Raw genomic sequence first — 57671 nt, forward strand, 5'->3', positions numbered from 1 at the left:
TTCTCAAATCGGCCGGTGCCAGATTGACGGTAATTCGCTCCATCGGAAACGTAAAACCGCAATTTTTGACCGCGGCTCTGACGCGTTCTACGGATTCCCGGACAGCCGGATCCGGTAATCCGACGACGTTGACTTGGGGAAGCCCGCTCGAAATATCGACCTCGACGGCGATCATTCTCCCTTCGACCCCGTACACGCTTCCGCTGCAAATTTGAGTATACAAAACAAAAAACACCTCCGCCTTGTTGGCTGAAGGTGCTTCCTCACAGATCCATTTCTATAACCTATTAATTCCCATCAAATCATAGTGCAGGATGAAACGGCTGTCAACCGAAGCGCAGGCTAGACGGACAGAAAATACTCGATTTGTGTCCTATGATGTCGATCATGTCCGATAAAATCTTCGAGATAGTTCTGAATCGCGAACGGATTGCCGTCCCCATCCATATAAAGACCATCCCGTTGTTCAGCAGACATAGAAGTTATCAAATCGATCAATCGGTGCCGATGCGCAACGCAGTCAGCGATGAGCTGGTCTCTATGAATGGTGACCGCATTGGCAGCGGCTTCTTGATTAAACAGATCGTAATCTGAATGTCGCAGCGTTAACGGCGTGCCGGATGCTAGCGGCTGAACGGCCTCTGCTATAAAGTGCCGATCCCAAAGCATGATATGGCCGATTACAGCGCAGGTGGACCATTTTCCAGGCTGCAAAGGACTGTGCCATTGCTCATCCGACATGGAACGAAGGGATTGTACAAAGGGAATCAAGGCTTGAAACGATTGCATCAGCTGCGGAAAGTTATCCATTACCGGGAGTTGCCTCCTTTGAGACTTCATGTTATATTCATTGTATAGCGAACAAGTGTTCGTTGTCAATATTTTGTAGAAGTTTGGAAATACTAGTCTCTGTATCAATACATCTCCAACTTGAATGAAATAAGAATGCTTTCATATCGATATGAGATGAAACTGATATCAAAAAAGGTGGCTTTCAATCCTAAAAAATTAGGAAAGCCATGACGAATCATGTTACAATACTTATTGGTTTTGTGTACATACGTAGGATTTAACTGCGGATAGGAGGGTTTTCGTAAATGAATATCCATGAGTATCAGGGTAAACAAGTGCTGAAGCAATATGGGGTAGCCGTACCGGAAGGCAAAGTGGCATTCTCCGTTGACGAAGCTGTAGAAGCGGCAAAATCGCTGGGAACGCCAGTCGTTGTCGTCAAAGCGCAAATTCATGCGGGCGGCCGCGGTAAAGCTGGCGGCGTCAAAGTCGCTAAAAACTTGGATGAGGTACGCGAATACGCCAGCCAAATCCTTGGCAAAGTGCTCGTCACTCACCAAACGGGCCCGGAAGGCAAAGAAGTTAAACGTCTGCTCGTCGAGCAAGGCTGCGACATTAAGAAAGAATATTACATCGGTCTTGTCGTTGACCGCGTTACGGGACGCATCGTTATGATGGCTTCCGAAGAAGGCGGAACGGAGATCGAAGAGGTCGCGGAACATTCCCCGGAGAAGATCTTCAAGGAAGTCATCGATCCGGCCGTGGGTCTGCAAGCATTCCAAGCGAAGAAGCTAGCTTATGCAATCAACATTCCGAACGAGCTCGTAAACAAAGCGGCTAAATTCATGCTTTCGTTGTACTCGGCGTTTGTTGATAAAGACTGTTCCATTGCTGAAATCAATCCGCTTGTCGTTACCGGCGACGGAAACGTTATGGCGCTTGACGCCAAGCTGAACTTTGATTCCAATGCGCTGTATCGCCACAAGGATATCCTGGAGCTGCGCGACTTGGAAGAAGAAGACGAGAAGGAAATTCAAGCGTCCAAGTTTGATCTGAGCTACATCGCGCTGGATGGCAATATCGGCTGCATGGTTAACGGCGCGGGTCTTGCTATGGCGACTATGGATATTATCAAATATTACGGCGGCGACCCTGCCAACTTCCTGGACGTAGGGGGCGGCGCTACGAAAGAGAAAGTAACGGAAGCGTTCAAAATCATTCTCTCCGATGAGAAGGTTAAGGGCATTTTCGTCAACATCTTCGGCGGAATCATGAAATGCGATATTATCGCAGACGGCGTTATTTCGGCGGCGAGAGAGCTCGGTCTGGATCGTCCGCTCGTCGTTCGCTTGGAAGGCACCAACGTAGAACTTGGCAAGAAAATGTTGAACGAATCCGGACTAAACATCGTTGCTGCTGACTCCATGGCCGACGGTGCACAGAAAATCGTCGCGCTTGTGAAGTAAGACAAATGTTGTCGCATTTCGGCGGCATACGAATTTATTTAGGGGATGTGAGTTTCGATGAGCATTTTGGTAGGCAAAAACACTAAAGTCATTACCCAGGGCATCACAGGCGCCACAGGGTTGTTTCATGCGAAGGGCGCCCTGGAATACGGTACCCAAATGGTTGGCGGCGTTACGCCGGGCAAAGGCGGAACCAATGTTGATATTACGCTGGAGAACGGATCTGTCGTATCGCTGCCGGTCTTTAATACGGTAGTCGACGCGGTTGCCAAAACCGGCGCTACTGCATCCGTAATCTACGTACCTCCTGCATTCGCGGCAGACTCCATCATGGAGGCCGTCGACGCAGAGCTTGACTTGGTTATCTGTATTACGGAAGGTATTCCGGTCATCGACATGATTAAAGTAAAACGGTACATGGAAGGCCGCAAAACGCGCCTGATCGGTCCGAACTGTCCAGGCGTTATCACGCCGGGCGAATGCAAAATCGGAATCATGCCGGGATACATTCATACGAAGGGTCACGTAGGCGTCGTTTCCCGCAGCGGAACGCTGACTTACGAAGCCGTTCATCAGTTGACGACTCGCGGCATCGGACAATCCTCCGCGGTCGGTATCGGCGGCGACCCGGTTAAAGGGTCCGAGTTCATCGATATCCTGAGCATGTTCAATGATGATCCGGATACGTATGCCGTCATCATGATCGGCGAAATCGGCGGCTCCGCGGAAGAAGAAGCGGCCGAATGGGTAAAGGCGAATATGACGAAACCGGTCGTAGGCTTTATCGGCGGCGCAACTGCTCCTCCGGGCAAACGCATGGGACATGCCGGCGCGATCATCTCCGGCGGTAAAGGTACGGCAGCCGAGAAAATCGCAACGCTTGAGAAATGCGGTATCCGCGTATCTCCTACGCCATCGGAAATGGGTTCCACGCTTGTCGGCGTTCTCGAAGAACGCGGCATGCTGGAGAAATGCAAAACGCACTAACTGTAACGTAACCGCATAAGTTAGATTCAAAGGTAAGCAACCTTTCCAACTCCCTTTCGGGGGTTAGGAAGGTTGCTTTTTTTATCTCAAATTCGAAATGACTTGCTTTCTTTGTGCTGCTCAAGCACAATAGGATGCGGGTCCTTGACAAAAGGGGACTGAATGATGAACGAGACGAAGAAGAAAAATGATGCGCTTATTACGCTGCACGAAACACCGGGCATCGGCTGGCAGTCGATACGAAAGGCAGTCGAATGCGGTCAATGGACCGCCTATGAACGGTACGCCGTTGAAGCTTGGGTGTCTGCGGTTGGCTTGAAACCCGAGCAGGCAAGAGCTCTAGCGAATGCGTTCGCCACGGTAGATCCTTTAGCAAGGCAGCAGGCTGCCTCGTTGAAAGGTGTGACGCTCATTACCTACTTCGATGAAGCCTATCCGGATTTGCTTAGGCAATCGCCGCAGCCGCCTTGGGTGGTCTATGCGATCGGCCGATTGGATCTCTTGCAGAAACATTCGATCGCAATCGTTGGAACGAGAAATCCGACCTCTTATGGAAGGAAGACGGCTTCAATGCTAGGTCGCGAGCTGTCGGAGAGCGGTATTACCGTCGTTAGCGGGCTTGCAAGGGGCGTAGACGCGATGGCGCATGAAGGAGCGTTGAACGGGCATGGAGGTACGATTGCCGTCCTGGGGACGCCGGTAGAACGCGTATATCCAGCAGAGAATCGTTTTCTTTACGATCGGATAGCCAAGCAGGGGCTGATTCTGTCCGAAGTTCCGCCCGGAACACCGTTCCATCCCGGCCTATTTCCCCTTAGAAACCGCATCATTGCCGGGCTTTCATTAGGTACGGTCGTCGTAGAGGCTGCTGAACGTAGCGGCTCATTGATCACGGCCGATCAGGCCTTGGAGATGTCTCGCGACGTATTCGCTGTACCAGGGCCCGTTTCTTCGCCGAAGAGTGCGGGAACGAATGGGCTAATTCGACAGGGGGCCAAGCTCGTAGGCACGTGCCGGGATATTCTTGAAGAGTACGAAGGCCGATATGATTTTCTTGACTCGACCGGTTCAGAGCAGCCAAATTCAGCGGTCGAAACCGACATTTCGCTTACCGAAGAGGAAGCATTCATTTACCGACTCTTGCAGGATGAAGCACGTACAACGGACGAATTACATGAGCTCACATCCTTTCCGTTTGGACTTTTGCATTCAGTTCTGATAAATTTAACTATAAAACGGAAGATTGAACAACATCCCGGTTCCATATATAGTGTATTGTAATCAAAAGCAGTGGAGAGGAGGGCGCAGCTATGGCGGATTCACTTGTCATTGTAGAATCGCCGGCAAAGGCGAAAACGATAGGAAAATACCTTGGCAGCAAGTTCATCGTAAAAGCATCGATGGGCCATATTCGAGATTTGCCCAAGAGCCAGATTGGCGTGGAAGTGGAAAATGATTTTCATCCCAAATATATAACGATTCGGGGAAAAGGCAGCGTCCTTAAGGAATTAAAGGACGCAAGCAAAAAAGTAAAAAAAGTTTATCTCGCAGCTGACCCCGACCGCGAAGGTGAAGCGATCGCCTGGCATCTGGCGCACTACCTTGAAATCGACGAGAGCGATACCTGCCGTGTCGTATTTAATGAAATTACGAAGCAGGCGGTCAAGGATGCGTTCAAGACGCCGCGGCCGATTAACATGGATTTGGTGAACGCCCAGCAGGCAAGACGGATTCTCGATCGTCTCGTCGGGTACAAGATCAGCCCATTATTATGGAAGAAAGTCAAAAAAGGCTTATCTGCCGGCCGCGTTCAATCGGTTGCGGTCAAGCTTATCATCGATCGGGAGAACGAGATCGACGCGTTCGTGCCCGAAGAATATTGGAGCATTACCGCACAGCTGAAAAAAGGCTCGTCAACGTTCGAAGCGAAGTTTTATTCGTTGAACGGCGAAAAAATCGACCTTGGAAACGAAGCGACCATGCAGACGGTGCTCGATGCCATGGGTACGTCGCCTTTTACGGTCAACGAGGTGAAGGAGAAAGAACGACTGCGCAATCCGGCGGCCCCGTTCACGACAAGCTCCTTGCAGCAGGAAGCGGCAAGAAAGCTAGGCTATCGCGCTTCTAAAACGATGTCGGTGGCACAGCAGCTTTATGAAGGCGTCGAGCTTGGCAAAGAAGGAACCGTCGGTCTCATTACCTACATGAGAACGGATTCGACGCGCATATCGCCAATCGCCCAGGAAGAAGCCAAGGGCTACATCGAAGAGAAGTACGGCCCGGCATTCTTCCCGGAACAACCTCGCGTATATGCGAAAAAGAACAGCAATGCTCAAGACGCCCACGAAGCCGTACGGCCGACTTCCGTGCTGCGGGACCCCGACTCCATGAAGGAATATCTGAGCAGGGATCAATTCAGACTTTATAAACTCGTATGGGAACGGTTCATTGCCAGCCAAATGTCATCGGCTGTCCTGGATACGATGACAGTCGACTTCGGAGTCGGCAGCGGAGCCGTATTCAGAGCCGTCGGTTCGAAGGTGAAGTTTCCGGGCTTTATGAAAATCTACGTCGAAGGCAATGATGACGGCACGACGGACGAAGAGAAATTCCTGCCGCCGCTGGCAGTCGAAGAGTCGATCCAAGCGGAATCCGTGGAGCCGAAGCAGCATTTCACGCAGCCTCCTCCTCGTTATTCGGAAGCCCGCCTTGTACGCATGATGGAGGAGATCGGAATCGGCCGCCCGAGTACGTACGCGCCGACGCTCGAGACTATTCAGAAGCGCGGTTATGTAGCGATGGAAGAGAAGAAGTTCATCCCTACGGAGCTCGGCGACCTCGTCATTCAAATGATGGAAGAGTTCTTCCCGGAAATATTGGATGCGGAATTTACCGCCCATATGGAAGAAGACCTTGACCACGTCGAGGATGGCAAGGAAGACTGGGTTCGCGTACTCGGCAACTTCTACGAATCGTTCGAGAAGCGGCTCGAAGTCGCGGAAGAGGAAATGAAAGAAGTCGAGCTGCAGGATGAGATTTCGGATGAAATCTGCGAGAAATGCGGGCGGCATTTGGTCTTCAAAATGGGTCGGTTCGGCAAGTTTCTCGCATGCTCCGGATTTCCCGACTGCCGGAATACAAAACCGATCGTCAAGGACATCGGCGTTACCTGCCCGAAATGCAACGAAGGCAAGATCATTGAGCGCCGAAGCAAGAAAGGCCGGTATTTCTATGGATGCGATCAATATCCAGGCTGCGATTATGTGTCCTGGGATAAGCCATCCGCCAAGCCTTGCCCGAACTGCGGCGGTTTGATGGTAGAGAAGCGCAATCGAAGCGGCGTGAAGCTCGCTTGTACGCAATGCGAACATAACGAAGAAGTGCTCGACGAGTCGGAATCCGCAGACTAGCAGGCGGGGCTCAGAAGTGAAAGGAAGGTAAGCGCAGTGTCAGATATACAACGTGTAACCGTCATCGGAGCCGGCCTTGCGGGAAGCGAAGCCGCATGGCAAATCGCTTCGCAAGGCGTCCCGGTAACTCTCTATGAAATGCGGCCGGCTACCAAAACGCCGGCTCACCATACAAATCAATTCGCGGAGCTCGTCTGCAGCAATAGCTTGCGCGCGAACGGACTCGCCAATGCGGTTGGCGTACTCAAGGAAGAAATGCGCCGTATGAACTCTCTGATCATGGACAGCGCGGATCGTAATGCCGTTCCGGCTGGAGGCGCGCTCGCCGTAGACCGTGACGGGTTTTCCGGCGACATTACCCGGACATTGAAAGAGCATCCGCTCATCGACGTTCGCATGGAAGAAATCACGGAGATTCCAACGGAGGGGATCGTTCTTATTGCTACCGGTCCACTGACCGCTCCGCGTCTGTCGGCTCAGATCCAATCGTTATTGGGCGAGGAATATTTCTACTTCTATGATGCGGCGGCGCCGATCGTAGAGAAAGATTCCATCGACATGTCGAAGGTATATTTGGCCTCCCGTTACGATAAGGGAGAAGCGGCGTATCTGAATTGTCCGATGACCGAAGAGGAATTCGACCGCTTCCACGAAGCGCTGATTACCGCGGAAACGGCCGAAGTAAAGGAATTCGAGAAAGAGCAGTATTTCGAAGGTTGCATGCCGATCGAAGTCATGGCAAGCCGAGGCAAGCAAACGGCGCTGTTCGGACCGATGAAGCCTGTCGGACTTATCAACCCGCACACGGGCAAGCTCCCGCATGCAGTGGTTCAATTGCGTCAAGACAATGCGGCGGGTACCTTATACAATTTGGTAGGCTTTCAGACGCATCTCAAATGGGGCGAGCAGAAACGGGTACTGGCATTGATTCCGGGGCTTGAGAATGCGGAGTTCGTCCGCTTTGGTGTCATGCACCGAAATACGTTCATCAATTCGCCGAAGCTGCTTAAGCCGACTTATCAGGCGAACAACCGGGAAAACCTGTTTTTCGCGGGCCAGATGACCGGCGTTGAAGGGTATGTCGAATCGGCCGCTTCGGGCCTTATTGCCGGCATTAATGCCGGGCGGCTTGCCAAAGGCTTGGAGCCGGTCGTCTTCCCGGCCGATACGACGCTTGGCAGTATGGCGCAATATATCACGACGGCGGATTTCAAGCATTTCCAGCCGATGAATGCTAATTTTGGTCTATTCCCGCCGCTCGAGAAGCGAATGCGCAGCAAGAAGGACAAGAATGAAGCGATTGCGAACCGGGCGCTCGAGCAGTTAGCTCGTTTCCAAGAGACGCATATAACCGGAAGCGGGACAGCACAAGAAGCACTTTAGGAGTAGCAGACAAGCAGCTCTTGGGTCAGCGACAGATCAGCGACAGCGGCAGCATCGAGGAAACAGCGGCCGCTGTTTCCTTTTATTTGAAATTTTTGCAAAACTCAAGCTATTCTTACGAATCGAAGTAAGGGATCTACATAAAGTACCTTCTACGCTCGAATCGATTATCGAAGGAGGCATTACGAATGAACATGGAATTTCATGCTACGACCATATGCGCGGTTCGGCATAACGGAAAAGGGGCCATCGCCGGCGACGGGCAAGTGACGTTCGGCAACAGTATGGTAATGAAGCATCACGCCAAGAAAGTACGCCGTCTATACCGAGGGCAGGTCATTGCCGGCTTTGCAGGATCCGTCGCCGATGCGATTGCTTTGTTCGAGAAGTTCGAAGGCAAGCTGGAAGAGCATCACGGCAATCTGCAGCGCGCTGCCGTCGAGTTGGCCAAGGATTGGCGCTCCGACCGTGTCCTGCGCAAGCTGGAGGCGATGATGATCGTTATGGACGCTACAGGCTTGCTGCTTATTTCAGGCGGCGGAGAGATCATCGAACCGGACGACGGCATTCTCGCAATCGGTTCCGGAGGCAGCTTCGCACTTGCGGCAGCCCGTGCTGTGCGACAGCATGCACCGCATATGGAAGCGAAAGAAATGGTCAGATCCGCGCTGGAGATCGCTGCGGATATCTGCGTGTTCACCAATCGCAATATTATCGTGGAAGAAATCGAATAGACTGCCCGCAATCCATGTAACGACTAATGGAACGTCTGATCTGCTGCTCGTAGAAGAATCGAATTGGAGGGGTAATGGATGCCAAACGAAGCATTGACACCAAGACAAATCGTGACGGAGCTCGATAAATATATCGTGGGACAAAAGCCGGCCAAACGCTCGGTTGCAGTCGCGCTTCGCAATCGTTATCGCAGGGGACGCCTTGATGAAGCGCTCCGGGACGAAATCGTACCGAAAAATATTTTGATGATCGGACCGACGGGCGTCGGTAAAACCGAAATCGCCAGAAGACTGGCTAAGCTGGTCAATGCGCCCTTCGTCAAGGTAGAGGCAACAAAGTTCACGGAAGTCGGTTATGTCGGACGCGACGTGGAATCCATGGTCCGGGACTTGGTGGAAACGGCAATTCGGATGGTGAAGCTGGAAAAGACGGAGAAGGTGAAGGATAAAGCGGAGGCATTGGCGAATGAACGAATCGTCACGCTGCTTGTTCCATCGTCCGTGAAGGCCAAGTCGTCGAAGAACCCGCTCGAGATGTTATTCGGTAATTCCAATGCCGAAAAAGAGCCTGAAGCGGAACCAGCGGAAAGTGCATCGGTCATCGAACGGCGCAAGCAGGCGAAGGAGCAGCTCGCCGCGGGCAAGCTGGAGAACGAGATCATCGAGATCGAGGTCGAGGATCATTCGCCGAACATGCTGGATATGCTTTCTGGACAAGGCAACGAGGGTATGGGCATGGGGGCGAATATGCAGGAGCTGTTCGGCCAGCTCATGCCGAAGAAATCCAAGAAACGCAAACTGCCGGTCAAAGAAGCCCGTAAAGCGCTTATTCAAGAAGAGGCGAATAAGCTGATTGATATGGACGATGTCATTGCAGAGTCCGTCAGCCGAGCGGAGCAGTCGGGTATCGTGTTTATCGACGAAATCGATAAAATAGCAAGCTCTTCGCGCGGATCCGGGCCTGATGTATCGCGTGAAGGCGTACAACGGGACATTTTGCCAATCGTGGAAGGTTCGACGGTAATGACGAAATACGGTCCGGTCAAAACGGACTATGTATTGTTTATTGCTGCAGGCGCGTTCCATATGGCGAAGCCATCGGATTTGATTCCGGAGCTGCAAGGACGGTTTCCGATCCGTGTCGAATTGACGAACTTAAGTCTTGATGATTTTGTAAAGATCCTCACGGAGCCGAAAAACGCGCTCACGAAACAATATACCGCATTATTGGAAACAGAGGGCATTACGATTACGTTCTCTGACGAAGCGGTGCTCGAACTTGCCTCGATCGCAGCGGAAGTGAACAAGAACACGGAAAACATCGGCGCAAGACGGCTTCATACCATTTTGGAGAAGCTTCTTGAGGATCTATCTTTCGAGGCGCCGGAGCTATCGCTTGAGCATTTGACCATCACGCCGGAATACGTGCGGGAGAAGCTCGGCAATATTGCGAAAAATCGCGATCTGAGTCAATATATACTTTAAGGAACGGACAGGGAAAGTAGGGGGCATACAGCAATGATTTTATTGGCAAAAACAAGAACGCTTAACCGGCTGCTGCAACGGGCGGCCGGCGGAGCGCTCAGTTTCCGGGAGATGGCGGAGGTACTTTGTACCACGATTCAGGCAGACGTATTCGTCGTAAGCCGTAGAGGAAAGGTGCTGGGATGTGCGGCGGCGGGTCCTTATCAACACGAGCAGCTCCGCGCGCTGCCGCCGGGCGATCTTCGTTTTTCTCCTGAGAGTAATGACCGTTTTATGAGCATGCAAGAGACGGCGACGAACGTGAAGCCCGATATCGGCATTGCGGAGTCGTTTCCGATGATGGCCGCGCCGGATATTATGACCGTCGTGCCGATCGTTGGCGGCAGGGACCGCCTGGGCACGCTGATACTTCTAAGAAGCTCGGAGTCTTTCGGCGATGACGAGCTGATATTGGCCGAGTACGGCAGCACGATTGTCGGCATGGAAATATTGCGTGAACGGGCCGAAGAGATTGAGCAGGAAGCCAGAAGCCGAACTGTCGTAGCAGTTGCCGTAGGCTCCTTGTCCTTCAGCGAGCTGGAAGCGGTTGAGCATATTTTCGATGAGCTTGACGGGAAAGAGGGCCTGTTGGTTGCTTCCAAAATCGCGGATCGGGTAGGCATTACACGTTCTGTCATCGTAAACGCGCTGCGCAAGCTCGAAAGTGCCGGCGTCATCGAAACGAGGTCCTTGGGCATGAAAGGGACCTATATCCGAATTTTGAATACCCAGCTCCTTCAGGAGCTCAAAAAGAATAAAAGCTAGCTTTTCCGTTCATTATTACAAAAACCATTCAAAAACCAGTACAAATAGCCTGTTTTTTGGTCCTATCTTCGACAAAGATAGGGCTTTTTTCTTATTGTAATAAATTAGGAAGTTGAGGAAGATTAGGTTGTTATAATCTTCGACAAGAGTTTCTCATAATTTTCATTTTTCTTTGTCGAAAAAAGAAGGATATGGTAAGTATTTTGTTGAATTACTCAAATATCAGACGATGAAAGCGGGGTTTTTCAGTGAATTTGTTGAATGGCCCGGAATTCGGTCGAATGCAGGGCGCCTTAAATGCTGCGGAAATGCGCCAACGCGTCATTTCCAACAATATTGCCAATGTAGATACGCCAAAATTTAAGCGTTCCGAGGTCGTATTCGAGCAGCTGCTAGAGCAAAGCATGGGATCCGGGAGGTTTCAAATAGCCGGCAAGCGGACGGATCCAAGACATATTCCCATCGGATCTTCAGGTACCGTGCCCCAGGCTCAGATCGTTACGAATGAAACTAGCGTCATGAACAACGACGTCAATAATGTAGATGTCGATCGCGAGATGTCTCTGCTCGCGAAAAATCAATTGAATTACAATTTCTACGTGCAGCAAATTAACCACGATGTGAAAATGATGCGCATCGGGATCGAAGGGAGAAGTTGATGATGAGACTGACGAGCGGGTTTGATGCCAGCGCCTCCGCGCTGACAGCCCAGCGTCTGCGGATGGATGTCATTTCTTCGAACATTGCGAATGCAGAAACGACAAGAGCCTCCTATGCAAATGGACGCTATGAGCCTTACAAACGCAAAATGGTCGTACTCGAGCCTGGCGCTCAATCGTTCGCCGATACGTTAAACGGTCAGATGAACGGGTCCGGCAATGCGCCCGGCGTGAAAGCGACGAAAATCATCGAGGACTCCACGCCTTCGAAGCTCGTGTACAACCCTACGCATCCGGATGCCGATGAGAACGGGTATGTAAAGATGCCTAACGTGGATGTATTAAAGGAAATGGTGGATATGATCTCAGCTTCCCGTTCCTACGAGGCGAACGTGACTGCGCTCAACGCCAGCAAAGGCATGTTTGTCAAAGCGCTTGAGATCGGCAAGTAAACAGAGATAACGCGGAGGGATACCCTTGATTAACCCCATGACGCTTAACACAGTGCAGTCACAAATTCTTAAGCCTATCCAAACCAATACCCCCGGCATTTCCTCAACACCGGCGGATCTTACAAAAACGTTCGGTGATTTCCTTCAAAATGCACTTGACGGCGTCAGCGCCCAAGAACAAAACGCACATACCATGAACGATCAATATTTGCTCGGCAATGTCGATGTATCACAAGTCATGATTGCGAGCGAACAGGCAGAGCTCGGATTGCAGCTTACCTCACAAATCCGCAATAAAGTGATAGAAGCTTATCAGGAGATCATGCGGATGCAACTCTAATGGCATTTCAACAAGCATTGGAAGCTAACAGTGAGGTGGAATCGTGAACGAGAAATTTGCCCAATATCGAGCGAAGACCGCTCAGTATTGGAGAGTATTGGAGAAAAAACAGAAAATTTGGTTGGGCGCTTCGGCCGCCATCCTTATCTTAACGATCATATTGTTGACGCTGCTGTTCTCGAAGACGAATTACGAGGTAGCTTTCCGCGATTTGGACAGCACGGATGCGGCGGCAGTCATGGAGTACCTGGATTCAGGCAAAATTCCGTATAAGCTGTCGGATGCGGGACAAACGATATCGGTCCCTACTGCGGATGCTGCCCGCGTAAAAGTGGAAGCAGGCTCGCAAGGCATTATTCGCAACGGTTCGATCGGCTTTGAATCCTTCAATGACAGTTCTTCGATGTTCGGTTCTACCGATCGTGAGTTTGACGTGAAATACAGAAGCGCGTTGAACGGGGAAATTCAGCGATTGCTGAATGACATGCAAGGCGTGCAGAAGTCGAACGTACTGGTGAATCTGCCGGAATCGACGCCTTTCATGACTACGGAAGAGAAAGAGCAGGCTTCCGCTTCGATCATGATTACGATGCGCCCGGGATACCGTCCGACGCAGAAGGAAGTAGACGGCTATTACAATCTCGTGAAAACGTCGATCCCTAACATCAAGCCGGAGAATATAACGATCTCCAGTCCCGAAGGTGAACTGCTCGCATCGAGCGAAGTCGGAGGCGGCGGCATCGGCGGCGATCTGCTGGAGACGCATTACCAAGTCCAGCGCAAGTACGAGAACGATATCAAGCAAAAAATACAGACATTCCTAGGCCCGATGGTAGGGATGGACAACTTGGTCGTCAGCGTGTCCAGCTCCATCAACTTCGATAAGAAGAAGTCGGAGCAGCAGCTGGTATCACCGCTGGAAGACAACAACAACAACGGAATCGTGGTCAGCGAAGCCTCAACGAACAAGTCCGCAACCGGCGGAAGCTCGGGAGCAGGCGGCGTTGCGGGAACGGGAGAAACCGACGTTCCGGGCTACGAGGCCACCAACAGCAGTTCGGGAGGAAGCTCGGAAGAGAGCACTCGAACGACGAACTACGATTACAACAAGAACAATGTTCAAATCGAATCCGGTCCCTATGTAATTAAAGATCTCTCTATTAGTATCGGCGTTGAAAAGTCAAAATTGAGCGCCGACGCAAAAACGGAGATGGGTAATATGGTCGCCAATCTTGTCCGCTCCCAGTTGGTCGAGTCGGGACAGGATGTAAATAATGACGCGTTGATCGATAAGAAAGTTTCGATCATGGCGCAAAGTTTTATTGACAATGGCGGTGCTTCTTCATCTTCGGCGTTATCCACAGGCTGGCTGGCAGGCATCGGTTTAGCGGCACTGGCACTGATCGGCGGTCTCGGCTATGTCGTCGTCCGCCGCAGAAAACAAGCTGCATTGGCTGAGGAAATGGCTGCAGTCCCGGGAAAAGTGGAGTATCCGACAATCGATTTGGACAGCGTTCAAAACGAAAGTCAAGTTCGCAAGCAGCTTGAAACACTGGCCAAGCGTAAGCCGGAAGAGTTTGTTAATTTACTCCGGACCTGGCTCGTCGATGAATAGAGGTGGCTGAAATGGCAAAGTTACAGGGATTTAGCGGTCGTCAGAAAGCAGCCATTTTGTTAATTTCGTTAGGTCCTGAAGTTTCCGCTCAGATCTTCAAGCATTTAAGAGATGAAGAAATCGAACAGTTGACGCTCGAAATTGCGAATGTGCGCAAGGTAGATACGATTGACAAGGAAACGATTTTGACTGAATTCCATCAAATCTGCGTGGCACAGGAATACATTTCGCAAGGCGGTATCACGTATGCCCGTGAAATTCTGGAAAAGGCGCTCGGCGAGCAGAAAGCGATGGAAGTCATTGGCCGCCTGACCGCGAACTTGCAGGTTCGTCCGTTCGATTTCGCGCGCAAGGCCGATGCTGCTCAAATTTTGAACTTCATTCAGAACGAAAATTCGCAAACGATCGCGCTCGTGCTCTCTTATTTGCAAGCGGATCAAGCGTCCCAAATTCTATCTTCGCTTCCGCAAGAGAAGCAGGCCGAGGTTGCGCGCCGCGTCGCGCTGATGGACAGCACGTCGCCGGAAGTCATTTCGTATGTAGAACGCGTACTCGAACAGAAGTTATCCGCAACCGTTACTCAAGATTACACCAGCGCGGGCGGTATTGAATCAATCGTTCAAATATTGAACGGCGTCGACCGCGGAACGGAGCGTACCATTCTGGATGCCTTGGAAATCCAAGATCCCGAATTGGCGGAAGAAATCAAGAAGCGGATGTTCGTCTTCGAGGATATCGTCAATCTCGACAACCGTTCTATCCAGCGCATCATTCGCGACATCGAGAATGCCGACCTGCAGCTTGCCCTCAAAGTGGCGAGCGAAGAAGTTCGGGAGGCGATTTTCCGCAACATGTCCAAACGAATGGCCGAAACGTTCAAAGAAGAAATGGAATATATGGGCCCCGTTCGGCTGCGTGACGTCGAAGAAGCTCAAACCCGCATCGTAGCGACGATCCGTAGACTGGAAGAGTCCGGCGAGATCATCATCGCCCGCGGCGGAGGGGATGATATCATTGTCTAAGTTGTATAAATCTTCCGATGTCATCTCGGTCGAAGATTTAAAACGGCTAGAATGGTACAACCGCTATGTGAAGCCTGCCCCGGAGCAAACGGAATCGCCTGGTCCGAGCGAGGAGACGCTGTCGCTGCGGGATCAAATCCTGGATGACGCGGAGCACTTTGCGAACCAACGCCTTCAAGAAACCGGCGAGCAAATCGAAGCGATGTATGCCGATGCCCAAGCTCAGATCGACCAATGGTGGCTTGAGCGCCGCCTGCAGGATGACGAGACGCTGGAGCGGATTCGCCAGGATGGATATCAGCTGGGTTTCCAAGAAGGCAAGGACAAGGCCGAGGCCCACGTGCACGCGGAATGGGAAACCATGCTGACGGAAGCGAGAGCCATTCTTGACTCTTCGTTCGAAACGAAGGAGCAAATCATTCAAGAGGCCGAACCGTTCGTCGTGGCGCTGAGTACGGCAATTGCCGAGAAAATCATTCAAAAGCAATTGACCATCGACCCGCAATGGTCGCTCGATATCGTTCGCAAAGCCTTGGAACGGCGCCGCGAGCAAGGCGTGATCACCTTATGCGTATCGCCCGGTCAGCTCGCTTACGTACAAGCCGCGCGAGAAGAGCTGTCGCTTGCCATCGATTCGCAGGCCGAGCTTCAGATCGTGCCGGATGTGACCGTCAAGTCTTTCGGCTGCGTCATTCGCTCCTCGTTCGGAAGCATAGACGCCCGCATCGATACCCAGCTGTCCGAAATCAAGCGGGAGCTGATCCAGCTTGCGTTGCAAGCCGAGGAACGGGGCGGCGACGATGAAAACTAACCGACTGGATGCCGAACGGTACATCGAGCACTTAAGACCGATTGATCCGGTGCGCGTGAACGGCAAGGTTACGCAGGTCATCGGGTTAACCGTCGAATCGGAAGGTCCGGATGCCAGCATTGGCGACGTTTGCCTCATCTATCCCGCGAGGTCAACCAAGCCGCTGAAGGCTGAGGTTGTCGGATTCCGGGACAACAAAGTCATTCTCATGCCGCTTGGCGAGCTTCAATCGATCGGTCCTGGCTGCGACGTAGTCGGTACCGGCAAGCCGCTCAGCGTTCAAGTCGGCTCGGAGCTGCTCGGCAAAGTGCTGGACGGCTTGGGACAACCTCTGGACGGTTCTTACATCTCCAGCCGGATGCCGCATCATTCGACGCATAATCAGCCCAGCAATCCGCTATCGAGGCCGAGGGTCAAGGAACCGCTCAGCATCGGCGTTCGTGCGATAGACGGATTGCTTACCGTCGGCCAGGGACAACGCGTCGGGATCTTCGCGGGATCGGGCGTCGGCAAGAGTACTTTGCTCGGCATGGTTGCCCGCAACACTTCTGCTGACGTGAACGTCATCGCGTTGATCGGCGAACGGGGACGAGAAGTGCTGGAATTCATCGAGAAGGACCTCGGTCCGGAAGGTCTGGCGCGTTCGGTCGTCATCGTGGCGACATCCGATCAACCGGCGCTCATTCGGATCAAGGGCGCCTTGATCGCGACGACGATCGCGGAATATTTTCGAGACCGCGGCATGAACGTCATGCTGATGATGGATTCCGTAACCCGGTACGCAATGGCTTTGCGCGAGGTCGGACTTGCCATCGGCGAACCGCCCGCTACCCGCGGTTACACGCCCTCCGTATTCGCCGCCCTGCCGAAGCTTCTGGAACGGGCAGGGACTGGACAGAAAGGCACGATAACCGCCTTTTACACGGTGCTCGTCGACGGTGACGACATGAACGAGCCGATCGCGGACGCGGTCCGAGGCATCTTGGACGGACACATCGTGCTTAGCCGGGCACTGGCGCACAAGGGGCATTTTCCTGCAATCGACGTATTGGCTTCTATTAGCCGCGTCATGAAGGAAATCGTGCCGGAAGAGCAGCAGGATGCAGCGAACGAGCTCAAGCGATTGCTCGCTATCTATAAAGATTCGGAAGACCTGATCAATATTGGGGCGTACCAAAGAGGTTCGAATGAAAAAATTGATCAGGCTATCGCATCGAACGAAACGATTCAGGCGTATACGCGCCAAAAGACGACCGAAAAGGCCGGTTATGAAGCGTCGCGCGACCAGCTCATCCATGACTTCTATTCTAATCTCGGGAGTTGACACTGATTCATGGCTCGATTTCATTACGCCTATCAGAAGATCGTAGATTTGAAGACAAGCGAGAAATCGCAGGCCGAGTGGCAGCTCTCCATCGTTGTCGGTAAGCTGTCCCAGGAAGAGTCGAGTCTGCAGAAGCTTCAAGAAGAACGCGCATTGTGGTGCGAGAAGCTGCAGCAGGCTTCGCAGCAGGCGGTTCCGTTGTCGGCCATCTTGACGATGCAGAGTTATATCGATTTCTTGGATGACGGCATCCTGCGCAAGCTGCGCGACGTGAAGAAGGCGGAGTCGGCCGTTGAAGCGGGAAGGCGCTTCTTGTCCGATCGCATGATGGACGAGAAGGTATGGCTCAAGACCAAAGAAAATGCCTTGCGGCGATTCCAAGCCGATAGAATGACGAAAGAACAGAATGAGCTGGATGAACTGGCAACCGTCAGGTTCATGTATGCAGCTCCATAACTGACAAGCGGCTTTGCGAATCGGGAGCCATAGCCCGAGGGAGGGACTTATTTTGGCGGATGTGGAAATGGAAAAACAAAGCTACAGCGGGTTCGAGAGATTCATGTTTTTCGTAACGCCGATTTTATTTACCTTAATATTGCTCGGTGTGCTCGTGACCATATTCAATATTAATTTGCGCAACAAGGCGCTGGAGATTGGGAATGACATTCCCGTCTTGAACCGGATTCTGCCCGAACCGTCGGTGAAGGACGGACATGCCGTTAACGAAGATTCGATCAAGTCCGCTAACACGTCGGCCAAGATTGCGGAATTGCAAGCACAGCTGACCGCGAAAGAATCGGAGCTCGGCAAAACGGTCGAAGAGAAGACGACGCTCGCGAAGACCGTCAAGGATCTTCAGCAGCAAATGGCACAGCTCAAACAAGCGAACGCGGAGCAGCAGCTGAGCGATTCCGCCTATCAGAGCAAGATCGGCGAGCTGGCATCGATGTATACGAGCATGACCCCAAGCAAGGCGGCGCCGATTCTGGAAAGCATGGAGACGGCGGAAGCGGTGCTCGTGCTGGATGCGATGAGGCCGGAAGATCGGGCGGTCATTCTCGAGAAGATGAATCCCAAGAAAGCGGCGGATGCTTCCGTGCTGCTCAAAGACACCAAGACTGCGAAGGATCGTCAAATCGCGGCGCTGCAAGCGCGGATCAATAAACAGCAAACGACGACCACGCAATCGGATGCCGTGCTGAGCGCGGCGCAATTGAACTCGACATTCTCTAAAATGGACCCCGCTGCCGCAGCTGACCTGCTGCTTAAGATGTCGGACGTAAGCCCGAGCAAGGTGCTTCGGATTTTGAACGCCGTGGACGACGCAGCGCGTTCCAAGATCCTAGCGGAGATGTCGTCGGCGAATAAAGCCATCACCGCCCAATTGGTATCCAAACTGATGGTGGGCAAATAAACAAACGTCGATTGAAGCATGATGTGCAGCCTTCAGGGGAAAGGAGGTGAAAAACATGCAAATGCCGATTACGACGGCTACTCCCAGCCCGGCTCCTGCCGCGACTAGTACGGCTTCAACGAAAGGCACGGATAACAGCCGATTCAATCAAACCTTCAATCAAACCATTGCCGGCACGCAGGGGAAAGAGACGAACGAGCAGTCAAACGGCGAAGCTTCGGCGCCCGTAAACGGGGTTTCCAATCCTTCCGTAACTTCGCTGCTCGGTGAACAGGTTTCCGCGGCGGACTTGCTTGGTGCAATCGAAGCGTTGATCGAGAAGCTGGGAAATGCCGATACCCAGGATCTCGCCCAAACGACGACGGAAAGCGATTTGGCCGAAGCGCTTCAGCAGCTTGACATGCTGCTCAGCTCGCTTGCAGGCATTCCGGCCTTGCAGCAGCAGCCGAGTGCGATCGTCGCAGAGGCCGTGGGACAGGAACAAGGGCAAGCGGCAGTCGTCAATCTCGAGGAACTGAATGCGCTAAAGTCAGGCATGCAGGAAGCGTTAGTTGATTTGAGGGCACTGCTGAAGGACCAGAAGAGCCTGCCAGTCAATCGTGATCAGATGTCGCAGATCAGCAAGCAGTTGACTTCGATCGACCAGCTGCTGAGCGGCAAGAAGCCGGAACAGCCGGCAGCGGCAGTCGCCGTTCCGCAACAAGCGGCCGCAGTCGATACCATCGATACCGTTCTTGCGCTTCAGACGACGCCTCAGGCAAGCTCCCATCTGAAGCGAATGGCCCACCAGCTCCTTCATGTAGGCGTGCTGAACGTCGTCCAGAAGCCGGAGAAGGAAGCGGCAGAGACTTCGTTAACCGAGCTTCCGGAGGATTCGAATGACGTCATTCTGCAGCCGGTTCTGGTCAACATGGATCTCCAACGCCAGCTGGCTGCGGTCTCCAAGCCGGTTCTCGCACAGCCGGTGCCGGTGCAGCAGTTCGCTTCGACCATCCAAGGCATGGTCGTCAAGCAGTTTAACGTTTCTACGGTTAACGGGATATCGCAAGCGCAGCTTACGCTGTACCCGGAGCATCTGGGGCAGGTCAACGTGAACATCTCCGTGCATAACGGTGCGCTGACCGCGTCATTCGTCACGGACACCGTGACCGCGAAGGATATGCTGGAGAACCAAATGGCGCAACTGCGTTCTGCGCTTCAGTCGCAAGGCCTTCAGGTAGACAAGCTGGTCGTCTCCCAAACGTCGGTGCAGCCGAACCTGTTCCAGGATCGCCAAGGGGCGCAAGGTCAACAGCAAGGTTCCACGAAGCGGGATAAGTCGAACGACGACACGATTGGCGAAATCGACTTCGCGGATATGGAAGAGATTTCAGTTCAGCAAGCCGCTGACCGAGACTTGGGTCTTGGCCGGGGCATCCACACCATCGCCTAGCCGAAGCGCGGCGAGGCTGCTTAGACTCCATTGAACGGAGGTGACGAGATTACATGGCAGATCGCGTATCGACCACCAATGTATGGCCGTATTACAGCGCCAGCAACGTACAGGCAGCGGCCAAAAAACCAGAGGATACTTCCATGGGCAAGGATGATTTTCTGCGCATCCTCGTAACGCAGCTGCAGAATCAGGATCCGATGCAGCCTTTGCAAGATAAAGATTTCATTGCGCAAATGGCGCAGTTTTCATCGGTAGAGCAGCTCGTTAATATGTCGGACCAGCTTACGGCCCTTCGCCAAAACTTAGGGATGGCTTCCACGATGATCGGCAAGAACGTGCAGTGGTACGACTATTCCGAGACCGGAGAGATGATTCCACGGAATGGCGTGGTGGACTCCATCGTCATTAAAGACAAAGTGCAATACGCACGCGTCGGGAATCAGGACATCGACCTGAAAGACATCGTTTCGATCGGCGACCAAGTCGAAGGCGGTGATGCGGACAATGGATGACGTCATGAAAATCGGACATTTAAGCCTGACCGCCAGCACGCAGCTTCGCAAGCCGGCTCAATCGGAACAATCGTCCGCGGGCGCCGCTTCCTTTAAAGAAGTGCTCGGCCGCAATGTAATCAAGTTCAGTCAGCATGCGGAACAGCGCATCGCTCAGCGCGGCATTACGCTTAAGCCGGAAGCTCTGGCGAAGATCGGCAATGCCATCGACCAAGCGGCTGCCAAAGGCGCGAAGGATTCGCTGGTCGTGTACCGCGACATCGCGATGATCGTCAACGTACCCAGCCGGACCGTTGTCACGGCGATGGACGGAAACGCCATGCAAGGCAACGTATTCACTCAGATCGACAGTGCAGTCATCGTTTCGTAACGACGGCCGGACCTGCTCATAGGAAGCCGGGAGCCGTGGATCGACGGAAACGGCTCCGCCGAACGATGCTGAAAATGCAATTCGTTACCATGACTAATACCCGCAGGAGGTTGTCAATCGAATGTTAAGATCTATGTACTCCGGTGTTTCCGGCATGCGCGGCTTTCAAACGAAGCTGGACGTTATCGGCAACAATATCGCAAACGTCAATACGGTCGGTTTCAAGGCTGGCCGCGTCATGTTCAAGGATATCCTGAGCCAAACCGTTTCCGGCGTTACGCGTCCGGAAGAAGGAACGACGGGCGGCGTGAACGCGAAGCAAGTCGGTCTCGGCGTGGCAATCGCATCGATCGATACGATCCACACGCCGGGCAGCGCGATGACGACGAACGTGCCGACTGACGTTCGGATCGACGGCGACGGATTCTTCGCCGTATCGCCGAACGGCGACGGAGGCGAATCGCCATACCTGACTCGCGCCGGCAACTTCACGCTGGACGCGGCGGGACAGCTCGTGAATGGGGACGGCATGTTCGTTCTTGATTCCAACGGCGGACCGATTACGCTTGATCCGGCCGAAGTCAAAGCCTTTACGATCTCGCAGGATGGCTCCATCATCTCGATCGGCGCCGACGGCACAAGCACGGCGACGGGCATCCAGCTCGGCATCGTGAAGGTTACGAATCCGAACGGCCTCGAGAAGATCGGCGGCAATCTGTACCGCATGACGCCGAATGCGAACATCGACGGCGAAATAACGCTGACGACCGCAGGCGATCCGGAAGCGGGTACAGGCGCCATCATTGCCGGTCAATTGGAAATGTCGAACGTGGATCTGACTTCCGAGTTCACGGAAATGATCGTCGCGCAGCGCGGTTTCCAAGCGAACTCCCGCATCATCACGACTTCGGACGAGATTTTGCAAGAGGTCGTCAATCTCAAGAGATAGGTAAACAGCCGAGGAGGGGCGCCAGCCGCCTCTCCGCCAGGTGAAGGAGGAAGCTTATGATTGCCGTGACGCGTTTGAACGGAAAGACCGTACATCTCAACGCGCTGCTTATCGAAGTGGTCGAAGAAACGCCCGATACCTTGATCACGCTCACGACAGGTAAGAAAATACTGGTGTTGGAGAAAGCAAACGAAGTCATTTCCTCCATACAGTCCTATCTTCGCTCGATCGGCGTCTATGCGGCGACCTTAAAGAGTGATCAAACGGAGGGAACATCCTAATGAAGAAAATGCTGCCATGGCTGATTACCATTTTGCTCGCTATTACCCTAATTGCGATCGTTGCCGTTATTCTGTACAACTCCGTCATGGGAGACGACGACGCGAAGAGCGCCGCAGCCAATGCCGAGAAAGATGCGGCAGCCGTCACGGCGGTCAAGCTTACGGCGGATAAACGCGTCGATCTGACCAGCACGATCGAGAAGATTCAAACGAACTTAGTGGACCCTGATTACGTTGCAGTTCTTGGCTTTGCTTTTCAGCTGGATAAGAAGTCGACGAAGAAGGATTTCGACAAGATCAAGGACATCCAAATCAAGCCGATCATTATTCGTACGCTTTCCGACATGAAGCTGGAGGAAATCAATGGCTCGCAGGGAAAAGACAAGCTGTGCGCGGAACTGCTTAATTTGATAAATCCCGAGCTGCCGGACGGCGGCAAACTCATTAAAGTCGAAATAACGGATTTTATCGTTTCGAAGCTGTAAACATCTTAGATAATGCCGCATTCCTTTGAAGGGGGTGAGAAAAATGGTTGATGTTTTGTCGCAGAACGAGATTGACGCGCTGCTCGCTGCGTTGTCCTCCGGCGAGATGGATGCAGAGGAATTGAAGAAGGAAGATACGCAGAAAAAGATTCGCGTGTACGAGTTCAAACGCGCGGTTCGTTTCTCGAAGGATCATATCCGAAGCTTGACGCGGATCCACGAAAACTTCGCGCGATACTTGACCACTTACTTCTCAGCGCAGCTTCGCACATTTGTTCAAATCAATGTCGTTCAGGTCGAACAGCTGCCTTATGACGAATTTATACGCTCCATTCCGAAAATGACGATCTTGAACATCTTCGAAGCCGAGCCGCTGGAAGGCCGCATGGTGCTCGAGGTTCATCCGAACGTCGCGTACGCCATGCTGGACAGGATGTTGGGCGGCCAAGGGCTCGCTCCTTCCAAAATCAACGCGTTGACGGAAATCGAAACGACGATCATGGAACGGATCTTCAGCCGTACGTTCGAAAGTCTGCAGGAAGCGTGGAAAACGATCATCGACATCAAGCCGCGTCTTGAAGCGCTGGAGACGAACCCGCAATTCATGCAGATCGTATCGCCGAACGAAACGATCGCCCTGATTTCCTTGAGCACCAAAATCGGCGATACGACGGGGATGATCAACTTGTGCATCCCGCATGTCGTCATTGAACCGATCATGCCGCGGCTGTCCGTTCATCATTGGTTCGTTTCGCAGAAGAAGACGAGGGCGCCGGAAGAAATCGAAGTCTTGAAGCAGCGGGTCAGCAAGGCGAAGCTGCCGATCGTATGCGAGCTGGGAAGCTCGAGCATATCGATTCGCGAGTTTTTGGGTCTGTCGATTGGGGATGTCATTTCATTGAATAAATCAATCGATCAAGGACTTGATATTAAAGTCGGGGACAAGCTGAAGTTCTCAGGCAGTCCCGGGTCGATCAAAGACCGCATGGCCGTTCAAATCAATGAAGTGTTCACCGAAGGAGTGGAAGAAGAATATGACGAGTAAAGATTACTTATCGCAAGAAGAAATCGATGCCTTGCTGCGTCAATCTTCCGATGAATCCGATATGCAGGAGCCGGCTAGCGGCGGGCAGGAATTGAATGCCTTCCTCAGCTCGATCGAGCAGGATGCACTTGGAGAAATCGGGAACATCACGTTCGGAAGCGCGGCAACGGCCTTGTCGACGCTGCTGGGCCGCAAGGTCGATATTACGACGCCTACGGTTTCGTTGATCAAACGAAGCGAGCTGGACGAAGAATTCCCGAAACCGCATGTCGCCGTTTCTGTCAGCTACGTGGAGGGCTTCCAAGGCATTAACTCGCTCGTCATCAAGACGAAGGATGCGCAGACGATCGCGGATCTGATGCTTGGCGGCGAAGGAAGGCTGCTTGGTTCGGAGCTGAACGAGATTCATATCAGCGCCGTCCAAGAAGCGATGAATCAAATGATGGGGTCTTCGGCGACGTCGATGTCGACGCTCTTCAACCGTTTCGTCAATATTTCGCCTCCGGGCATCGACATTCTTGACGTTGCGAACGGAGAAGGCGTAGAGAGACTTCCGACCGACGATATGTTTATCAAAGTTTCGTTCCGTCTGACCATCGACGATCTGATCGATTCCACGATCATGCAGCTGCTTCCCATTTCGTTCGCGAAAGAAATGGTAGACTCGCTGATGGGCGGAGCGTCCGAGCCTGCAGCAGCGGCTCCCGAGCCCGTTCAGGTGCCCGCGCCTGCTGCCGTATTCACAGAACCGGTTGCATCAGCGCCTGTACATACGCATCCGCCGGCGCCCGCTTCACCGCCGCCAGCGCCCGTCGCGCCGCCTGCGGCCCACATGCAGCAGCCGGCACCGCAGTATGCCGCCGCACCGCAAGGCGGACCGCAGACGTTCGGCGGAATGCCGAATCGAAACGTGAACGTACAGCCTGTCCAATTCGCGAATTTCCAAGGCGCGCCTTACGTTCAAGCCGATGAATCGAATCTGAATTTATTGCTCGACATACCGTTGAAGGTCACAGTAGAATTAGGAAGAACTCAGAAACAAATCAAAGATATTCTTGAATTGTCGCAAGGTTCCATTATTGAGCTGGACAAGCTGGCCGGCGAACCGGTCGATATTTTAGTCAACAACAAGCTGATCGCTAAGGGAGAAGTTGTCGTTATTGACGAGAATTTCGGGGTTCGTGTCACGGATATCGTGAGCCAATGGGATCGCATCCAAAAGTTACAATAACACCTTAGGGGGAAGAAGCAATGGCAAACCGCATTTTGATCGTGGATGATGCAGCATTTATGAGAATGATGATTCGAGATATTTTGACAAAAAACGGCTATGAAGTCGTAGGAGAAGCACAGGACGGCGCGCAGGCAATCGAGAAATACAAAGAACTGAAGCCGGACCTGATCACGATGGATATCACGATGCCGGAGATGGACGGTATCGTTGCACTTAAAGAAATCAAGAAGCTGGACGGCAACGCCAAAGTCATCATGTGTTCCGCGATGGGGCAGCAGGCGATGGTCATCGATGCGATTCAAGCAGGCGCCAAAGACTTCATCGTGAAGCCTTTTCAAGCTGACCGCGTCATTGAAGCGATTAAGAAAACGCTAGGTTAATAGGATGAAAGTTTCGAACGTAATTCGACTTGCTGGACTAGCGGTCTTCGGCTGGCTAACGACGGCAAGTCTTGCATCGGCAGCGGGCAGCAATGACGAGGGCAAACCGGAGGTCGGTGCAGGCATCGGCTATCTGATCTGGGTCATCGTCGCGCTGCTGATCGTCGTCGGACTGATCGTTCTGCTGATCAAGTGGCTGGCTAGCCGCAACCGCGGCTGGGGCACCACGAGATCGCTTCGCTCGCTCGGGGGCATTCCGCTCGGTCAGAACAAATCGCTTCAAGTTGTGGAGCTTTCGGGACGCATTTACGTTGTCGGGGTCGGCGAAGACATCACGCTGCTGGACAAGATCGTGGATCCCGATGCCGCCGCAGCCATCATGGAAGCCATCGAGCAGCAGGCGAGCCGAACGTGGAGCTCGCCGGCACTGTCGGATTTTCTAGGGAAATTTCGCAATAAACAACCGTCATCCGAACCGAAGGAGGATCCGTGGCCATCATCGACCGTTTCCTTCAAGGAGCTGCTGAGCAACGGCATGAAGCGGCAAGCGGATCAGAAACAGAAAGTCGAAGAGCTGCTTAGAGATCAAAATCACAATGATCGGTTGTTGGACGAATGAACAAAAAAATCATACTAACGGTTCTAGCGCTGCAAGCAATCGGGCTGCTGCTGCACGGGCATGCTTTTGCGGAACCGCTTCCGAACGTCAGCGTAAGCATCGGCGACGAAGGAAGCGATCAGCCGGGTACGAGCGCATTATCGCTTCTATTAATAATCACCGTGCTCAGCGTTGCGCCGGGCATCCTGGTGTTGATGACAAGCTTCACGCGGATCGTGATCGTACTCGGTTTCGTCCGAACCTCGCTCGGCACGCAGTCGATGCCGCCGAACCAAGTGTTGATCGGACTTGCAATGTTTCTGACCTTCTTCATCATGGCGCCGACGATCGGCTCGATCAATGACGTCGCCCTGCAGCCTTATTTGAAAGGCGAGCTGACGCAGACGCAGGCGCTTGGCAAAGCGGCGGAGCCGATGAAGAAATTCATGTTCAACCAAACGCGCGAGAAGGATCTGGAGTTGTTCTTGAAATACACGAAAGCCGAGCAGCCTAAAACGTATAAAGACATTCCGATTACCGTCATGGTTCCGGCCTATGCCTTGAGCGAGCTTCGGACTTCGTTCCAAATGGGCTTCATGATCTTTATTCCTTTCCTCATCATCGACATGGTCGTGGCCAGTACGCTTATGGCGATGGGGATGATGATGCTGCCGCCAGTCATGATTTCGCTGCCGTTCAAGATATTGCTCTTCGTCCTCGTAGATGGTTGGTATCTCGTCATCAAGTCGTTGCTGCTAAGCTTTAACACGACATAGCCCCTGCCAGAGAGGAGTGCAATAATGAGTTCGGACTTCATCATCGCCTTGGCTGGCCAGGCGGTATATACCGTATTAAAGGCTAGCGCGCCCATGCTTCTCGTCGGGTTGGTCGTCGGTTTGATCGTCAGTATCTTTCAAGCCACGACGCAAATCCAGGAGCAGACGCTGGCATTCGTTCCGAAAGTGGCAGCCGTGCTGCTGTCCATCTTGTTATTTGGTCCATGGATATTGAACACGCTGGTCGATTTCACTTACAACCTGCTGAATAACTTGTATAAATACATCGGATAGGGCTGTGGATCGATGGAGTTGTTTCTTCAAGGGTTCCCTATTTTTTTGCTTATTTTTTGTCGAATTACAGCATTTTTCGTCGTCGCGCCTATCTTTTCGACTCGAAACGTGCCGACTACGTTCAAGCTGGGTTTCTGCTTTTTCGTTTCCTTTCTGGTCTTTCTGACGTACGGGCTGAAGCAAACGATCGTGCCGGACGCCGAATACATATTAGCGATCTTCCGCGAGATTCTAGCGGGAGCGCTGCTCGGCTTCACCGCTTATCTGTTCTTCACGATCATCAACACGGCAGGCAGCTTGATCGATATGCAGATGGGCTTCGGGATGGCGAACATTATCGACCCCATGACGGGAGCATCCTCTCCGCTGATCGGCAATTTCAAAGGCATGATCGCGACGCTCGTATTCTTATCGATCAACGGACATCATTATCTGCTTTCCGCGCTGCTGCAGAGCTACGATTGGATTCCGTTGTCGAATACGCTGTTCCTTCATATGAAGAGCGGCAGCATCACCACCTTCCTTACGGGCATGTTCGCGCAAACGTTTATGCTGGCCCTTCAAATGTCGGCGCCGCTCGTCGTGGCCATGTTCCTGACGGATGCCGGATTGGGTCTGCTGGCTCGGACAGCGCCGCAATACAACGTCTTCGTTATCGGCATGCCGATTAAAATTCTCGTCGGCTTTCTGATTCTGGCGATTTTGATGCCGGGACTCATCACGCTGTACGAACATATTTTCGAACAAATGTTCAGCGCAATGCAGAAGTTATTCTCGATCCTGCACGGCCCTGCAGCTTAACGTATAAGAAAGGTTAAGTTTCCGCTTATCCTACCGCTTATATTTCTTCGGAAGAAACGCGCCGCGCCGCCGTCACGACGGCGAGAGCCGTTTCACCATGAGTAGGAGGCTTACGTGATGACGAATTACCGTTGGACGCTCGATCTACAGATGTTCTCGCAGGAAAAAACGGAGCGTGCAACGCCAAAGAAACGGCAGGAGGCGCGTAAAAAAGGGCAGGTCGCGAAGAGCCAGGAGCTTCCGGCTGCTTTGATTCTCCTCATTGTCTTCATCAGCTTTATCATGCTTGGCGGCTACTATAAAGTACGCATTCTGAGGATGTTCGGTCTGCTGCTGGAACAAAAGCTGTTGATGGAAGTGACGACGGCGAACGTCATCACCATGTTCTCCGACCTTATGATGCAGGGCTTCATGCTGTTAATGCCTATCTTCGTTATCTCCATTCTTATCGCTCTGCTAGTGAATTACATGCAAGTCGGGCTCTTATTCACCGGCGAGCCATTCAAAGTGAAATTCGAAAAAATCAGTCCGATCAAAGGCTTTAAAAACATTTTCTCCATGCACTCCGTCGTCGAATTCATCAAAAATATCTTGAAGCTGCTCCTGATCGGCTTGGTCGTCTATATAACGATTATGAAGGAACGGGACCGCATACTAGGGCTTGCCACCGTGCCCGTGGAAGAAATCTTCGCCTTCATTGCCAGCGTAACCATCAAGCTTGGCCTGGAGATCGGCGCCATTCTCGTCGCGCTCGCCGTATTCGATTACTTGTACAAACGGTATGAACACGAGAAGAGCCTGAAGATGTCGAAGCAGGACATCAAGGACGAATATAAGAAATCCGAAGGCGATCCGCTGATCAAAGGCAAGATACGCGAACGGCAGCGCAGAATGGCGCTCCAGCGCATGATGCAGCAGGTGCCCAAGGCGGACGTGGTCATTACGAACCCGACGCACTTTGCTATCGCGCTGCAGTACGACGGCAAGACAATGGAAGCGCCGACGATCATTGCCAAGGGAATGGACTTCGTGGCTCTTCGGATCAAAGATTTGGCGAAGGAGCACGGCGTCATAATGATGGAAAACAGGCCGCTGGCCAGAGCCTTGTACGAACGGACGGAGATCGGCGACACCGTTCCGGCCGATCTGTTCCAAGCTGTGGCCGAAGTATTGGCATATGTATATAAGCTTAAAAACAAAGTGAAATAACGTCCCATGGGGTGGAGGAGGAACGTCATGAAGCCAAGAGATTTAACCATACTGATTGGGATTATCGGCATCGTGCTGATGATGGTGATTCCGATTCCGACTCCGCTGCTGAGCGTGCTGCTAATCGTTAACATCTCCGCCGCGTTGATGATCCTGCTGATTTCAATGAATACGCAGGATGCACTGCAATTCTCGATTTTTCCGGCGCTCTTGCTCATCACGACATTATTCCGGCTGGCGCTTAACCTGTCGACGACCCGGAATATTTTGCAGAAGGCAGAAGGGGGATCCGTCGTTGAAACGTTCGGCAACTGGATAGCGGGCGGCCAGATTGCCATCGGCTTCGTCGTCTTCCTTATTCTCGTCGTCGTGCAGTTTATCGTCATTACGAAAGGTTCCGAACGCGTAGCCGAGGTTGCTGCGCGCTTTACCCTCGATGCCATGCCGGGTAAGCAAATGAGTATCGACGCCGACTTGAATGCCGGTCTGATCAATGAACAGCAGGCGAAGGAACGCCGGCAGAAAATCGAACGGGAAGCGGATTTCTACGGTTCCATGGATGGTGCGAGCAAATTCGTCAAAGGCGATGCTATCGCTTCCATCATCATTTTGTTCATTAACCTCATCGGCGGTTTCATTATCGGCATGTCGGTACATGGCATGTCTTTCTCGGAATCGCTGACTACCTACTCCATCTTGACCATCGGGGACGGACTGGTCAGCCAAATTCCGGCGCTCCTGATCTCGACGGCAACAGGACTTATCGTGACGCGCGCAGCGTCCGACGGCAATCTGGCGGAGGATCTCACTTCCCAGCTGTTCCGCTATCCGAAATTGTTGTACATCGTAGCGGGAACGGTCGGGATTCTCGGCATCGCGACGCCGATCGGGATCTTCGCCACATGGCCGTTCGCAGCCTTGATGGTGTTCTCCGGCTACCGGATGCAAATGAACCTCAACAAACAGCTGCATGCGGAAGAGCTTCTCGTGGAGGAGCAGGAGATCGAGGAGGTCCGGAGTCCGGAGAGCGTCATCAGCCTCCTGCAGGTGGATCCGATCGAATTCGAATTCGGTTACGGCCTCATTCCGCTGGCAGACCAGCAGCAGGGCGGCGATTTGCTGGACCGGATCATCATGATTCGCAGGCAATGCGCGCTTGAGCTGGGTCTGGTCGTGCCGGTTATCCGCATTCGGGACAACATTCAGCTGCGGCCTAACGAATACGTCATCAAAATCAAAGGCAACACCGTTGCCCGCGGCGAGCTCCTGCTCAACCACTACTTGGCGATGAGCCCGGGTTTCGACGATGACAGCATCGTCGGGATCGAAACGGTTGAACCGGCTTTCGGACTCCCGGCCATGTGGATCGACGAGTCGACGAAAGAGCGCGCCGAATTGACGGGGTATACGGTCGTGGATCCGCCTTCGGTCGTCGCGACGCATTTGACGGAGCTTGTTAAGCGTCATGCGCATGAACTCATCGGACGTCAGGAGACGAAAGCGCTGATCGATAATGTGAGAGAGTCCTATCCAGCGCTCGTGGACGAACTGATCCCGTCCATTCTGAATGTCGGCGATGTTCAGAAAGTATTGGCCAAGCTGCTTCGCGAGAAGATCTCGATCCGCGATATGGTGACGATCTTCGAGGCGCTGGCTGATCATGGGTCTTATACGAAAGACCCTGATATTCTGACCGAATACGTTCGTCAAGCGCTGTCCAGGCAAATTACGCAGCAATTTTCGAATCAGGGCGATACGCTTCGCGTCATCACGGTCGGACCTTCCCTCGAGAAGAAGATCGCGGAATCGGTGCAAAGCTCCGAACAGGGCAGCTATCTGGCGCTCGATCCGGTTTCATCGCAGACGATCTATCAGAAGCTGAACGAACAGGTGAACAAGCAGCTGCAATCCGGCAACCAGCCGATCGTGCTGGCATCGCCGACGATCCGCATGTATCTAAGGCAAATCGTGGAACGGACGATGCAGGATATTCCGGTCCTGTCGTACAGCGAGCTTGAACCGAGCGTCGAAGTTCAAAGCATTGGAGTGGTGAATTTATGAAGGTAAAGCGATACGTCGTCAATGCGCTGCCTGAGGCACTGCCAATGATACGAAGCGAGCTTGGCGTAGATGCCGTCATATTAAATACGAAAGAAATTCGCATCGGCGGATTTCTTGGCATGTTCGGCAAGAAGAAGACGGAAGTCATCGCGGCTGTGGAGACGAACGGCAGCGAACGCGCGACGCCGCCAGCCAGATCGTCATCGGCGCCTGCTAAGCCGGCAATATCGCCGGAGGCGGCGGCTTCGATGGCCGCGACGCTGTCTGCGGCTGTCGCCAGCCGGGAGAAAGCACCTGCCTCGACGGCGGCAGCCAGACAATCGGGGGCAGCTGTTCTCTCCCCCGAGCGGGAATTGATCGGCACCGCAGCCCCGGCTGCCGTATATGCCGCCCGAACGGGCGCCGCTCAGATGGCCGCGGGCTCAACGGCCGATCCCATCGAGAGCAAGGCACGGCCAGCTGCTCCTTCTGTGGCAGCCGGAACGGAACAGCGCAAGCCGCGCGTAACCGAAGACGCTTTAATCGATGAGATAAGAGACATGAAACAATGGATTATGCGCATGTCCAAGCAGCAGCAGCTGTCATCGAGACCCGAGGCCGTTCAATCGCTTGTAGAGCGACTGGAGGAACAGGAGGTCAGCCCGGCATGGATCGAACGGCTCATCGATACCGTAATGACGGAACTGAAATCGAATCATGCCGATGGCGATCAGCCTGTGCCGAGCCGAGGCGAGGTCTGGAAGCTGGCCGAACAGGCGCTCACGGCGTGGCTTAGGGGCTTTGAAGGCTTCACGATCGCGAGCGACACGAGAGTCATTCATTTTGTAGGCCCGACCGGTGTAGGCAAGACAACTTCCATTGCGAAGCTGGCTGCCGAGCAAACCTTGAAGGCTGGCCGAAAGGTCGGCTTGATCACGTCGGACACGTACCGTATCGCGGCTGTCGATCAGCTGCGCACGTACGCCACGATTTTGAACGTGCCGCTCGAGGTAGTGTTCTCGCCATCCGAAGTAGCGCGGGCGTTCAAGGCCTTGGAGGACCGCGAGCTCATCTTCATGGATACGGCCGGCCGCAACTTCCGCAACGAGTTGTATGTTTCGGAAGTCAACAGCCTGCTGCAGACCGGGGGGCAGTCCGAGACCTTCCTCGTTCTCAGCCTAACGGGCAAGTTCAGCGATATGTCCGCGGTTGCGGGCAATTTCGCCAAATTCGGCGTCGATCGCGTCCTTTACACGAAGCAAGACGAGACGAGCGCCGTCGGCGCAGTTTTGAACCTGGCATTGGAGCACGGGTTGAAACCGACCTTCATCGCAAACGGCCAAACGGTTCCTGATGACATCTCGGCGTTCCAGGCAACCGCGTACGTCTCGCAGCTTCTGGGGGATGGCCATGAATGATCAGGCTGAAGCGCTTCGACATTTGGTCCGTAATCAAGAGCTGAGAGGCGAGGGGCGCACGACGCGCATCATTGCCGTAACAAGCGGCAAAGGCGGCGTAGGCAAGTCGAATTTCAGCTTGAACTTTGCGCTTGCTTTATCGCGGCTCGGCAAGAAGGTATTGTTGTTCGACGCGGATATGAGCATGGCCAACATCGATGTGCTCATGGGCGTTACGTCTACTTACAACCTCTATCATCTCTTAAAACAGGACAAGACCATTTGGGAGATTATCCAGGAGGGGCCGCAAGGGGTTCATTTTATCGCCGGAGGCTCCGGATTCAAGGATCTTCTCGATCTGTCCCCTTCGCAGCTTAATTTCTTCGCCGAGCAGATCGGCAGGCTGCATGGGCAGTATGACGTCATCTTGTTCGATACCGGCGCGGGACTATCCAAGGAAACGGTGAAATTTATCACCGCCGCGCAGGAAACGATCGTCGTCACGACGCCGGAGCCCACCTCCATCACGGATGCGTATGCGCTAATTAAGATGGTTACGGCGATGGAGCAGGACGTGAACTTCAAGCTCATCGTCAACCGCGCAACGGACGATAAGGAGGGCAGGGCCACGGCCGAGAAGATCGGTCTTGTCGCCCGGCGGTTTCTGGAGCTCGAGCTTCCGGTGCTGGGCATCATGCCGGACGATCCCAACGTCTCGAAGGCCGTCAAACGGCAAATTCCGTTCGCCATCGCTTTTCCAGGCACGGAGGCTGCCAGGTCCATTAACGAAATCGCTTATCGGTTCGCGGAAGTTCCCAGCTCTACCGTATTCGCAAACAGCGGGGTCAAAGGGTTCCTACAGCGCATGTTTAAACGATCTTAACAACCTTTGATGCAAAGGGGGGCTTGCGTATGAGCGCAACTTCACGCGTGCTTGTCGTGGATGATTCCGCGTTTATGCGGCAAATCATTTGCGACCTGATCGCAGGAGATTCTCAATTTACGATCGTCGCGACGGCCAACAACGGTCGAGAAGCCATAGAGGCGGTACGATTGCATAAGCCGGACGTCATTACGATGGATTTGGAAATGCCCGAGATGAACGGTCTCGACGCGGTCGAGCACATCATGCGGCTTAATCCCGTTCCGATCATCATGATGTCGAGCATCAGCGACGACGGGACGAGAGAGACGATCAAAGCGCTGCAGAACGGCGCCTTCGACTTTATCCGCAAGCCTTCGGGGCCGCTGTCGCCGGATATCCGCCAAGTCGGAGAGTATTTGCTTGAGAAGATGCGCATCGCGGTGCTGACCAAACGGTTCTCGAGCTTTTATGCTTCCCGGCAGACCGACCTCGACGCACCGGCCTCAGGCAAGCCAAGGCCGTCGGCGGTCAACGGTACCGCGAAGCAAAAACCGCCGAAGCAGCGAGATTCCGCGGCTGGCCCGTCAGTGGATAAAATGCCGGCCGAGCCGGAGGTTCCGCAGACAAATCGGCGAAATAAGCAAGCGACGGGCGTAACCGGTTCTACAGCTGCTGCAGCTGCTAAACGACCAGCAGAGAACTTGAATCAGCCATTAGCAGCCAACCCGCAGCCGGTAATCGAAACAGCTCCAATACCGATTGAGCCGTTGAAACGCAAATCGAAATCGTCGAAGTCGTTTCACGATTTGGTTGCCATCGGCACGTCGACAGGCGGTCCGCGCGCGCTGCATGAAGTCATATCGTCGCTGCCGGAAGATTTTCCGGCTCCGGTATTGGTCGTGCAGCATATGCCGCCTAAATTTACGGCATCGCTTGCCCAAAGGCTGGACAGCTTCAGCAAGCTGCGCGTGACGGAAGCCGAACAGGGCGAACGCGTCTGTGCCGGCGTCGTTTATATCGCGCCCGGCGGACAGCATTTGGAGCTTGCGAAGGACGGAGAAGGCTACTACATCAAGCTTACGGAAGACGCGCCGCGGAACGGCCACCGACCGTCCGTGGATACGATGTTCGAATCGTGCGCGGCATTCCCGGAATTAAGCCGGCACGCCGTGATTATGACGGGCATGGGCAATGACGGTACCCAAGGCATGCTGAAGTTGAACGAAAGCGGCGGAGCGAGCGCGATCGCCGAAACGGAGGAAACCTGCGTCGTATACGGCATGCCTCGCTCGGCCGTAGAAGCGGGGGCGGCGAAGGCGGTACTGCCGCTGAAGTCCATTGCCTCCGCGTTGACGGAAGCAGTGAAGCAATAAAGCGCGATTTTCGTTTGGCAACCATTCGTACAGGAGGTGCATGGAAATGGATATGAACGCCTATCTTTCAATGTTTATAGACGAATCAAACGATCACCTGCAGTCGCTTAACGAAAACTTGCTGAAGCTGGAAAGTGCACCGGAGGACATCAGTATCGTCCAAGTCATTTTCCGCTCGGCGCATACGCTGAAAGGCATGTCCGCGACGATGGGCTTCGAGGATCTTGCGTCATTGACCCATGAAATGGAGAATGTCCTGGATCTCGTTCGAAACCATAAGCTGCGCATGGACAACTTTATATTCGATACCTTGTTCAAAGGTTTAGACGCGTTGGAATCCATGGTTCAGGATATTATGGGCGGCGGAACGGGCAAAGCGGACGTTGCGTCGATCGTGACGTCCTTAAAGTCCATCGTCAAAGGCGACTACAAGGACGACAGCGCAGCCGCAAAGCCGGCCGCAGCGGTCGCGGGCGACGACGGCAGCACGCTGGACCAGTTCCAAAGCTCGATCTTGCTTCAATCCATCGACGCGGGAATGACCGTATTCCATATCGTGGTGACGCTCCGGGATGATTGCGTGCTTAAAGCGGCACGCGCCTACATGGTATTCGATTTTCTGGAACGCAGCGGAGAGATCGTCAAATCGTCACCGAGCTCGCAGGATATCGAACAAGAGAAGTTCGACCGCAGCTTTACCGTCTTTACGATCGCCAGCATCCCGGAAGCGGAACTCCGCAGCGGAATCGAGTCCGTCTCCGAAATCGAGAGTGCCGTCGTTACGCAGCTGGATAAAGAATCGCTCCAGCAGTTGGGCGTCTCGACAGCGCAAGGCGCACCGACCGCTTCAGCCTCCATCGCCGTGGATACGGTCTCGGCTGCAAGCGCGCAAGCAGCTGCTGCCGCATCACCGGCGCCGACAGCTCCCGCAGGTTCTGCGCCAGCCGCACCGGCTTCGGGGGGCGGCGGTGGATCCCGTACCATCCGCGTGGATATCGACCGTTTGGATTCGCTGATGAACTTATTCAGCGAACTGCTTATCGACCGCGTACGGCTGGAACAGCTCGCCAGCGAAATTCGCCGCAACGAGCTGACCGAAACCGTCGAGCATATGTCCCGCGTCAGCAGCGATTTGCAAAATATCGTGCTGAAGCTTCGCATGGTACCAGTGGAATCCGTCTTCAACCGCTTCCCTCGCATGGTTCGCGACTTGGCCAAATCGCTCGACAAGAAGATCGAGCTCGTTATCTCCGGCGCGGATACGGAGCTGGACAGAACGGTTATCGACGAAATCGGCGATCCGCTCGTTCACCTGCTTCGCAATTCGCTTGACCATGGGATTGAATCGGTCGCCGATCGCCTCGCTGCGGGCAAGCCGGAGACGGGGACGGTTCATCTTCGCGCGTACCACAGCGGCAACCACGTCTTCATCGAGGTGGAAGAGGACGGCCGCGGCATCAACGCGGACAGGGTGAAGCAGACGGCGATCAAGAACGGCGTCGTCGATGCGGAATCCGCTAAGCGGTTGACCGACAGCGAGATCAACATGCTGATATTCGCAGCCGGCTTTAGTACGGCAGATAAGATCTCGGACATTTCCGGACGAGGGGTCGGGCTCGATGTCGTCAAGACGAAAATCGAATCGCTCGGCGGGCATGTCAGCGTAGAATCGGCGCAAGGCCGCGGAACGAAGTTTTCGATCCAGCTTCCGCTCACGCTGTCGATCATCTCGGCCATGCTCATCAAGCTTGGAGCGGAGAAGTACGCGATTCCGCTGTCTTCCATCGTGGAAACGGCCATTGTCCCAAGGGAACAGATTCGCAAAATTCATGGCAATCGCATGATCGACTACAGAGGCTCCGTCATTCCGTTGGTTTCGCTGGCCCAAGTGCTCGGATGTACGTCTTTCCCGGAAGAAGAGGAACACGAAACGGAAATCCTCGTCATTCGCAAAGGAACCAAGCTTTGCGCGGTCACGGTCGACGAATTCCTCGGGCAAAGCGAAATCGTGCTGAAGACGCTCGGGAAATATCTGACCAACATTGAAGCGATATCCGGCGCAACGATTCTTGGCGACGGACAAGTCGCATTGATCGTCGATCCGAACGCGCTTATTAAATAAAGGAGGGATTACGAATGGGTGAGGAAACGAAAGTAATCGTATTCGGGCTGGCGAATGAGGAGTACGGAATCGAGGTAGAGAAAGTGCGCACGATCGAACGGATGGTGCCGATCACGCGCGTACCGAAAACAATGACGTTCGTCAAAGGCGTCATTAATCTGCGCGGCGTCGTCATCCCCGTCATCGACTTGCGCGGCCGCTTCGGACTGCCCGAGACCGAAGCGACCGAAAGCTCCCGGATCGTCATCGTGGCGGCAGGAGATCTGGAAGTCGGCTTTATCGTCGATTCCGCGAACGACGTCATCGATATCGATTCGGATACGATCGATACGCCTCCCGAAGTCGTGGGCGGCATCAAAGCGAAATATTTGCGCGGCGTGGCGAAGGTAGGGGAAGATCGGCTGCTGATCATGCTCAACCTGTCCGAAGTGCTGAACAAGAGCGAAATCATCCAGTTAGAGCATATAGAAGCATAATGAGCATGAATCCGCTGGGCAGCTTGGAAGCCTTCAAGATGGACGTCCTGAAGGAGGTCGGGAATATCGGCGCGGGCAACGCCGCCACCGCGCTATCCCGGCTGTTGGACAAGCCTGTCGATATGAACGTGCCGACCGTCAGCTTAATCCCGTTTGAACAGATCGCCGATAAGGTCGGCGGCAACGAGCAGGTCGTTATCGCGGTATTTCTCCGGGTGGAGGGCGATGCGCCCGGGAACCTGTTTTTTATCATCCACGAAGATTCGGCCAAGAGACTGCTGCGCAATCTCTTATCCATGGATGTTCTAGAAGAAGGGTATTCCGAGATGGAATATTCCGCGCTCGGCGAAATCGGCAACATTTTAGCGGGCTCGTACTTATCGTCCCTTGCCGATTTTACGCAGCTGTATCTATCGCCGACCGTTCCTGCGATCGCTGTCGACATGGCCGGCGCGATTCTCTCTTACGGGCTGGTGCAGTACGGGGAGATGGGGGATTCCGCGGTGTTGATTGACACGACGTTTCTGGAAGGTAAAGAAGAGATGGCGGGTCATTTCTTTCTCATTCCGGATCCGGAATCGTTTAATAAAATTTTCAGCGCTTTGGGAGTGCCTAACGAATGATCGTGGACAACGTTGTGAAAGTGGGCATGGCGGACTTGAAGGTTGCAGCCGGCGGCGCCATTCTCAAAACGACCGGGCTCGGTTCCTGCGTCGGTTTAACTTTGTTCGATGAACGCTGCAAGGTAGCGGGAATGGTGCATGTCATGCTGCCTACATCGGAAATCGCGAGGGAAGCTTCATTTAATATCGCGAAATACGCGGACACCTCGATCCCTCACCTTATTGAATTGATGAGGCAGGAAGGCGCCGAACCGGCGAGGTTCGTTGCCAAGATGGCGGGCGGCGCGCAAATGTTCGCTTTCACCACGGGCAGTGACACGATGCGGATCGGTCCGCGCAATGTGGAATCGTGCAAACGCATGCTCCAACGGTTTAACATTCCGCTGTTGTCGGAGGATACGGGTTTGAATTACGGCCGAACGGTTGAATTTAACAGCATGAGCGGTATGTTGACCATTCGGAGCGTTCAGCAAGGAGTAAAGGAGATTTAACATGGTCGGTTCATGGCGCTGGAACGTTACGCTTGGCATTGGCGGAAGCTTGTTGACTTTGCTTTCATCGCTGGATAGCAATGGGCTGGCAATTACGAGTCTCCGATGTTTATATGCTTTTCTAGCCTTTTTTATAGTCGGGTTTCTCTTTCGGGCACTGATGGCTTTTATTTTACGGCCGACTCCGGCTGCGGCGATGCATCAAGCCGGTATGGATGATGAACAAACCAAAGGAAATGCAATCGACTATTCGACGCCCGAACAAGGCGATGAATTGAACGACCTGCTTAAACAGCAAATGGATGGAAACGTACGGATTGAGCCAGGCCTGCAAACGGAATTCACGCCGTTATCGCCGCCCAAACTCGTATCCACGCAGAATAAAGAGCCTGAAGAACTGGCCAAAGCAATACGTCACCTAACAGGAGGGTGAGATGATGATTGAGTCGAAGGCGCCTCATTTGTCTAACATCGAGATTTGGCAGAAGTGGAAAGAAGACGGAGACATCGAAGCCAAGAAACGGCTGATCGAGCAGTATTTGACGTTGGTTGATTACGTCAGCAACCGAATGGCCATTGGTTTGCCTAAGAACGTCTCCAAGGATGATCTGGCTAGCAATGGCGTTATGGGATTGATTGATGCTATCGAAAAATTCGATTACAGAAGAGGTCTTCAATTTGAGACGTACGCTTCCTGGCGCATTCGCGGGGCGATCATTGACGGCCTGCGGCAGGGAGACTGGGTTCCTCGTTCCGTGCGCGAGAAGGCGAAGCGAATTGAAGAAGCTTATCAAATATTAGAACAGCAATATTTGCGCACCGTTTCCGACACGGAAATCAGCCATTACCTGGATGTCACGGAGAAAGAATTCGGCGTGATGCTGCAGGAGATCGCCGTGACGACGATCTGTTCGCTGGAGGATCCCATTCGGGATGAAGAAACGGAAACCAGGCTCTCGCTTCTCGTAGACGAGAAGGCTAAAAATCCGGACTACAAGGTGCACGAGTTTTACTTGAAGGAGTCGCTCGTGCGGGGCATTGATCGTCTGACAGAGAAAGAAAGAACCGTCGTCTCCTTGTTTTATTACGAAGAGCTTTCGCTGAGCGAAATCGCAGAGGTTATGTCACTGTCGCCTTCGCGAATTTCACAGCTGCATTCCAAGGCAATTCTGAGGCTGCGCGGGGCATTGGAGAAACAAAAGGATCAATTGATGCAGCGTTAATGCTTTAAGGGGGGGCAGAATTGACAACGGCCGAGTATTTGCAAACCTATTTAGTCGTACAGCAGTCGCAGGACAAATTGACTGCTTGCATCCAATTTAGCATCGCAGACGAAAATTTCGCCTGCACGCAGGAGCAGCTTGAAGAGTTTTTGAGGAGTCACGGAATCAAGCATGGCTTTTTGCAAGCTGAAATAGACGGTATTGCGAAACTCCCAAGCCGCTATTTCTATCGTCAAACGGTTGTCGCGCAAGGCGAAGCACCGATTCATGGCGAGGATGGTTTTATCCGCTTCGCGTACGATATGAATGAAGAGGCCTATCGTCCCGTAGAGCTCGAAGGCGGCAAGATCGACTTCAAGGAAGTTGCGCAGCTTAAGAACGTCAAGCGCGGCCAGCTGATTGCCGAGAAAGTCAAAGCGACGCCCGGCAAAGAAGGCATGGCTGTCACGGGAGAAGTAATCCCTTGCCGCAACGGGAAGGAAGCGTATTTTAAGATCGGCAAGAACGTGGTCCAGAACCAGGAACAAACGGCGCTCTACGCCGCGATCGACGGACTCATCTCCATCACGGACAAATCCAAAATCAACGTTTTTCCCGTTTTTGAAGTGAATGGCGACGTTGACTATAAAATCGGCAATATTGATTTTGTCGGCACGGTCGTCATCCGAGGCAATGTGCTGACCGGCTTTAAAGTGAAAGCTTCCGGCGACATTCGCGTCGTGGGCGGCGTCGAAGGCGCTATTTTGGAATCGGACGGATCGATCGAAGTCACCGGCGGCGTGCTGGCCAGCGGCAAGGGGTATCTCAAAGCGGGCAAGAACGTCAAATGCTCATTTATCCAGGACGGCAACGTGTCGGCGGCGGAAGATGTGCTGATATCGCAAAGCATTATGCATTCCCAGGTAAGAGCGGGCCGTAACGTGATTTGTACCGGAGCGAAAGGTCTTATCGTGGGCGGTACTGTCCAAGCCGGGGATCGGGTTCTTGCCAGAACGATCGGCAATACGATGTCCACCGCTACCGTTCTCGAGGTTGGCGTCCGTCCGGAGCTGCGCAGTGAATTAATGGAACGTCGCAACCAACTGAAGCTGTTGAACGCGAACTTGGACAAGACGGAGAAAGCGCTGGCGCTGCTCGATCAATTGGCGGCTGTCGGACAGCTGCAGCCCGATCGGATGGCGATGCGCGTTAAGCTCGGTTCGACGAAGCGTGCCGCGGTTATCGAGATTGCCGACAACAAGGATCGCATATTGGAGATCGAGAAGTCGTTGGAAGATACGGAACGCGCCAAGGTGGATGCGGTAAACGTCATCTATGGCGGGACCAAAATCGTCATCGGCCGTTACACGCGCTTCATTAAAGATGCCGCGCAGCGCGTATCCTTTCGCTATGCCGAGGGAGATATCGTAATGGCCCCCTATGTCTGACAACCCGAACTGAGAACGGCCGGGCATGTCCGCTGATTCCATGGGGAGGTGAGTGGCTTGGCTTATAAACCGCTCGATTTTCAAATCTCGATTCCGAGGACGCCGGATCATGCGTCGCAGCAAAATCAACTGAACCACCGCCCGATGGCGGAACAAACGATGCTTGAGCAGGCCAGCGTGAAGCAATCGGATCTGCAGCGCAGCCGCAATTCGGCGGTGGAGCAAAGCGGTAATCAAGGGATCACGCAGAACCGTAGCCGGGAGTCGAGCCTATCCAAGCGCAAACGTCAAAGAAATCCGGAGCGCGAAGAATCGGAACAGAGTGCTTCGGACGGTCCGAGCCAGGCCGCTCATCCATACAAAGGCAAGCATATTGATTTTACGCTTTAAGGCGGATTTTAAACATAATTGCAGGTGAAAAGTGATGGAATCATGGCAAACCATTATGCTCGTCGGCGGGATCGTGGTCGTCTGTGCCGCCGTTCTGCCGAGACGGGCTGGCAAGCGTGCGCAAAGCTTCGATAATCAAACGGTTCGCAACATGGAAACCGCACTCGAGCAGTTCATGGAGAACATGGAAGCAGACAACCGGGACATCGCCGGCTTGGTTACGAAGTCAAGCGAAGAGGCGCTTTCGCAAGCAGCGAAGCGTGATGAGCGAATCGGTCAACTGGAGAAGCAGATCGCCGTGCTGGAACGACATATAGCCGAGCAAACAGTCGATCGAGCCGCAATCGATTTTCATCCCGTTCATACGCCGACAAACGAAGGGGTTCGTAAGCCAACGGGAGAGACGAAAGTCCAAGCCGTCCCCGTTGCAGTAGAGATTGAGACTACCGACGCGGCAGTCGTCACTGAAGAGGGGCCCGCTGCACCGTCGATACGCTATCGATATTCGGAATTATTCGACCTGTATCAAGCAGGCAAGTCCATTGATGCCATTGCAAAGAAGCTCGGGCGCAATAAAGGAGAAATCCAGCTGATTCTTCAATTGTCCAAGCAGGAAGAGGCGGTCCGCCATGAATAGACGGATCTTTCTCTTCGGACTCGGCGTCGGCATCATGATTGGAGCAGGCTTGCTGCAGCTCATGTTGATCGGCGAAAAACAAGCGGATGCGCTCAGCGAAGAGAACGCCAGCACGACGAAGTCTTATACGCAGGCCGAGCTGGATAAGGCTGTCTCCGACGAGCGTGCTCGCATTCAAGCCGAGATAAAGAAACAGCCGGAGGCGGAGTCTTCCGATTCTGAAACAGGACAGTCAACGGATGAACCAGCTTCCGATAAGCCGACATCCGACAAGCCTGTATCCGATAAGCCTGAAGCGAATTCTTCGGTCAGTCATGAATCTAAAACCAATACGGGGCAGCATCGGCCAGCGGGTGATTCTAAGCCAGCGCGATTGATCGTTCGCATACCGCCGAACACGAGCATTGTGGATACGGCGGAGCTGCTTGCCGGGAAAGGCGTCATTCCCGATAAAGAGGCGTTTATTGACCTCATGCGTAAGAGGACCATACGCGCGGGTTATTTTGCTTTTCAAGGGAAGTTGAGCTTGGATCAGGTGAAGAGCATTATCACGAGTACCCCGCTCGACCCCGAGGCGGCCAAGCAAGAAATAGCTGCGGGCAAGAACTAAACGCGTCATGCAAAATCAGAAATGACAGCTGTCAATTGCGGTTGCATGGCCGCATTAAGATGTGGTATAGTAATTGACGGTGTTAAAAACACACGCCGATTAATTTCGTCATTGGTGCTTCGACCCGGTCGAAGTGATGACGAAAAATGATATTGGCGGAGGTAACCACTAAAAACCATTTAACAGGAGGTGTGTAAGAGATGGCGGTAATTTCCATGAAACAGCTTCTAGAAGCTGGGGTACACTTCGGTCACCAAACTCGTCGTTGGAACCCTAAGATGGATCGTTATATCTTCACAGAACGTAACGGGATTTACATCATCGACTTGCAGAAAACAGTTAAGAAGGTCGAAGAAGCTTACAACTTCGTACGTTCGATCGGCGAAGAAGGCGGCACGATTCTCTTCGTAGGTACTAAGAAACAAGCACAAGATTCGGTGAAAGAAGAAGCAGAACGTTGCGGCAACTTCTACATCAATCAACGTTGGCTCGGCGGCACGCTGACTAACTTCTCGACGATTCAAAAACGTATCGACCGCTTGAAAACGATCGACAAATGGGAAGAGGACGGCACGTTCAACGTTCTTCCTAAGAAAGAAGTTATCCTTCTCCGCAAAGAGAGAGATCGTCTTGAGAAATTCCTCGGCGGTATCAAAGGCATGAGATCCCTGCCAAGCGCACTGTTCATCATCGACCCGCGCAAAGAGCGTATCGCGGTTGCTGAAGCGCGCAAACTTGGTATCCCAATCGTAGGTATCGTTGATACCAACTGCGATCCGGACGAAATCGACTACGTTATCCCAGGTAACGATGATGCAATCCGTGCAGTTAAATTGCTGACAGCTAAAATGGCCGATGCAATCGTTGAATCGCGCCAAGGCGAGCAAACAACTGCTTAATAGCGTTTAACGAACCAACAGGAAAGGGTGGTCAGAAGGTTTATAACCTCTCACCGCCCTTTTTTTAAAGTGAAGGCATGAATACTTATCCATTTCAGGAGGTTACGTACAATGGCAGTTAGTGCAAGTGCGGTTAAAGAATTGCGTGAAAGAACAGGCGCAGGCATGTTGGACTGTAAGAAAGCGCTTGACGAAACGAACGGCGATATCGCAAAAGCAATCGACTTGCTTCGCGAGAAAGGCCTTTCCGCTGCGGCAAACAAGGCTGGCCGCGTAGCGACCGAAGGTACGGTTGAATCCTATATCCACGCAGGCGGCCGTATCGGTGTGCTTGTTGAAATCAACTGCGAGACAGACTTCGTAGGCAAAACGGAGCAATTCCGCGAATTCGCCCGCGATATCGCGATGCAAATCGCTGCTGCGAACCCTAAGTTCGTCAGCCGCGAAGAAGTGTCGAGCGAAGAGCTGGACAAAGAACGCGAAATTTTGCGCGCCCAAGCGCTGAACGAAGGCAAGCCTGAGAAGATCGTCGAGAAAATGGTCGAAGGCCGCATCAGCAAATACTATGAAGAATTCTGCCTGCTTGAGCAAGCATTCATCAAAGACCCGGACAAAACGATCCACACGCTGCTGAAAGAAAAAATCAGCACGATCGGTGAGAACATCTCGATCCGCCGTTTCGTTCGTTACGAGCTTGGCGAAGGTTTGGAGAAAAAAGAAGACAACTTCGTCGCTGAAGTTATGTCCCAAGCAAAATTGTAATTCCGAACGCATTAGCGAGGCGGGGCGTTCGCCCCGCCATTTTTTTCTACTAGGAAATAGAAATAAGACGATGTCTGAAGACAGGCAGCATGTTTTAAAGTATGCGGCCTTTAAACAAGGTCCAAGATGGAGGTAAACCACGTTGCAAAGTCCCGTGTACAAACGTATTGTGCTTAAAGTTAGCGGAGAATCGCTTTCCGGTAACAATGGATATGGAATAGATTCTGCCGTTATTTCTTCGATTGCCGAGCAAGTGAAAGAAGTTGTGGAATTAAACGTAGAGGTTGCGATCGTCGTTGGCGGCGGCAACATCTGGCGCGGAATCGCCGGCTCTGCCAAAGGAATCGACCGCGCAACAGCGGACTACATGGGAATGCTTGCCACGGTGATGAATTCCTTGGCGCTGCAAGATGCACTGGAGCAAATCGAAGTGCCGACGCGCGTGCAAACATCGATCGCGATGCAGCAAATCGCGGAACCTTACATTCGCCGCCGCGCGATTCGTCACTTGGAAAAAGGACGCGTCGTTATTTTCGCAGCGGGTACAGGGAACCCATTCTTCTCCACGGATACTACTGCCGCATTGCGTGCAGCTGAAATAGAAGCAGAAGTCATCTTGATGGCCAAGAACAAAGTGGACGGCGTCTACTCTGCCGACCCGTTCAAAGATGCGACTGCGGAGAAATTCGAAACGCTGACTTACCTCGAAGTATTGAACCGCAATCTTGGCGTAATGGATTCTACTGCGTCATCGCTGTGCATGGATAACAACATTCCGCTGGTTGTATTCTCCATTACGGAATCAGGGAATATTAAGCGCGTCGTGCTTGGGGAGAAAATCGGAACAATCGTGATGAAAGGAAGTGCCACCTAGTGCCACAATCCATTAAAAAGAATGCTGAAGAACGGATGGATAAGGCGATCGCAGCGCTGAAACGCGATTTGTCGACGCTTCGCGCCGGACGCGCGACGCCGGCCCTGCTGGATCGTCTGCAAGTCGAATATTATGGCTCCATGACACCGGTGAATCAATTGGCGAACATCAATACGCCGGATTCCCGCACGCTGCTCATCCAACCGTGGGATAAATCCTCGCTAGGTGCCATCGAGAAAGCGATTTTGAAATCGGATCTAGGCTTGACGCCTTCCAATGATGGCATTACGATCCGAATCGGCATCCCGATGCTGACGGAGGAACGCCGGTCCGACCTCGTCAAGATGACGAAGAAGTTCGGAGAAGAAGCGAAAGTAGCGATTCGTAACATCCGACGCGACGCGAACGACGATATCAAGAAGCTTGAGAAAACGGATATCTCGGAAGATGAATCCCGTCGTCACCAAGAAGACATTCAGAAGTCGACGGATAAGTTCGTCGCAGAAGTCGAGAAGGTGCTCTCCGCTAAAGAGAAAGACATCATGGAAGTATAATAGTGCTCACCGGCCCCTCCGAATGGTGGGGTTTGTTGCATAAATCGACGTAAGCGGCGGGAGGACGAGCATGTTACAGCGATTGAAAGCCTTATTTGGCAAAGCGTCCGCAAAACCGATGCCGATGCTTGAAACTGATAACATACCGCAGCATATCGCAATCATCATGGATGGCAACGGCAGGTGGGCTAAAAGCCGGGGATTGCCGCGAATGGCCGGGCATCATTCCGGGATGAAGGCAGTTAAGCGGATTACGATGGCAGCGGACAAGCTAGGCGTCAAGTACTTAACGCTCTATGCGTTTTCGACGGAGAATTGGAAGCGGCCGAAAGCGGAAGTGGAATTTCTCATGAAACTTCCGCAAGAATTCCTGACCATGGAGATTAAGGATTTGATGGAGAAGAACGTTCAAATCCGCATGATGGGCTACAAAGAAGATTTGCCGAGCCATACCTTGAGGGCAGTGGAGGAGGCGGTCGTGCGTACGTCCGGCAATGATGGACTCGTACTTACGTTTGCGCTGAATTACGGCAGCCGGAAAGAAATGATCGAAGCGGTCAAATGCATCGGGCAAGACGTGCGAAGCGGGAAGCTGGCTCCCGAGGAGATTGACGTATCGCATTTAGAGAGCCATTTGCTGTCAGCGGACTTGCCGGACCCGGATTTGCTCATTCGCACGAGCGGAGAGCTTCGCCTTAGCAATTTCATGCTTTGGCAGCTGGCCTATAGCGAAATGTGGTTCACGGACGTCTATTGGCCTGAATTTTCAGATGAGCACTTTTACGAGGCAGTCCGGGAGTACCAGCGAAGGGCTCGCCGTTATGGCGGACTGTAACGAGTTGAACTGGAGCGTGTCATTCGCGTGAAACAACGCATAATATCAGGTGTCCTTGCAGCAATCGCCTTTGTCGTGTTGACAGTGCTGGGCGGATGGTTTTTCTTTGCACTACTTCTTTTTTTGACGATAGTCGGCATGATGGAATTCGTTCGGATGAACGGAGTTTCGATGAAACATCCGCTGGCATGGATTGCCATGGCTGGGACGCTGTTGTTGTTTTTGCCATGGGCCGATTTTGGCTTGCATCAGCCGGCTGCCTTACATATGATTTGGGTTCTAATGTTTATTTTGCTCAGCGTAACGGTCCTCACGAAGAACGAAGTGACGATCGACGGCGCGGCGCTGATGCTCCTTGGCTCTCTTTATATCGGCTACGGATTCCATGCCATGTATGAAATCCGCATGGGCGACTCGCATGGGCTAATGACGACGATAATGGCTTTCTTCGCGATATGGGCATCCGATATCGGTGCTTACTTTATGGGGAAAGCGTTTGGAAAAAACAAGCTTTGGCCGGCTATCAGTCCGAATAAAACCATTGAAGGCTCACTGGGCGGCGTTGTGCTGGCGCTTGTCTTCGCGCTTGCGTTCGCCGTGATCTATCCCGATGTGATCAGCTACGAACGCGCGATTATGATCGGCTTGGTCGCTGCCGTGGCCGGTCAATTCGGGGACTTGATTCAATCCGCCTACAAGCGGGTGCGCGGGATCAAAGATTCGGGCTCGATCATGCCTGGACATGGCGGCGTGCTGGATCGCTGCGATAGCTGGCTGGTCGTGTTTCCGCTGCTCATCATGACGAATCTGCTGCCGCTGTAACGCAGTTTAGGAGGCCTATCATTGAAGAAAATTTCGATTCTCGGTTCGACTGGATCCATCGGTACGCAAACGCTGGATATCATTAGCCGCGAGCCTGACCGTTATTCGGTCGAAGGACTGGCTGCGGGGAGCAATGCGGATTTGCTCATTCAGCAAGCCAACCGGTTCAAACCGCGCACGGTTTGTTTGGCTTCCAAGGCGCTGGCGGAAGAAGTAAGGCCTCATTTGCCTGCCGGCACGAATTTGGTCTATGGCGATGAAGGTTTGATCGAGGTCGCTGCCGGTACGGATGCGGACACGGTCGTGACCGCTATCGTGGGAAGCAGAGGTTTGCCTGCGACGCTTGCCGCCATCGATGCCGGCAAATCCATTGCGCTGGCCAATAAGGAAACGCTCGTCACGGCAGGCCATATCGTGATGAAGCGAGCGGCCGACCGCGGAGTCTCGATTCTGCCGGTGGACAGCGAGCATTCCGCCATATTCCAATGCTTGAACGGGGAGCGGAGCATCGACGTCAAACAGATTACGCTCACGGCTTCCGGCGGTTCGTTCCGAGATCGCACGCGCGAACAATTGACCGGCGTAACCGTAGCCGAAGCGCTTAATCATCCGAACTGGTCCATGGGCGCGAAGGTGACGATCGATTCGGCTACCATGGCGAACAAAGGCTTGGAGGTCATCGAAGCCCATTGGCTGTTTGACCTGCCATATGATCGAATCAACGTGCTTATCCATCCGGAGAGCATCATCCATTCTTACGTCGAATTCGTGGACCACAGTATCATCGCGCAGCTCGGCATACCGGATATGCGGGTACCGATTCAATACGCGCTCACGTATCCTGAACGTCGGGTGACGCCTACGGATTCCTTGAACTTCGCGAAGCTCTCCGCCTTGCACTTCAGGGAGATGGACTTCGAACGTTACCCTTGTCTTCGATTTGCATACGAGTGCGGCATAGCGGGCAAATCCGCGCCGACCGTGTTCAATGCCGCCAATGAAACGGCAGTCGCTCGGTTCCTAGCCGGCGAAATCACGTTCCTGGAGATCGAATCCGTCCTTTCTGCAGTTCTAGATCGGCATGACATCGTTGAGGTTCCCGACACGTCGGCTATCGCCGATGTGGATGCTTGGGCGCGCAGGACGGCTGCGGGCATCTAAACTGGGTTCTCTTGTATCGAACGGGAGAATAATGATAATCTAAGTACAGGCCGTTACGAACAGGAGGCTCGAGAGATGCATATGATTCAAGTCGTCTTTATGACGGTAATGGTCTTCTTCGTCATCGTGACCATACATGAGTGGGGTCACTTTTATTTTGCGAAGCGCGCCGGGATTTTGGTAAGAGAGTTTGCGATCGGGTTCGGCCCGAAACTGTTTTCCATCAAGCGCGGGGAGACGCGCTATACGCTGCGGCTTGTGCCGGCAGGCGGATTCGTTCGCATGGCCGGCGAGGATCCGGAATTAGTCGAGATCCAGTCAGGGCAGACGATAGCCGTTCGCGTGAAGGAAAACAAGGTGACCCGTATTTATTTGGATCGTCTTGACGATCGGAGCAACGTTGTCAGGGGCGAAGTCGAAACGATCGATATCGAGAATAAGCTGAAGCTGACCTTGAATGCAGACGGACTAGTGGAGTCCTTCGCTATTCATCCGCAGGCGCTTATGATTTCGAAAGGCAAAGAGACGCAGATCGCGCCGCTTGACCGCCAATTCGGCAGCAAAACCGTCGGGCAGCGTGCACTGGCGATCGTTGCCGGTCCGGTCATGAACTTCATTCTTGCCTTCGTGCTGTTTGCCGCTTATTTCCAAATGGCGGGCGTGCCGATGAAGAACCCGGACCGACTGCTGATCGGCGACGTCGTCGATGGCATGCCAGCCTCGAAAGCCGATATTAAAGTCGGCGACGTGATCGACTCCGTGAATGGCGTCAAGATCGGAACCGACTCGGAGAAAATGATTGCGTTGATCAGCAAATCCGTCAACGTGCCGTTAACGTTTACCATCGTTCGCGACGGTAAAGTGATCACGTCCAAAATCACGCCGAAGCCGGACGATGCCGGCGTTGGAAAGCTTGGCATTTCGGCCGCGTATCCGTCTGAGTCCGTGAATTTTGGCCAGACGCTGACGTATGCGGCGAAAGCCATGAAGAACATGACGATTACGATCTTCGAGGGCTTCAAAAACTTGATTATCGGTAATTTCAAGCTGGACGACTTAGGAGGACCCGTACGCACGGCACAAGTGACGAGCCAAATCGCCGAGCAAGGGTTTACCCAGTTGACATCTTGGGTTGCCATACTAAGTTTGTATTTGGGGATATTTAACCTGCTGCCGGTTCCGGCGCTCGACGGAAGCCGATTGCTGTTCCTCGGTCTGGAAGCGGTACGCGGCAGACCGGTAGATCCGAACCGCGAAAGCATGGTGCATTTTATAGGCTTCGCAATGCTAATGCTGCTGATGCTGGCCGTTACGTATAATGATATATTGCGCTTGGTAAGAGGGGAGCACTAGTCGGACATGTCGAAGGATAAACAATTTGTAACCGAAATAACGCCGCAAAGCGAAGATTTTTCCCGCTGGTACATCGATGTCATCAAGAAAGCGGAGCTGATGGATTACTCGCCAGTCCGCGGCTGCATCGTGTTTCGTCCGGAGGGCTTTGAAATCTGGGAGCATATGCGTGACGAGTTGGATCGCCGCTTCAAGGAAACGGGACACCGCAATGCCTATTTCCCGATGTTCATCCCCGAGAGCTTCTTCATGAAAGAGAAGGAGCACGTGGAAGGCTTCAACCCGGAGCTGCCATGGGTAACGGAAGCGGGCGGCGAGAAGCTGGAAGAGCGTCTTGCCATCCGCCCGACCTCGGAGACGATTATCGGCCATATGTATTCGAAATGGATTCAGTCCTACCGCGACCTGCCGGTGTTGATCAATCAGTGGGCGAACGTCGTTCGCTGGGAGAAGCGGACGCTGCCGTTCCTGCGCACGACGGAATTCCTTTGGCAGGAAGGCCACACGGCTCATGAATTAGAGTCCGAGGCAAGAGAAGAAACAAGCCGCATGCTCGATATTTACCGCGATTTCTGCGAGAATTTCCTGGCGATTCCGGTGATCATGGGACAGAAGACGCCGTCCGAACGGTTTGCGGGCGCGGTGGATACGTACTCCATCGAAGCGATGATGAAGGACGGACGTGCCGTTCAGGCGGGAACTTCCCATTACCTGGGCAGCAAATTCGCCGTCGCGTTCGATATTAAATACCTGGACCGTGAGAATACGCAGCAATTCGTACATACGACGTCGTGGGGCGTATCGACTCGTTTGATGGGTGCATTGATCATGGTGCATGGCGATGACCGCGGCTTGGTGCTGCCTCCGAAGGTTGCTCCGACGCAAGTCGTAATGATTCCGATCGGCCCGCCGAAGACGCGCGAGCAGGTGGTTGGACGCGTGGACGAGCTGTTCGCGGAATTGAAGAAAGCAGGCATTCGCGTCAAGGTCGACGACCGTACCGACGTGAGCCCAGGCTGGAAATTCAACGAGTACGAGATGCGCGGCGTGCCCGTTCGTCTTGAGCTTGGACCGCGTGACATGGAGAACGGACAAGTCGTCCTCGTATCGCGCATTACGGGCGAGAAGCGCATTGTCCAGCAAAGCAGCCTGAAGGAAGAAATTGAACGTATGCTCGCGGACATCCATCATGATATGCTGGAGCGTGCAAAGCAATTCCGCGCCGAGCATTCGTATTCGGTCGAAACGCTCGACGAGATGAAAGCCTTGTTCGAAGAGCAGCGCGGATTCGCTTTGGCTGGCTGGTGCGGTTCCGATGCCTGCGAGCGTCAGGTGAAGGAAGAAACCGGAGCGACGAGCCGGAACATTCCATTCGAGCCTGCAGAGCATAAATCGACTTGCTTGGTATGCGGGGAGAAGGCAGCGCATTCCGTCGTGTTCGCTCGGGCGTATTGATTTTTGGGGGAGGGCAACATGAACCAAACCGGGGATAAACGGCAGCGGTTCGAACTGCTGATGAAGCAGGCGGATCTGCCGCAGCAACTGACGGATGAGCATTTTGGCGATGGCTATATAGACAAAGTGATCGTGAGCCGGAGTAACCGGGAATGGACGTTTTGCATCAGCAAAACGTCCTTGGTTCCTTTACCGGCTTTTGGTGTTTTTTGCAGGGCTATACAAGGAAAATTCGCGCATATTGCGACGATATCGTTTCAGTTTCAATATGGCGAAGACGTCTCCAGAGAAGAGCTGATTAGTGAATATTGGCCGGCTTTCGTCGAATGGCTGCAGCACAGCAATGCCTCCATCAATGGCTGGATAAGCAAAGCCAAGATGGAGACGGACGGAGAAACCATTACGCTCCATATGATGGACGAGATGGGACTTCAGATGGCCAAGAAGAAGCAGATCGACGAGATGGCCGTGAGCTTCTTCAAGGACCAATTCGCGGTGTCCTGCCGCGTGAAGCTGAAGGTAGCGGAATCAAGGACGGAAATCTACGAAGCGTTCGAACAGAAGCGTGCGCAAGAAGAGCGAGACGTTATCGAACAAATGATGACCGCCTCCATTCCGGAAGCTCAGCTGGCCGAAGAAGGCGACGTTCGACTCGTCGTCGGCTACGATATTCGCGAAGAAGCGGTACCGATCATGAATATTCTTGAAGAAGAAAAGAAGATTACGGTGCAAGGCGCGGTGTTCGGCCTGGAAGAGAAGGAGCTGCGCAACGGCAGCACGCTCTTCACGTTCAACGTCACGGACTTCACCGACTCCATAGCGATGAAAATGTTCGCCAAAACGAAGGACGACGTCAAGGTCCTCAAGCAGCTGGCCAACGGCAAATGGGTCAAAGCGCGCGGACGCGTGGAATACGATCGTTTCATGATGGAGCCGGAGCTTGTGATGATGCCGTCCGACCTGCATGAAGTCATGGCACCGCGAGAATCGAAGGATGACGCGGAGGAGAAACGCGTCGAGTTCCACCTGCATACGACGATGAGCACGATGGATGCCGTCACATCGGTCGATGTCTACATTAAACAAGCTGCCAAGTGGGGCCATAAAGCGATAGCGATCACGGACCATGGCAACGTGCAATGTTATCCAGAAGCTGCGAAGGCGGCGAAGAAGAACGGCATCCAGGTGCTGTACGGCCTGGAAGCGAATGTCGTCAACGACTCGGTACCGATGGTATTGAATTCCCGCGAAGAGCCGATGGCTTCCGCCGTCTATGTCGTCTTCGATATCGAGACGACCGGACTATCGGTCGTGAATAACAAGATCATCGAGCTGGCGGGCGTCAAGCTGCAGGATGGCAAGGAAATCGGACGATTCTCGACGTTCATTAACCCGCACGAGAATATTCCGTACAACATCCAGCAGTTGACGAACATTACGAACGAGATGGTCGTGGATGCGCCGGAGCTGGAACCGAAGCTGCGCGAATTCATCGAATTTATCGAGGATGCCGTGCTTGTGGCGCATAACGCGCGGTTCGACATGGGCTTCATTCAAGCCTCATGCAAGCAGTTCGGCATGCCCGAGGTCAAGAACCCCGTACTCGATACGCTGGAGCTGGCGCGGTTCCTGTATCCGACGATGAAGAACCATCGGCTCGGAACGTTGGCGGACAAATTCAAAGTCAGCCTCGAGAACGCTCACCGGGCGATCGACGACTCGATAGCGCTCGGCGGCGTATTGTATGGCCTCATCGGCGAAGCCGCAAACCGCAATATTACGGGTCTCCACATGTTGAATGATTACGTCGGTCTCGATTTATCCAATATGCGGCCGTTTCACTGCTGCATCTATGCGCTGAACGCAGTCGGCAAGAAGAACTTATTCAAATTAATTTCCATCTCTCATACCCAGCATTTCAAGCGCGTGGCCACGATTCCGAAGAGCAAGCTGACGGAGCTGCGGGAAGGTCTACTGATCATCTCCGGCTGCGAGAAAGGCGAGTTCTTCGAAGCGGTCATGAACAAGTCGATGGAAGAAGCCGAAGAAACCGCGCGTTACTACGACGTGCTGGAAATTCAGCCCGTCACGTTCTACATGCATTTGGTGGAGAAAGGTTTCGTTGCCAGTCGTGCCGAGATCGAACAGGCGCTGCGGCGCGTCTGCGAGATCGGCGATAAGTTGGGCAAACCGGTCATCGCGACGGGCAACGTGCATTATTTGCTGGAGCGGGACAAGATGTTCCGGGATATTACGATCCACGGCATTACGGGCTTCAGTCCGCTGAAGGACATTACGAAGCCGGACGCGCATTTTCGAACGACCAAGGAGATGCTCGCCGAGTTCAGTTTCCTAGGGGAAGCGCGCGCGCACGAAGTAGTAGTGAAGAACACGAACGAGCTGGCGGACCGCTTCGAGAAATTCGATTTGTTTCCGACGAAGCTGTTCGTTCCGATCATGGAAGGCGCCGACGAAGAAATGCGCAATACCTGCTACGAAACCGCGAAGCGCCTGTACGGAGAACCGATTCCGGACGTCGTGGTACAGCGGCTGGAGAAGGAACTGATTCCGATTACGAAAGCCGGATTCTCCGCGAACTATCTGATCTCCGAGCGGCTCGTGAAGAAGTCCAACAAGGACGGCTATCTCGTCGGGTCCCGTGGATCCGTAGGCTCTTCCGTCGTGGCGACGTTCCTCGGCATCTCGGAGGTTAATCCGCTTCCGGCGCATTACACATGCTTGAACGAATCGTGCAAGTACAGCGAATGGTTCCTTGACGGCAGTTATCCGAGCGGATTCGATTTGCCGGACAAGGTTTGCCCGAACTGCGGGAATGCGCTTAAGGGCGAAGGGCAGGATATTCCGTTCGAGACGTTCCTGGGCTTCAAGGGCGATAAAGTTCCCGATATCGACTTGAACTTCTCCGGCGAATATCAAGCGACGGCGCATAACTTCACGAAAGAAATGTTCGGCGAGAAAGCCGTGTACCGCGCGGGCACGATCGGCACGGTCGCGGAGAAGACGGCTTACGGATTCGCGAAGAAGTACGAGGAAGACAAAGGCAAAAAATGGCGCGGAGCGGAGCTGTCCCGCTTGGCCGGAGGCTGTACGGGCGTGAAACGGAGCACCGGCCAGCATCCCGGCGGTATCGTCGTCGTACCGGATTACATCGACGTGGAAGACGTAACGCCTGTGCAGTATCCGGCGGATGACCAAAATGCCGAATGGCAAACGACGCATTTCGATTATCACGCGTTCGAGGAAAACCTGCTTAAGCTCGATATTCTCGGCCATGACGATCCGACGATGATGCGAATGCTGCAGGATTTGACCGGCGTCGATCCGACGACCATTCCGATGAACGATCCGAAGGTTATGAGCATGTTCAGCTCGACGGATGCGCTCGGCGTCATGCCGGAGAAGATACGCTCCAGCGTCGCCACGTACGGCGTGCCGGAGATGGGGACCAAATTCGTCCGTCAGATGCTGGAAGAGACGAAACCGTCGACGTTTGCGGATTTACTGCAGATATCGGGCTTGTCTCACGGAACGGGCGTTTGGCTGGGCAATGCGCAGGAATTGATCAAGAATCGGACGTGCACCATCAAGACGGTCATCGGCTGTCGTGACGATATCATGCTTTTCTTAATTTATAAAGCCGGCATGGATGCGGGGCTCGCGTTTAAAATTACGGAAAGCGTGCGTAAAGGACGCGGACTTACCCCGGAATGGATCGACGAGATGAAGAAATGCAAAGTGCCTCAATGGTACATTGATTCTTGTCTCAAAATCGAGTACATGTTCCCGAAAGCCCATGCCGCGGCCTATGTTATATCCGCCGTGCGGACGGCTTACTTTAAGCTCTATTATCCGATTCATTATTATGCGACGTATTTCTCGATCCGCGCGGAGGATTTCGACCTGGAGCTGTTGTGCCAAGGCTATGAAGCGATCTTGCGCAAGCTCATTGAGATCGAGCAAAAGGGTTTCACCGCGACGCCGAAAGAAAAGAACAGCGTATCGCTGCTAGAGATGGCGCTTGAGATGACGGCGCGGGGCTTCTCGTTCAAGCCCGTCGATCTCTATCGTTCCGAAGCGACGCGCTTCATCGTAGAAGACAAGTCGCTGATCCCGCCGTTCGGCGCGATCAGCGGCATCGGCGAGAATGCGGCGCGCAATATCGCGGCAGCCAGGGACTTCGGCGAATTCCTGTCGATCGAAGACTTCCAGCAGAAATCGAAGGCGACCAAGACAATCGTCGAGGTTTTGACAGGAATGGGCTGTTTCCGGGGATTGCCGGAATCGAATCAATTGTCCTTATTCTAAGATTGCTGTGATTTGGTTTAAGTTTGGTCAGGTCAAGTTTGCCGCAGGCAAACAAGCGACGCAGGAGCGATAGATTTGAGATATCGGTTTTGCTTATGGTACTGACGTTGGTCTGGGTTCGATGTTGGTTTAGGTTTGGTGTTCGAGCGGTTTGCCGCAGGCGAACAAGCGACGCAGGAGCGACGAAGCCCTTGGCGGTTCGCGGTTTTCCGCAGCGGTTGCCGGGTGATCTCGGCAACCGCTTCCCCTCTCTCCCATCGACGGTAAGCGAGGGGAAGGAGGGAGCGCAGGGCGGGTGTGCAGCCGGAGAGTTTACGTGCCGCCTTTGAACGCGCGATGCAACCTTGCCGGTTCTTATCCGGCATCGCGCGTTCAACAGCGGCCGCAGGCGCATCCCCCGCCCGCAGCGACCGACCGCCCCGAGCGCACCCTCCGGCGCCATATCCTTGTCACCACTTCATGGTTATGGTATAATCTTTCTGGTAATGCTGATGATACGACTTTTTCGCAGAAGAGTGGGGAAACCCACTCTTTACGTTTTGTCTGCACCTTTTTACGTTTACGGATGGCGACGGATTTATCGTACAGAGTCGATTTCAGCTGAAAATTTACTGACAGCGCGCCTTCAATAGAGAGATCGCCTGCAGTGGGAGGTACATCGTTTTTGAGCACACCTAAAATCAAAACCGCCGTAGAGGAAATGGTCAAGCCGTTTCTCGACGAAAATGGATTTGAACTCGTGGACGTAGAGTATGTCAAAGAAGGAAGCAACTGGTTTCTTCGGGTTTACGTCGACAAAGAAGGCAACATCGACATCGACGAATGCGGCCGGATCAGCGAATATTTGAGCGAGAAGCTTGACGAGAACGATCCGGTATCCGACGCATATTTCCTGGAAGTATCATCACCGGGGGCGGAACGTCCGCTGAAGAAGCCCGAGGATGTCACCAAAGCGGTGGGCAAGCACGTTTTCGTGACGACGTACGAGCCGATCGGCGGCTTGAAGGAATTCGAAGGCACGCTTCTGTCGTTCGAAGGCGAAGAGATCACCATCGGGATCGGCAAGAAGAAGCATGTCATTCCGTACGCCAAAATTGCAAGCGCCCGTTTAGCCATTCTCTTCTAAGAAACGCAGGAGAGCCGGCTTCATTATAACGTTAGGGAAACAGTCGAAAGGGGGAACTCATTTCCAATGAGCACGGAATTTATCGAAGCTTTAAATGAAATCGAGAAAGAAAAAGGGATCAGCAAAGACATTTTGCTGGAAGCGATTGAGGCTGCCCTGATTTCAAGCTACAAACGAAACTTCAATACGGCGCAAAACGTCCGCGTGGATATTAACCGGTTCACGGGCGTAATCAAAGTCTATGCGCGCAAAACCGTCGTCGAAGAAGTGCTGGACCCGCGCCTTGAAATTTCGGTGGAGGCATCCCGCGAAATCAATCCGCATTACCATCTGGAAGACATAGCGGAAATCGAAGTAACGCCGCGCGACTTCGGCCGGATTGCGGCGCAAACGGCGAAGCAGGTCGTGACGCAGCGCATTCGCGAAGCGGAGCGCGGTCTGATCTACAATGCGTTCATCGATAAGGAAGAGGATATCGTGAACGGCATCGTGCAGCGGCAGGATGTTCGCAACCTGTTCATCGATCTTGGCAAGGTAGAGGCTGTATTGCCGTTAACCGAGCTCATGCCGACGGATAAATTCAAGCATGGCGACCGCGTCAAATCGTTCATCACGAAAGTGGAGAACACGACGAAAGGTCCGCAAATTTTCTTGTCCCGCACGCATCCGGGCTTGCTGAAACGGCTGTTCGAGCTCGAAGTGCCCGAGATCTACGACGGCGTCGTCGAGATTCGCTCCGTTGCGCGCGAAGCGGGTTTCCGCT

General features: G+C 53.3%; 59 protein-coding genes (2 of these 59 running past the window's edge). 57 read left to right on the forward strand and 2 right to left on the reverse strand.

What is annotated here, in order from left to right; all coding sequences use genetic code 11:
• Together GT003_RS09125 and GT003_RS09130 are read right to left on the reverse strand one after the other, a co-directional pair.
• Window positions 1-223: the start of a YifB family Mg chelatase-like AAA ATPase gene (locus tag GT003_RS09125; RefSeq protein WP_161696701.1), read on the reverse strand. It extends 1340 nt beyond the left edge of the window; 223 of the gene's 1563 nt are visible here — the first part of the coding sequence; its start codon is at window positions 221-223; the stop codon falls past the left edge of the window.
• 119 nt (window positions 224-342) lie between these two features.
• Window positions 343-810, reverse strand: coding sequence for a DinB family protein (locus GT003_RS09130; protein ID WP_161696703.1), 468 nt, complete (start codon window positions 808-810; stop codon window positions 343-345).
• Window positions 811-1097: 287 nt separating this feature from the next.
• Here GT003_RS09130 and sucC point away from each other — a divergent pair, with 287 nt between their 5' ends.
• The 57 genes from sucC to nusA all read left to right on the forward strand — a co-directional run.
• Window positions 1098-2258, forward strand: a complete 1161-nt coding sequence (gene sucC, locus GT003_RS09135; RefSeq protein ID WP_161696705.1) for an ADP-forming succinate--CoA ligase subunit beta — start codon at window positions 1098-1100, stop codon at window positions 2256-2258.
• A gap of 57 nt (window positions 2259-2315) precedes the next feature.
• Entirely contained in the window at window positions 2316-3245 is a 930-nt protein-coding gene (sucD, locus tag GT003_RS09140; RefSeq protein WP_161696707.1) for a succinate--CoA ligase subunit alpha, read from the forward strand.
• 165 nt (window positions 3246-3410) lie between these two features.
• Window positions 3411-4526 carry a DNA-processing protein DprA gene (dprA, locus tag GT003_RS09145; RefSeq protein WP_161696709.1) on the forward strand — a complete coding sequence of 372 codons (1116 nt, stop codon included), beginning with the start codon at window positions 3411-3413 and terminating at the stop codon, window positions 4524-4526.
• 29 nt (window positions 4527-4555) lie between these two features.
• Window positions 4556-6655: a type I DNA topoisomerase gene (gene topA, locus GT003_RS09150; RefSeq protein WP_161696711.1), complete on the forward strand. Its 2100-nt coding sequence runs from the start codon at window positions 4556-4558 to the stop codon at window positions 6653-6655.
• Between the two features lie 36 nt (window positions 6656-6691).
• The gene (trmFO, locus tag GT003_RS09155; RefSeq protein ID WP_161696713.1) at window positions 6692-8038 is read left to right on the forward strand and encodes an FADH(2)-oxidizing methylenetetrahydrofolate--tRNA-(uracil(54)-C(5))-methyltransferase TrmFO; all 1347 of its coding nucleotides are present in this window, start codon (window positions 6692-6694) and stop codon (window positions 8036-8038) included.
• A 188-nt stretch (window positions 8039-8226) separates the two neighbouring features.
• A complete protein-coding gene (gene hslV / locus GT003_RS09160; protein WP_161696715.1) occupies window positions 8227-8772 on the forward strand; it encodes an ATP-dependent protease subunit HslV in 546 nt (181 codons plus the stop codon).
• A gap of 78 nt (window positions 8773-8850) precedes the next feature.
• Window positions 8851-10257: an ATP-dependent protease ATPase subunit HslU gene (hslU, locus tag GT003_RS09165; RefSeq protein WP_161696717.1), complete on the forward strand. Its 1407-nt coding sequence runs from the start codon at window positions 8851-8853 to the stop codon at window positions 10255-10257.
• Window positions 10258-10290: 33 nt separating this feature from the next.
• Window positions 10291-11061, forward strand: a complete 771-nt coding sequence (codY, locus tag GT003_RS09170) for a GTP-sensing pleiotropic transcriptional regulator CodY (RefSeq protein ID WP_161696719.1) — start codon at window positions 10291-10293, stop codon at window positions 11059-11061.
• A gap of 248 nt (window positions 11062-11309) precedes the next feature.
• A complete protein-coding gene (gene flgB, locus GT003_RS09175; protein ID WP_161696721.1) occupies window positions 11310-11720 on the forward strand; it encodes a flagellar basal body rod protein FlgB in 411 nt (136 codons plus the stop codon).
• Window positions 11721-11722: 2 nt separating this feature from the next.
• The gene (flgC, locus tag GT003_RS09180) at window positions 11723-12172 is read left to right on the forward strand and encodes a flagellar basal body rod protein FlgC (protein WP_161696723.1); all 450 of its coding nucleotides are present in this window, start codon (window positions 11723-11725) and stop codon (window positions 12170-12172) included.
• Between the two features lie 37 nt (window positions 12173-12209).
• Window positions 12210-12512, forward strand: a complete 303-nt coding sequence (gene fliE, locus GT003_RS09185) for a flagellar hook-basal body complex protein FliE (RefSeq protein ID WP_161697297.1) — start codon at window positions 12210-12212, stop codon at window positions 12510-12512.
• A 43-nt stretch (window positions 12513-12555) separates the two neighbouring features.
• A complete protein-coding gene (gene fliF, locus GT003_RS09190) occupies window positions 12556-14127 on the forward strand; it encodes a flagellar basal-body MS-ring/collar protein FliF (RefSeq protein WP_161696725.1) in 1572 nt (523 codons plus the stop codon).
• Between the two features lie 11 nt (window positions 14128-14138).
• Window positions 14139-15149, forward strand: a complete 1011-nt coding sequence (gene fliG, locus GT003_RS09195) for a flagellar motor switch protein FliG (protein WP_161696727.1) — start codon at window positions 14139-14141, stop codon at window positions 15147-15149.
• Complete coding sequence (locus GT003_RS09200; RefSeq protein WP_161696729.1) at window positions 15142-15960, forward strand: FliH/SctL family protein; 819 nt, start codon at window positions 15142-15144, stop codon at window positions 15958-15960. The genes fliG and GT003_RS09200 overlap by 8 nt, the downstream gene beginning before the upstream one ends.
• The gene (fliI, locus tag GT003_RS09205; protein ID WP_161696736.1) at window positions 15950-17284 is read left to right on the forward strand and encodes a flagellar protein export ATPase FliI; all 1335 of its coding nucleotides are present in this window, start codon (window positions 15950-15952) and stop codon (window positions 17282-17284) included. The genes GT003_RS09200 and fliI overlap by 11 nt, the downstream gene beginning before the upstream one ends.
• 9 nt (window positions 17285-17293) lie before the next feature.
• The gene (gene fliJ / locus GT003_RS09210; RefSeq protein WP_161696739.1) at window positions 17294-17740 is read left to right on the forward strand and encodes a flagellar export protein FliJ; all 447 of its coding nucleotides are present in this window, start codon (window positions 17294-17296) and stop codon (window positions 17738-17740) included.
• Between the two features lie 67 nt (window positions 17741-17807).
• Window positions 17808-18698 carry a magnesium transporter MgtE N-terminal domain-containing protein gene (locus GT003_RS09215; RefSeq protein ID WP_249043569.1) on the forward strand — a complete coding sequence of 297 codons (891 nt, stop codon included), beginning with the start codon at window positions 17808-17810 and terminating at the stop codon, window positions 18696-18698.
• Between the two features lie 55 nt (window positions 18699-18753).
• Window positions 18754-20130, forward strand: coding sequence for a flagellar hook-length control protein FliK (locus GT003_RS09220; protein WP_161696743.1), 1377 nt, complete (start codon window positions 18754-18756; stop codon window positions 20128-20130).
• A 53-nt stretch (window positions 20131-20183) separates the two neighbouring features.
• Complete coding sequence (locus tag GT003_RS09225; RefSeq protein ID WP_161696745.1) at window positions 20184-20645, forward strand: flagellar hook capping FlgD N-terminal domain-containing protein; 462 nt, start codon at window positions 20184-20186, stop codon at window positions 20643-20645.
• Window positions 20638-21015: a TIGR02530 family flagellar biosynthesis protein gene (locus GT003_RS09230; protein ID WP_239565737.1), complete on the forward strand. Its 378-nt coding sequence runs from the start codon at window positions 20638-20640 to the stop codon at window positions 21013-21015. Before GT003_RS09225 ends, GT003_RS09230 begins: the two co-directional genes overlap by 8 nt.
• A gap of 121 nt (window positions 21016-21136) precedes the next feature.
• Window positions 21137-21964 (forward strand): flagellar basal body rod protein FlgG, encoded by an 828-nt coding sequence (gene flgG / locus GT003_RS09235; RefSeq protein WP_161696749.1) that lies wholly within the window; start codon window positions 21137-21139, stop codon window positions 21962-21964.
• 56 nt (window positions 21965-22020) lie between these two features.
• Entirely contained in the window at window positions 22021-22245 is a 225-nt protein-coding gene (locus tag GT003_RS09240; RefSeq protein ID WP_161696751.1) for a flagellar FlbD family protein, read from the forward strand.
• Window positions 22245-22730 carry a flagellar basal body-associated FliL family protein gene (locus GT003_RS09245; protein ID WP_161696753.1) on the forward strand — a complete coding sequence of 162 codons (486 nt, stop codon included), beginning with the start codon at window positions 22245-22247 and terminating at the stop codon, window positions 22728-22730. Before GT003_RS09240 ends, GT003_RS09245 begins: the two co-directional genes overlap by 1 nt.
• A gap of 43 nt (window positions 22731-22773) precedes the next feature.
• On the forward strand, window positions 22774-23775 hold the full coding sequence (gene fliM, locus GT003_RS09250) for a flagellar motor switch protein FliM (RefSeq protein WP_161696755.1): 1002 nt from the start codon (window positions 22774-22776) through the stop codon (window positions 23773-23775).
• The gene (gene fliY / locus GT003_RS09255) at window positions 23765-25006 is read left to right on the forward strand and encodes a flagellar motor switch phosphatase FliY (protein ID WP_161696757.1); all 1242 of its coding nucleotides are present in this window, start codon (window positions 23765-23767) and stop codon (window positions 25004-25006) included. Before fliM ends, fliY begins: the two co-directional genes overlap by 11 nt.
• Window positions 25007-25026: 20 nt before the next feature.
• On the forward strand, window positions 25027-25389 hold the full coding sequence (locus tag GT003_RS09260; RefSeq protein ID WP_091218732.1) for a response regulator: 363 nt from the start codon (window positions 25027-25029) through the stop codon (window positions 25387-25389).
• A 4-nt stretch (window positions 25390-25393) separates the two neighbouring features.
• Entirely contained in the window at window positions 25394-26008 is a 615-nt protein-coding gene (locus GT003_RS09265; RefSeq protein ID WP_161696759.1) for a flagellar biosynthetic protein FliO, read from the forward strand.
• Entirely contained in the window at window positions 26005-26763 is a 759-nt protein-coding gene (fliP, locus tag GT003_RS09270; RefSeq protein ID WP_161696761.1) for a flagellar type III secretion system pore protein FliP, read from the forward strand. Before GT003_RS09265 ends, fliP begins: the two co-directional genes overlap by 4 nt.
• Before the next feature lie 24 nt (window positions 26764-26787).
• Complete coding sequence (gene fliQ, locus GT003_RS09275; protein WP_161696763.1) at window positions 26788-27057, forward strand: flagellar biosynthesis protein FliQ; 270 nt, start codon at window positions 26788-26790, stop codon at window positions 27055-27057.
• A 12-nt stretch (window positions 27058-27069) separates the two neighbouring features.
• Window positions 27070-27858, forward strand: coding sequence for a flagellar biosynthetic protein FliR (fliR, locus tag GT003_RS09280; protein WP_161696765.1), 789 nt, complete (start codon window positions 27070-27072; stop codon window positions 27856-27858).
• 117 nt (window positions 27859-27975) lie between these two features.
• Complete coding sequence (gene flhB / locus GT003_RS09285) at window positions 27976-29067, forward strand: flagellar biosynthesis protein FlhB (RefSeq protein WP_161696767.1); 1092 nt, start codon at window positions 27976-27978, stop codon at window positions 29065-29067.
• 27 nt (window positions 29068-29094) lie between these two features.
• A complete protein-coding gene (gene flhA, locus GT003_RS09290) occupies window positions 29095-31128 on the forward strand; it encodes a flagellar biosynthesis protein FlhA (RefSeq protein ID WP_161696769.1) in 2034 nt (677 codons plus the stop codon).
• On the forward strand, window positions 31125-32525 hold the full coding sequence (gene flhF, locus GT003_RS09295) for a flagellar biosynthesis GTPase FlhF (protein ID WP_161696771.1): 1401 nt from the start codon (window positions 31125-31127) through the stop codon (window positions 32523-32525). Before flhA ends, flhF begins: the two co-directional genes overlap by 4 nt.
• Window positions 32518-33387: a MinD/ParA family protein gene (locus GT003_RS09300; protein WP_161696773.1), complete on the forward strand. Its 870-nt coding sequence runs from the start codon at window positions 32518-32520 to the stop codon at window positions 33385-33387. The genes flhF and GT003_RS09300 overlap by 8 nt, the downstream gene beginning before the upstream one ends.
• A 29-nt stretch (window positions 33388-33416) precedes the next feature.
• Complete coding sequence (locus GT003_RS09305; protein WP_161696775.1) at window positions 33417-34742, forward strand: protein-glutamate methylesterase/protein-glutamine glutaminase; 1326 nt, start codon at window positions 33417-33419, stop codon at window positions 34740-34742.
• Window positions 34743-34788: 46 nt separating this feature from the next.
• Entirely contained in the window at window positions 34789-36864 is a 2076-nt protein-coding gene (locus GT003_RS09310; RefSeq protein ID WP_161696777.1) for a chemotaxis protein CheA, read from the forward strand.
• A gap of 14 nt (window positions 36865-36878) precedes the next feature.
• Entirely contained in the window at window positions 36879-37340 is a 462-nt protein-coding gene (locus GT003_RS09315) for a chemotaxis protein CheW (RefSeq protein WP_161696779.1), read from the forward strand.
• A gap of 5 nt (window positions 37341-37345) precedes the next feature.
• Window positions 37346-37963 (forward strand): chemotaxis protein CheC, encoded by a 618-nt coding sequence (locus GT003_RS09320; RefSeq protein ID WP_161696782.1) that lies wholly within the window; start codon window positions 37346-37348, stop codon window positions 37961-37963.
• Window positions 37960-38454 (forward strand): chemotaxis protein CheD, encoded by a 495-nt coding sequence (locus GT003_RS09325; RefSeq protein WP_161696784.1) that lies wholly within the window; start codon window positions 37960-37962, stop codon window positions 38452-38454. Before GT003_RS09320 ends, GT003_RS09325 begins: the two co-directional genes overlap by 4 nt.
• Before the next feature lies 1 nt (window position 38455).
• Complete coding sequence (locus GT003_RS09330) at window positions 38456-38887, forward strand: hypothetical protein (protein ID WP_161696786.1); 432 nt, start codon at window positions 38456-38458, stop codon at window positions 38885-38887.
• Window positions 38888-38891: 4 nt separating this feature from the next.
• Window positions 38892-39677 carry a FliA/WhiG family RNA polymerase sigma factor gene (locus GT003_RS09335; protein ID WP_161696788.1) on the forward strand — a complete coding sequence of 262 codons (786 nt, stop codon included), beginning with the start codon at window positions 38892-38894 and terminating at the stop codon, window positions 39675-39677.
• A 20-nt stretch (window positions 39678-39697) separates the two neighbouring features.
• Window positions 39698-41104 carry a flagellar assembly protein A gene (locus GT003_RS09340; RefSeq protein WP_161696790.1) on the forward strand — a complete coding sequence of 469 codons (1407 nt, stop codon included), beginning with the start codon at window positions 39698-39700 and terminating at the stop codon, window positions 41102-41104.
• A gap of 57 nt (window positions 41105-41161) precedes the next feature.
• Complete coding sequence (locus GT003_RS09345; RefSeq protein WP_161696793.1) at window positions 41162-41494, forward strand: hypothetical protein; 333 nt, start codon at window positions 41162-41164, stop codon at window positions 41492-41494.
• Window positions 41495-41528: 34 nt separating this feature from the next.
• The gene (locus GT003_RS09350; protein WP_161696795.1) at window positions 41529-42131 is read left to right on the forward strand and encodes a hypothetical protein; all 603 of its coding nucleotides are present in this window, start codon (window positions 41529-41531) and stop codon (window positions 42129-42131) included.
• On the forward strand, window positions 42124-42741 hold the full coding sequence (locus tag GT003_RS09355; protein ID WP_161696797.1) for a hypothetical protein: 618 nt from the start codon (window positions 42124-42126) through the stop codon (window positions 42739-42741). Before GT003_RS09350 ends, GT003_RS09355 begins: the two co-directional genes overlap by 8 nt.
• A 200-nt stretch (window positions 42742-42941) precedes the next feature.
• Window positions 42942-43640, forward strand: coding sequence for a 30S ribosomal protein S2 (gene rpsB, locus GT003_RS09360; protein WP_161696799.1), 699 nt, complete (start codon window positions 42942-42944; stop codon window positions 43638-43640).
• A gap of 111 nt (window positions 43641-43751) precedes the next feature.
• Window positions 43752-44402: a translation elongation factor Ts gene (tsf, locus tag GT003_RS09365; RefSeq protein ID WP_161696801.1), complete on the forward strand. Its 651-nt coding sequence runs from the start codon at window positions 43752-43754 to the stop codon at window positions 44400-44402.
• 142 nt (window positions 44403-44544) lie between these two features.
• Window positions 44545-45276: a UMP kinase gene (gene pyrH / locus GT003_RS09370; RefSeq protein ID WP_161696803.1), complete on the forward strand. Its 732-nt coding sequence runs from the start codon at window positions 44545-44547 to the stop codon at window positions 45274-45276.
• A complete protein-coding gene (frr, locus tag GT003_RS09375) occupies window positions 45276-45830 on the forward strand; it encodes a ribosome recycling factor (protein WP_161696805.1) in 555 nt (184 codons plus the stop codon). The genes pyrH and frr overlap by 1 nt, the downstream gene beginning before the upstream one ends.
• Before the next feature lie 70 nt (window positions 45831-45900).
• Window positions 45901-46665, forward strand: a complete 765-nt coding sequence (gene uppS, locus GT003_RS09380) for an undecaprenyl pyrophosphate synthase (protein ID WP_161696807.1) — start codon at window positions 45901-45903, stop codon at window positions 46663-46665.
• 27 nt (window positions 46666-46692) lie between these two features.
• The gene (locus GT003_RS09385; protein ID WP_161696809.1) at window positions 46693-47487 is read left to right on the forward strand and encodes a phosphatidate cytidylyltransferase; all 795 of its coding nucleotides are present in this window, start codon (window positions 46693-46695) and stop codon (window positions 47485-47487) included.
• A gap of 21 nt (window positions 47488-47508) precedes the next feature.
• Window positions 47509-48648 (forward strand): 1-deoxy-D-xylulose-5-phosphate reductoisomerase, encoded by a 1140-nt coding sequence (locus tag GT003_RS09390; RefSeq protein ID WP_161696811.1) that lies wholly within the window; start codon window positions 47509-47511, stop codon window positions 48646-48648.
• 75 nt (window positions 48649-48723) lie between these two features.
• Window positions 48724-50001: an RIP metalloprotease RseP gene (gene rseP, locus GT003_RS09395; RefSeq protein WP_161696813.1), complete on the forward strand. Its 1278-nt coding sequence runs from the start codon at window positions 48724-48726 to the stop codon at window positions 49999-50001.
• A 6-nt stretch (window positions 50002-50007) separates the two neighbouring features.
• Window positions 50008-51456 carry a proline--tRNA ligase gene (proS, locus tag GT003_RS09400; protein WP_161696815.1) on the forward strand — a complete coding sequence of 483 codons (1449 nt, stop codon included), beginning with the start codon at window positions 50008-50010 and terminating at the stop codon, window positions 51454-51456.
• Between the two features lie 18 nt (window positions 51457-51474).
• Entirely contained in the window at window positions 51475-55782 is a 4308-nt protein-coding gene (locus GT003_RS09405; RefSeq protein ID WP_161696817.1) for a PolC-type DNA polymerase III, read from the forward strand.
• Window positions 55783-56446: 664 nt separating this feature from the next.
• A complete protein-coding gene (gene rimP, locus GT003_RS09410) occupies window positions 56447-56908 on the forward strand; it encodes a ribosome maturation factor RimP (protein ID WP_161696819.1) in 462 nt (153 codons plus the stop codon).
• 66 nt (window positions 56909-56974) lie between these two features.
• Window positions 56975-57671 carry the 5' portion of a transcription termination factor NusA gene (nusA, locus tag GT003_RS09415; protein WP_161696821.1) on the forward strand. 401 nt of this gene lie beyond the right edge of the window, so 697 of the gene's 1098 nt are visible here — the first part of the coding sequence; it begins with the start codon at window positions 56975-56977; its stop codon lies beyond the right edge, outside the window.

Source organism: Paenibacillus sacheonensis, assembly GCF_009909195.1.
Taxonomy (GTDB): Bacteria; Bacillota; Bacilli; order Paenibacillales; family Paenibacillaceae; genus Paenibacillus_Z; species Paenibacillus_Z sacheonensis.

What these genes read in the sequence shown, in the direction of transcription:
- GT003_RS09130 (WP_161696703.1), bottom strand. Translation starts at nt 810, where the DNA reads ATGGATAACTTTCCGCAGCTGATGCAATCGTTTCAAGCCTTGATTCCC.
- sucC (WP_161696705.1), top strand. Translation starts at nt 1,098, where the DNA reads ATGAATATCCATGAGTATCAGGGTAAACAAGTGCTGAAGCAATATGGG.
- sucD (WP_161696707.1), top strand. Translation starts at nt 2,316, where the DNA reads ATGAGCATTTTGGTAGGCAAAAACACTAAAGTCATTACCCAGGGCATC.
- dprA (WP_161696709.1), top strand. Translation starts at nt 3,411, where the DNA reads ATGAACGAGACGAAGAAGAAAAATGATGCGCTTATTACGCTGCACGAA.
- topA (WP_161696711.1), top strand. Translation starts at nt 4,556, where the DNA reads ATGGCGGATTCACTTGTCATTGTAGAATCGCCGGCAAAGGCGAAAACG.
- hslV (WP_161696715.1), top strand. Translation starts at nt 8,227, where the DNA reads ATGAACATGGAATTTCATGCTACGACCATATGCGCGGTTCGGCATAAC.
- hslU (WP_161696717.1), top strand. Translation starts at nt 8,851, where the DNA reads ATGCCAAACGAAGCATTGACACCAAGACAAATCGTGACGGAGCTCGAT.
- codY (WP_161696719.1), top strand. Translation starts at nt 10,291, where the DNA reads ATGATTTTATTGGCAAAAACAAGAACGCTTAACCGGCTGCTGCAACGG.
- flgC (WP_161696723.1), top strand. Translation starts at nt 11,723, where the DNA reads ATGAGACTGACGAGCGGGTTTGATGCCAGCGCCTCCGCGCTGACAGCC.
- fliE (WP_161697297.1), top strand. Translation starts at nt 12,210, where the DNA reads ATGACGCTTAACACAGTGCAGTCACAAATTCTTAAGCCTATCCAAACC.
- fliG (WP_161696727.1), top strand. Translation starts at nt 14,139, where the DNA reads ATGGCAAAGTTACAGGGATTTAGCGGTCGTCAGAAAGCAGCCATTTTG.
- fliI (WP_161696736.1), top strand. Translation starts at nt 15,950, where the DNA reads ATGAAAACTAACCGACTGGATGCCGAACGGTACATCGAGCACTTAAGA.
- fliJ (WP_161696739.1), top strand. Translation starts at nt 17,294, where the DNA reads ATGGCTCGATTTCATTACGCCTATCAGAAGATCGTAGATTTGAAGACA.
- GT003_RS09215 (WP_249043569.1), top strand. Translation starts at nt 17,808, where the DNA reads ATGGAAAAACAAAGCTACAGCGGGTTCGAGAGATTCATGTTTTTCGTA.
- GT003_RS09220 (WP_161696743.1), top strand. Translation starts at nt 18,754, where the DNA reads ATGCAAATGCCGATTACGACGGCTACTCCCAGCCCGGCTCCTGCCGCG.
- GT003_RS09225 (WP_161696745.1), top strand. Translation starts at nt 20,184, where the DNA reads ATGGCAGATCGCGTATCGACCACCAATGTATGGCCGTATTACAGCGCC.
- GT003_RS09230 (WP_239565737.1), top strand. Translation starts at nt 20,638, where the DNA reads ATGGATGACGTCATGAAAATCGGACATTTAAGCCTGACCGCCAGCACG.
- flgG (WP_161696749.1), top strand. Translation starts at nt 21,137, where the DNA reads ATGTTAAGATCTATGTACTCCGGTGTTTCCGGCATGCGCGGCTTTCAA.
- GT003_RS09240 (WP_161696751.1), top strand. Translation starts at nt 22,021, where the DNA reads ATGATTGCCGTGACGCGTTTGAACGGAAAGACCGTACATCTCAACGCG.
- GT003_RS09245 (WP_161696753.1), top strand. Translation starts at nt 22,245, where the DNA reads ATGAAGAAAATGCTGCCATGGCTGATTACCATTTTGCTCGCTATTACC.
- fliM (WP_161696755.1), top strand. Translation starts at nt 22,774, where the DNA reads ATGGTTGATGTTTTGTCGCAGAACGAGATTGACGCGCTGCTCGCTGCG.
- fliY (WP_161696757.1), top strand. Translation starts at nt 23,765, where the DNA reads ATGACGAGTAAAGATTACTTATCGCAAGAAGAAATCGATGCCTTGCTG.
- GT003_RS09260 (WP_091218732.1), top strand. Translation starts at nt 25,027, where the DNA reads ATGGCAAACCGCATTTTGATCGTGGATGATGCAGCATTTATGAGAATG.
- GT003_RS09265 (WP_161696759.1), top strand. Translation starts at nt 25,394, where the DNA reads ATGAAAGTTTCGAACGTAATTCGACTTGCTGGACTAGCGGTCTTCGGC.
- fliP (WP_161696761.1), top strand. Translation starts at nt 26,005, where the DNA reads ATGAACAAAAAAATCATACTAACGGTTCTAGCGCTGCAAGCAATCGGG.
- fliQ (WP_161696763.1), top strand. Translation starts at nt 26,788, where the DNA reads ATGAGTTCGGACTTCATCATCGCCTTGGCTGGCCAGGCGGTATATACC.
- fliR (WP_161696765.1), top strand. Translation starts at nt 27,070, where the DNA reads ATGGAGTTGTTTCTTCAAGGGTTCCCTATTTTTTTGCTTATTTTTTGT.
- flhB (WP_161696767.1), top strand. Translation starts at nt 27,976, where the DNA reads ATGACGAATTACCGTTGGACGCTCGATCTACAGATGTTCTCGCAGGAA.
- flhA (WP_161696769.1), top strand. Translation starts at nt 29,095, where the DNA reads ATGAAGCCAAGAGATTTAACCATACTGATTGGGATTATCGGCATCGTG.
- flhF (WP_161696771.1), top strand. Translation starts at nt 31,125, where the DNA reads ATGAAGGTAAAGCGATACGTCGTCAATGCGCTGCCTGAGGCACTGCCA.
- GT003_RS09300 (WP_161696773.1), top strand. Translation starts at nt 32,518, where the DNA reads ATGAATGATCAGGCTGAAGCGCTTCGACATTTGGTCCGTAATCAAGAG.
- GT003_RS09305 (WP_161696775.1), top strand. Translation starts at nt 33,417, where the DNA reads ATGAGCGCAACTTCACGCGTGCTTGTCGTGGATGATTCCGCGTTTATG.
- GT003_RS09310 (WP_161696777.1), top strand. Translation starts at nt 34,789, where the DNA reads ATGGATATGAACGCCTATCTTTCAATGTTTATAGACGAATCAAACGAT.
- GT003_RS09315 (WP_161696779.1), top strand. Translation starts at nt 36,879, where the DNA reads ATGGGTGAGGAAACGAAAGTAATCGTATTCGGGCTGGCGAATGAGGAG.
- GT003_RS09320 (WP_161696782.1), top strand. Translation starts at nt 37,346, where the DNA reads ATGAATCCGCTGGGCAGCTTGGAAGCCTTCAAGATGGACGTCCTGAAG.
- GT003_RS09325 (WP_161696784.1), top strand. Translation starts at nt 37,960, where the DNA reads ATGATCGTGGACAACGTTGTGAAAGTGGGCATGGCGGACTTGAAGGTT.
- GT003_RS09330 (WP_161696786.1), top strand. Translation starts at nt 38,456, where the DNA reads ATGGTCGGTTCATGGCGCTGGAACGTTACGCTTGGCATTGGCGGAAGC.
- GT003_RS09335 (WP_161696788.1), top strand. Translation starts at nt 38,892, where the DNA reads ATGATTGAGTCGAAGGCGCCTCATTTGTCTAACATCGAGATTTGGCAG.
- GT003_RS09350 (WP_161696795.1), top strand. Translation starts at nt 41,529, where the DNA reads ATGGAATCATGGCAAACCATTATGCTCGTCGGCGGGATCGTGGTCGTC.
- GT003_RS09355 (WP_161696797.1), top strand. Translation starts at nt 42,124, where the DNA reads ATGAATAGACGGATCTTTCTCTTCGGACTCGGCGTCGGCATCATGATT.
- rpsB (WP_161696799.1), top strand. Translation starts at nt 42,942, where the DNA reads ATGGCGGTAATTTCCATGAAACAGCTTCTAGAAGCTGGGGTACACTTC.
- tsf (WP_161696801.1), top strand. Translation starts at nt 43,752, where the DNA reads ATGGCAGTTAGTGCAAGTGCGGTTAAAGAATTGCGTGAAAGAACAGGC.
- uppS (WP_161696807.1), top strand. Translation starts at nt 45,901, where the DNA reads ATGTTACAGCGATTGAAAGCCTTATTTGGCAAAGCGTCCGCAAAACCG.
- rseP (WP_161696813.1), top strand. Translation starts at nt 48,724, where the DNA reads ATGCATATGATTCAAGTCGTCTTTATGACGGTAATGGTCTTCTTCGTC.
- proS (WP_161696815.1), top strand. Translation starts at nt 50,008, where the DNA reads ATGTCGAAGGATAAACAATTTGTAACCGAAATAACGCCGCAAAGCGAA.
- GT003_RS09405 (WP_161696817.1), top strand. Translation starts at nt 51,475, where the DNA reads ATGAACCAAACCGGGGATAAACGGCAGCGGTTCGAACTGCTGATGAAG.